Origin of the sequence: Leptobacterium meishanense (genome assembly GCF_037645805.1) — a bacterium.
GTDB classification, from domain to species: domain Bacteria; phylum Bacteroidota; class Bacteroidia; order Flavobacteriales; family Flavobacteriaceae; genus Leptobacterium_A; species Leptobacterium_A meishanense.
Window position 1 is genome coordinate 57,672 of sequence record NZ_JBBEXE010000007.1, and the last position, 57,671, is coordinate 115,342.

Genomic DNA, 57,671 nt, shown 5'->3' on the forward strand with positions numbered 1-57,671 from the left:
GAATGACAAATAAAAAATGGGGACGAATAGGCGATGCACCTATCATTGGCGCAGGAACGTATGCAAACAATAAAACCTGTGCCGTATCTGCTACCGGGTGGGGCGAATTTTTTATAAGGAATGTAGTGGCATATGATATTTCTGCATTGATGGAATACAAAGGTCTTACTTTACAGGAAGCTGCCAAAGTGGTTATCCAGGAAAAAGTGCCCGCTTTGGGAGGAGATGGTGGGATTATTGCTATAGACCATGAAGGCAATGTAGCTATGGAGTTCAATACTGCCGGCATGTACCGTGCTTCCATGAACGCAAAAGAGGAACTATATATAGGAATTTATAAAGAATAACATAACGTCATTTCGAATTCCGATGACTATCGGAATGAGAAATCTAAAGTATTAAAAAAACAGATTTCTCAGTCGCTATGCTTCTTCGAAATGACACAAAAACAAAATCATAACCAAAACTATTGTGCCATGCGAATCCAAAAACTTACACTTTTAACCATTATTGTACTTGGGATTTTTTCTTGTAAAGACAAGAAAAATGATATTCAGGAGCAAATAGATAACGTTCATAAGTTCCGGGAATATGTTTCCGATGTTTCTCAAGGGATTATTTCCGCACATTCTGATGTTCGGGTTGTGTTACGTGAACCCGTTGCAGGTTGGGAAAGCAATCAAGAACTGAACAATAACCTATTTACAGTTTCTCCTAAAGTAAAAGGAAAAGTAGTGGCACTTAACAACCAAACCATTGCTTTTGTACCAGAGAACCCCTTTGATCAGGATACGGAATATGAATATGCTTTGAAATTAGAAGACATTATTGAAAAAATACCTTCTGAACTGAAAACCTTCACTTTCAAAGTCAAAACACTAAAGCAACAATTCAATGTAAACACTACGCAACTTCAATCATATAGTAAAGATTGGCAATATATTGAAGGGACTATACGTAGCAGTGATCAATTAAAAATTGCAACAGCAAAAGAATTGGTAAAAGCTACACAAGAAGGGCAAAAACTAAAAATAAAGTTTGATGAAACTGCAGAAAAATCCACACAATTTTTCTTCACTATTGATAGCATTCAGAGGTTTACAGAAGACTCTGAAATAAATATTGAATGGGATGGAGGGGCTTTTAATATAGAGATAAAAGGGGACGCAAGTATTCTCATCCCGGGAAAAAATAATTTTACGGTAGTAGATGTTTCTGTAAATGACACAGAAGACCAGTACATGGAAATTAATTTTTCTGACCCCTTAAAAAAGAACCAGAACTTTAATGGGTTGGTTGCATTACAGGGAGCAAAAAGCCTTAAGTTTAACACACAAGGAAATGTACTAAAAGTATATCCAAACCCTGAAATCAAAGGAACAGCATTGTTGGAAATATTTCAAGGGATAGAAAGCACGGACGGCTATAAACTTAAGAACAAATTTGCAGAACAGATTGCTTTTGAACAGTTAAAGCCTGAAGTACGGCTGTTGCAAAGCGGGACCATTTTACCATCATCAAATAATTTGAAGGTCAATTTTGAAGCCGTCAACCTTAAAAAAGTAGATGTTTCCGTTATAAAAATCTTTGAGAACAATATTCTTCAATTTTTACAATACCAAAATTTAGATGGAAATGGTGACTTGAGATCAGTAGCGCGGCCCATTGCAAAGAAAACGATCGCATTAGAAGACAAGCTCACAACAAATAACGGGAAATGGAAGGCCTATGCCATAGATTTAAAAGAACTCATTACCCCACAACCGGGAGCTATTTATAGAGTAGAACTCAATTTTAGACCATCGTACAGCTCATATAAATGTGATGCAACTAATTTCAATGAAGAAAACCATACAGAAGAAAATTATGATGAAGCACAAGAATTTAGCTCATGGGACAATATAGAAGAATATTATTATGATGACTATTACTATGATTATGACTATCGATGGAGTGAACGCGATAATCCTTGCCACACATCCTATTACCGGAACAAAAAAGTAGCAATCAATGTATTGGCTTCCGATTTAGGGGTTACCATTAAAAAAGGGTTGAACGAATCGTATTTTGTGAGTGTCAACGATATAGTTTCTACACAACCTGTAGAAGGGGTAAAAGTAACCTTCTACAACTTCCAACAACAAGCAATAGGGAGTGTTATTACAGAAGCAGATGGAACTTCCATTTTTGATGCAGACAACCCTGCCTTCTTTGCCATAGCAGAACGGAACAATCAAAAAACCTATGTAAAATTGAATGACGGGAATGTTCTTTCTGTAAGTAAGTTTGATGTTTCGGGGGTACGGTTGCAAAAAGGCATTAAAGGATACTTGTATGGAGAAAGAGGGGTATGGCGTCCGGGAGACACCTTGTTTTTATCCTTTATGTTGAACGACAAAGCTAATGACCTTCCTGCAAACCATCCGGTAAAGTTTGAATTGAGTGATCCCTATGGAAAAGTAACTCACAGGGAAATACAAACCAATGGGCTTAATAATTTCTATCGTTTTACAGTAAGCACAGATGAAAATGCACCTACCGGAAATTGGCGGGCAAAAATATCGGTAGGGGGCGCAAGCTTCAGCAAGTATCTAAAGATTGAAACTATAAAACCTAACCGGTTAAAAATAAAAACGGAATTTGATTCTGAAATACTTTCTTCTGTAAAACCCATAAGGGGAATTATGGAAGTGACATGGCTACATGGGGCTATTGCTAAAGGATTAAAAGTAGATGTGCAAGGGCGCTTTAGTACTCAAAAAACTGCGTTTAAACAATTCCCGGGCTATGTATTTGACGATCCGTCCCAGTATTTCTACACCGAAGATCAGGTAGTTTTTGACGGAAGGTTAGATCAAGAAGGAAAAACCACTTTCACAGTAAAACCTCAGTTCTATGACAAAGCTCCGGGAATGCTTAAGGCATCTTTTATTGCTAAAGTGTATGAAAATGGAGGTGACTTCAGTACAGATGTATTCACAAAGACCTATTCGCCATATTCAACTTATATAGGATTAAATGTTCCAAAAGGAGATAAAAACAGAGGAATGTTGCTCACAGACACCAAACATACGTTTGAAGTTGTTTCTGTAGATGAGGAAGGGAATCCAAAACCTGCTAAAAACCTAAAAGTTACCATTCATAAAGTGAAATGGCGCTGGTGGTGGGACACTTCAGCAGACAACCTGTCTTCTTATAACAGCAGTAGTTATAGAGAGAAAGTCTTTAACAAAACCATTAATACAGATGCCTCCGGAAAAGCAACATTTGATTTTGAACTTAAATATCCTGAATGGGGCCGTTACTTAGTAAGGGTAGAGGATCCTAATGGAGGGCATGCCACCGGAAAAGCTATTTATATAGATTGGCCGGGATGGGCAGGAAAATCACGTAAAAATGATCCTTCTGCAGCCACCATGTTGGTATTCTCTACAGATAAGCAAGCCTATAACGTAGGTGAAAAAGCAATTGTTACCTTCCCAAGCAGTGGAGAAGGACGGGCATTGGTGACCGTAGAAAATGGCAGTGAAGTCTTAGAATCCATGTGGGTGACATCTCAGGAAGGAGAAACTAAGTTTGAACTTCCCATAAAAGGGTTGTTCACTCCCAATGTATACATTCATATCACCTTGCTTCAGCCTCATGCGACTACAGCGAATGACCTCCCCATAAGGCTATATGGGGTAGTTCCTATTTTGGTAGAAGACCCTGCTACCAAATTGGAGCCGCAAATAGCTATGCCTGATGTGATTCGCCCTGAGGAAACCATTAAAGTAAAAGTAAGTGAAAAACAAGGGAAAGCAATGACCTATTCCATTGCAGTAGTAGATGAAGGATTATTGGATTTAACCCGGTTTAAAACCCCGAATCCATGGGATGAGTTTTATGCAAGAGAAGCCCTTGGTGTAAAAACATGGGACGTGTACGATGATGTAATTGGCGCATTTGGCGGGCGTATTGACCAAGTATTTGCTATAGGAGGAGACGAAGAAGTAGCCGGAGCTAAAAACAAAAAAGCCAATCGTTTTAAACCCATGGTGGTGTATATGGGGCCTTATAGTTTAGAGAAAGGAAAATCTAAAACACATCAAATTAAAATTCCAAAATACATCGGTTCCGTCCGGACAATGGTTGTTGCAGGAAACCCTGACAATGAAGCCTATGGAAATGTGGAAAAAACAACACCGGTACGAAAACCGTTGATGGTTTTAGCATCATTACCGAGAAAAATTACGCCTGGAGAAAAAGTGACCCTTCCGGTAACGGTCTTCGCTATGGAAAACAACGTGAAAAATGTAACTGTTAAAGTAAAAGGAGACAAATCATTTACCATTGCAGGAAACTCTTCACAGCAAATTTCTTTCAATCAACCAGATGAAAAAATGGTCTATTTTGATTTGGATATTGCTGATTACAATGGTATAGGGAAAGTAGTAGTAGAAGCCTCAGGAAATGGTGAAAAAGCATCCTATGAAGTAGAAATAGATGTAGTGAACCCCAATCCGGTGACCAACACCGCCCAAGAAGTTGTTTTAGATCCTAATGGCACGCAGGAAATCACGTTAGAAACCTTTGGAATGGCTGGAAGCAATTCGGCACAAATAGAATTGTCTACATTGCCCCCAATGGATTTCACAGGAAGGTTAAAGTACCTCATCCAATACCCACATGGATGTGTAGAGCAAGTTACCTCAGGAGCGTTTCCACAGTTGTATTTAGGAGACATATTTGATCTTACATTAGATAAGAAAAAGAAAGTACAAGCCCATGTAGAAAGTGCCATAAAACAATTATCTAACTACCAATTGCCTAATGGAGGGTTCTCTTATTGGTCAGGACAAAACTACGCCAACGATTGGGGGAGTAGTTATGCAGGCCATTTCCTAATTGAGGCAGAAAGGAAGGGCTATGTAATGCCTATTGGATTTAAGAACAGTTGGATAAGTTATCAGCAACAGGCGGCCAAACAGTGGAGAAAAACACAAAACAGTTCCGACTTGGCACAAGCCTATCGGTTATACACGATGGCATTGGCAGGAAGCCCTGACGTAGCCTCCATGAACCGTTTGCGTGAATCGTCAGGTATTTCAAACGAAGCTAAGCACCGTTTGGCAGCTACCTATGCACTTATTGGACAAAAAGGTGCTGCTAAGGAGATATTTAGTAAGGCGAATATAAACTATCAGCCTGTAAAATATGATTATTATACCTATGGCTCTACTGATAGGAACCGGGCAATGGCTTTAGAAACAGTAGTACTTTTAGAAGATAAAGTCCGCGCACAAGGATTGGCAAAAACCATTGCCAAAACCCTTTCAGAAAACCGTTGGATGAGCACGCAGAGTACTTCCTACAGCTTATTGGCAATGGCAAAATTTGCGGAATATATAGGAGGAAAAGGCATGAACACATCATTCACTATCAATGGAAAAACAACGGATGTAGATTCGCCGAAAGCATTAGCAGAAAGAACCTTGGAAATTAAGGATGGAGCTAATACGCTTACACTCAAAAACAATAAAGACAATAAGGTGTTTGTTCGTGTGATCTCATCGGGGATACTACCAGTAGGCCAAGAGCAGGTGCAACAACGCAATTTCACAGCTCAGGTTAGTTTTAAAGGGCGAAACGGCAGTACCTTGAATATTTCACAACTATCACAAGGGACTGATTTTGTTGCTGAGGTAACGATTACTAACAAAAAAGGAGAGACAGTAAAGGATATTGCATTAACGGAAATATTCCCCAGCGGATGGGAAATCGTGAATACCCGATTTACTGATTTTGGCAATTTTGATCAAAACAGCGCAACTTATACCGATATCCGGGATGACCGTGTGAATTTCTATTTCGATTTAAAGAAGTACGAAAGCAAAACCTTCCGAATATTGCTCAACGCATCCTATTTAGGCAGGTATTACTTGCCAGGCATCCAATGCGAAGCTATGTACGACAATGATTTTATGGTGCGTACTAGGGGGCAGTGGGTAGAGGTTGTTCAGTAGTTGATATAAAAACATTTAAACTTAAGGTCTCACAGGTTTCAAAACCTGTGAGACCTTAAAAATAGTACACAAATGAAACCTTCCAAACCCTATTATGCCGTTATTTTTACCTCTATTCGTACCCAAGGAGATAATAGCTATGCAACCATGGCACAGCAAATGGAAAAACTGGCAAGGCAACAGCCCGGTTTTTTAGGAGTCGAAAATGCCCGCGATGAGGTTGGCATTACCATAAGCTATTGGGAAAGCAAAGAAGCCATTACCAATTGGAAACAACATACGGATCACCTTTTTGCACAGCAAAAAGGGAAAACAGCTTGGTATAGTTGGTACAAAGTAAGAATCTGTTTAGTGGAGAGGGAATACGAATTTACCAAACCATCGCTCGAAAAAAGTTAACCATTTCATCATTTTTATAATTTGCCAGACTCCCTTTAAAACTCTAATTTTAGAGTTCATTGCTATGTTATTACTATGCCTGGACACTACATCATTTCCCTAGACCAAGGAACCACTAGCTCAAGAGCACTTCTCATCAATAAAAAGGGAAAAATTGTGGATATGGCCCAGGAAGAATTTCAACAGATCTTTCCCCAACCAGGATGGGTAGAGCATGACCCTAAAACAATTCTGGAAACACAGTTAAGCGTATTTCATAAATTAGTAAAGAGAAACCAGGTCCAAGCCTCCCAAATAAAGGGGATTGGCATTACAAATCAACGAGAAACTACCGTAGTTTGGAATAAAAATACCGGAGAACCCGTTTACAATGCTATTGTTTGGCAAGACAAACGTACCGCCGGAATTTGTGAAACCCTTAAACAAAAAGGACTGGAAAAATATGTAAAAGAAACTACCGGCTTAGTCATCGACTCTTATTTTTCTGGCACAAAGATAAGCTGGATATTAGAACATGTAGAAGGAACAAAAGAACAAGCAGCAAAAGGAGATTTGTTGTTTGGGACGATTGACAGTTGGCTGTTGTGGAACTTAACCAACGGGAGAGTTCATGCAACCGATTATTCCAATGCTTCCCGAACAATGCTGTACGATATTGTAAAACTGCAATGGGATGAAACCCTTTTAAAAGAATTGAACATTCCCAAAAGTATGTTGCCGGAAGTAAAACCATCAGCACATCATTTTGGAAAGTATATATTGGAAGGGACAAAAATCCCGATAGCCGGAATCGCAGGCGACCAACAAGCGGCGTTATTTGGACAAGCCTGTTTCCAAAAAGGGAAAGCCAAGAACACCTACGGTACCGGGTGCTTTATGTTAATGAATACAGGAGAAACCCTTCAAATATCCAAAAAAGGGTTACTTACCACCATTGCATGGGGTTGGATAACAAAGTCTATTATGCCTTAGAAGGAAGTATCTTTATTGCCGGAGCCGCCATTCAATGGTTACGCGATGGCTTACAACTCATCGAAATGGCTTCCGATTCCGAAAAGCTTGCAAAAGAAGTTGAGGGTGATAACCCGGTATATGTAGTCCCTGCCTTTGCAGGGTTGGGAGCTCCTTACTGGGACATGTATGCCCGTGGAGCTATTTTTGGATTAACACGCGATACGGGAAAAGCACATATTACAAGAGCAACACTAGAGGCATTGGCCTACCAAACAAAAGACATTTTAGATGCCATGCAGGAAGATTCAGGAATTGAACTAAAAAGTTTGAATGTAGACGGCGGTGCGTGCACCAATAATTTTCTAATGCAGTTTCAGGCAGATATATTGAACACAGAGGTACACCGACCTGAAGTAATTGAATCAACAGCTATAGGAGCAGCTTATTTGGCAGGGATTACCGTTGGGTTATGGAGCAAAGAATCCATTACAAAAAATAGAGCAGCAGATAAAATATTCATTCCAACCTTTACAGAAGAAAAAAGAAAAAAATTATATAAAGGATGGCAAAAAGCCATAACACGAACAAAAAATTGGCATGACGAAGATTAAATTTTCAAACTTAGAAAGAGAAAAAACGGTTAAAAAACTTAACGAAACCGAATTTGACCTAGTGGTTATCGGAGGAGGGATTACCGGAGCCGGGATTCTGCTCGATGCAGCCTCCCGAGGGATGAAAGTAGCACTTATTGAAAAAAATGATTTTGCCTCGGGAACCAGTAGTAAATCAACCAAGCTCATTCATGGAGGATTGCGGTATTTAAAACAGTTCGATTTTTGGTTAGTGAAAGAAGTAGGCTCCGAACGGGCTATTGTGCACAAATTAGCACCTCATTTGGTAATTCCGGAGAAGATGCTCTTACCTTTGATTGAACATGGTTCCTATGGTAAATGGCTCACATCTATAGGGCTTAAAGTGTACGATATCTTAGCACAGGTAGAAGGAGATGATCAGAGGAGAATGCTGGACAAAAAAGAAGCCTTGCAATTAGAACCATTGCTACCCAAAAAGATTTTAAAAGGCGCAGGATATTACGCAGAATACCGCACAGATGATGCACGCCTTACCATAGAAAACATTAAAACAGCTCTTCAGTATGAAGGCGTTCCAATCAATTATACCAAAGTAGTTGATTTTTTATATCAAGATGAACAGGTAAAAGGAGTAAAAGTAGAGGACATAATTACAGGAAAGGTTTATGAGATAAAGAGCAAATATGTAGTCAATGCAGCTGGCCCATGGGTGGATGAGCTGCGAGAGATCAACCATTCAAAAAAAGGAAAAAAATTGCACCTTACAAAAGGGGTTCATTTAGTATTTCCGCATGAAAAACTTCCCGTTAAGCAATCGGTTTATTTTGATGTGCCCGATGGCCGGATGATATTTGCCATTCCCCGTGGGAAAGTTACTTATGTAGGGACTACAGACACTAATTACTATGACAATAAAGACCAAATACAAGTAGACCTTGCCGATGCTATTTACCTTATTTCGGCAGTCAACAATATGTTTCCTAGCATCAATTTAGAGATGGAAGACATTGTATCTACATGGGCGGGACTTCGTCCCCTTATCCATGAAGAAGGGAAATCAGCTTCTGAACTTTCCAGAAAAGATGAGATGTTTAAATCAGAGACGGGCTTGATAAGCATAGCAGGGGGGAAGCTTACCGGATATCGTAAAATGGCAGAAAGAGTAGTGAACCGTGTAGCGAAAAAGTTAGAAAAATACTATGGGATAGAGACAAAAAAAAATTATACAGATGAGACACCACTATGTGGCAATGAAGGATTTAAAAAGTATAAAGATGTAGAAGATTATATAGAAGAGGTGTTTTTACGTATAAAAAGGGAAGGGTTTAAAGAATACGACGCATGGTTTTTAGTATCTGCTTATGGTCACCAAACCACTACTATTTTAGAAATATACGAAATATTGAAAGATGAAGATATTTATATTCGGATGGCAAAAGCAGAATTTCTTTTTGGTGTAGATTATGAAATGGTACAAACACCTATGGATTTCTTTATAAGAAGGACCGGGCGCATGTATTTTGACATCAACAGTATCAGGGATTTACTGGAGCCCATTTTGAAAGAATATCAATCAGTATTTAAGGTAGATGATGCCACCATCCAAAGGTATCGAGATGTTATGCATAATGAAATAGAAAAACATTCGGATTTCAGCTTTGATAGAATGTAGTAAAATGAATAAACCTTGTAGATTTCCACAACGTGTAACTTCTAACAAATTAGTCGAGCTTATCAGCTAGCTTTTTAAAAACTTTTTTAGGGTCTTTCCCTTCATATAATACATCATAAACAGCATTAATGATAGGGGTCTTTGTTCTTCTTTTTTGAGAGGACGTAATAAGATGTGCGCTTTTGGCAGCATAGTACCCCTCGGCAACCATATTCATTTCCATCATGGCACTTTTCACCGTGTAGCCCTTACCGATCATATTGCCAAACATACGGTTACGGCTAAAAACAGAATATCCGGTAACTAATAAATCTCCCAGATAAGCAGAATTATTAATATTTCGTTTCATCTTATGAAGCCGTTTTATAAAGCGCCGCATTTCACGGATAGCATTGCTCATCAATACACTTTGAAAATTATCACCATACCCTAACCCATGCGCAATACCGGCAGCAATGGCATAAATATTTTTTAAGACAGCAGCATATTCTGTACCAACGATGTCATCAGATATTTTCGTTTTGATATAATCATTGTTTAGGCTTTTTGCCATGATTTCTGCTTTTTCCTTATCTGAACACGCAACGGTAAGGTATGATAACCGTTCTAAGGCAACTTCCTCCGCATGACAAGGGCCAGTAATAACACCAATATTCTCATATGGGATATGGTAAGTAGTATGAAAATGTTCTCCTACAATAAGTCCGGTTTCCGGAACAATGCCTTTTATGGCAGAAAAGATGACTTTATCATCTAAAGAGGACTTTAATTTTTGTAATTCTTCGTTTAGAAACGCTGAAGGAATTGCAAAAATCAGATAATCAGCGTATGAAGCAGTTTCATTTATATCATTGCTCAACTTCAATTTATCTGTGTGAAATTCAACTGCACTCAAATAGTTTGGGTTATGCTTGGCATTCAAGATATGTTCTTTTGCATATACGCTCCGCATATACCACCCAACTTCAGGCAGATTATCTGACAGTATTTTTACAAGGGCAGTAGCCCAACTTCCCCCTCCAAAAACAGCAAACTTTATTGAACTATCCATAAAAGAAGTGTTCTTTTTGCCAAAAGTAATTAAAATAGATTAGAGAGGAAGAAATAGAGGAAGTGAATAAAAAAATGGCATGGTAATTGAATCATTTTTAACAAATGATAGCTTGTAAATTTTAACATTCAATTATAATTATTTGAATACGGATTAAGAACGAAAATCGTTATAATAGAAATGATAGAACTTTTAGGAATAAAAGTTAGTTGATTTTTTTGGTTGGTTAGTTTGGGAATCGCCCTTAAGCACACTGCAAGAGGGCGGTTCCTTTTTATTTGTAGAAATTCATTTCATCAATATATTTCCAAACAGGCTCCGGAAGCATAGGTTGTACATTTTTGCCCTCACCGATACTTTTTCGGATAAATGTAGACGCAATTTCCATAATAGGCGCATCAACATAATGAATTCTTGATTGGTTTTTAAAAAGAACGTTTGCAGTAGTTTCAGAAATTCTTGGATATATATATATATCGTAGTTTTTAAGAATAACCTCGTAATTTTTCCACTTATGGAAATTGTGAAGGTTGTCTTCTCCCATAATCAATGAAAACTCAAAACCGGGATATTTTTCTTGCAAATGGGCTAATGTATGTACTGTATAATTAGGTTGTGGCAAATGAAATTCAACATTACTGGGTTTTAATTTAGCATAGTCCTTTGTAGCTTCATATACCATTTGATAACGGTGGTGGCCATCTAATAATGAGCTCTTTTTTTTAAAGGGGTTATGGGGCGTTACTACAAACCACACTTCATCTAAATCACTATATTCTGCCATGTGATTAGCGATTACCATATGACCAATATGAATAGGGTTAAAAGTCCCAAAATAAAGCCCTATTTTCTTTTGCATGTCAATCTTTTTTCAAGAAATTCACAACCAATTGGTAAGCCTCCTTTTTTGCGGTTTCTAGATCATTATTTTCGATGATAAAATCAAACTGAGGGGCGGTAGCCAATTCTATAGAAGCTTTAGCGACTCGCATGTTTATTTTATCTTCTGATTCTGTTTTTCGCTTTTTGAGCCGTATTTTAAGCTCTTCAATACTTGGGGGTTTTATAAAAACAGCTAAAGTTTGTTCAGGGTATGCATTTTTAATGTCCAGTCCACCCACTACATCAATATCAAAAATAGCATGTTTGCCTTTGTTCCATATACGTTGTACTTCGCTTTTTAATGTACCATAAAAATTATCTCTGTAAACCTCTTCCCATTCCAAGAATTCATCGTTTTTTATTTTTTGTTTGAAATCTTTTAAAGAAAGAAAATAATAATCAATACCGTCTTTTTCATTTCCTCTTTTTTCTCTGGAAGTTGCAGAAATGGAAAACTCAAGATTTAATTCTTTAAACCCTAACAAATGTCTTACAATAGTTGTTTTTCCACTTCCTGAAGGTGCTGAAAAAACGATAAGCTTTCCTTGTTTCATTTAGAGAATGTTTAAAAGCTGCTCCTTTATTTTTTCCAATTCATCTTTCATTTGTACTACTAACTGTTGCATGGGCGCGTAGTTGGCTTTGGAACCAATAGTGTTGATTTCCCGTCCTATTTCCTGTGTGATAAACCCTAATTTCTTCCCATTGGAATCGCTGGAGTTTAAGGTCTCTATGAAATAATTTAGATGATTGGCAAGGCGTACTTTTTCTTCAGTGATGTCGAATTTTTCTAAGTAATAGATAAGCTCTTGTTCAAACCGATTGGTATCTACATTTTCTTTTATTTCCGCAACAGCTTTATCTAAACGCTCCCGAACCTGTTGGATGCGTTCAGGATCTATTCTTTTCACGTTTTCAAGCAAAGAGGTAATGTTATTTATCCGTTTGATGAAATCTTTTTCCAATACTTTCCCTTCTTCTGATCGGAATGTATGAAGGTCTTTTAAAGCACTCTCCAATGCTTCTTTAATAGCAGCATATTCATTATCATCTATTTCATCTCGCTCTGTTTTCAAGGCATCGGGCATTCTAACCGCCATTTTGAGCAACTCTACTTCATCGCTATCTACGACATTTTTTAATTGCTTCATATATTGTTTTACAATATTTTCATTTAATTGTGATGAGGTTTCTTCTCCATTTAATTCAATATAAAGTCCAAAATCTATTTTCCCTCTGTTTAATGACTTCGCAATGGTATTTCGTATGTCTAACTCTTTTTCTCTGTAAGCAGCAGGCATTCGTGCATTTATATCCAATGTTTTACTGTTGAGGGCTTTAATTTCGATAGTAATTTTTTTCCCGGGAATTTGTATTACTTTTTTCCCGAAACCGGTCATAGATTGTATCATTCAGCTATATAGTTAATGAGTTACGCAAAGTTACATAAAACATATACTTTATAGTAATTATATACTTGTCTATCTAACTATTTTTTTAGATTAGGGGAGATTATCTATCCTAAAAAAATTAATGTAGTGAAATGTTTTTTATATTTTTAAAGAGTTGATAAACTCAATAGTTCTTTTTTCATTGTAGTATACATTTTTCTTATCATAAAACCCTACATGCCCTCCATATTTAGGAATTTCCAGATACAGGCTTTTGTTTTGACCGGCTATTTTTGTTGGGAAGCATTCTTCCGATAAAAAGGAATCATTTTTAGCATTTAATATAAGCGTTGGAATTTTAATATTGGGCAAAAATGGTAACGAACTGGCTGTTTCATAATAATCCAACGCATTTTCAAATCCATGTGCTTTAGAGGTATAAACATCGTCAAAATCTTTAAGGGTTTTAATTTTTTGAATATCAGATTTAACTATTTTATTAGGAAATAGTTGCTGCTTCATATTTAGCTTGTATAATAAATCACGTTTGAACTTTTTATTGTATAGGGTATTTTTAAACGTATGCAGTTGAAGCATGGAACCATACAAATAACATGGGACAGAAATTGCAATACCGGCTTTTATTTCTTTTGGGATATTTTTATGTGCCCCCAGATACTTTAATGTGACATTGCCTCCTAAACTAAATCCTTTAATAATAATATGAGAATAACCTCTGGTTTTTAGAATATGATTTATAATAGCTTCCAAATCTTCTGAAACCCCTGAATGATATGACCTGTATAATTTATTTATCGTTCCACTGCAGCTTCTAAAATTTATAGCGGCAACATCAAGTCCATTTTCACAAAAAGCTTTTACAGCCCCTAATACATAGGGTCGCTTTGCATTTCCTTCAAGTCCGTGCAGTATAATTGCCAATCGTTCCGGTTTTTTAGAAGAATAAGACCAGTCAATATCCATAAAATCACCATCAGGGAGGTGAAGTCGTTCCCGTTCTTGAGAAACATTTTCAACCTTTCTTATAAGGCCGGAATATATGGTAGCAAAATGGCCATTTTTAAATAACAATGGAGGATTATATTTGGAAGGGATAATCGGCATTTATATTTTTTCATCAAAGATACATTGGTTTTAAAAAAATCAGCTTAATTTTATATTTCTTATGCACGCATAATAAATAAACTGCTATGTATTTTAAAGAGTTTGATATTCGTTGGAATGATTTGGATGCCAATCGGCATCTGGCAAATTCATCCTATATAAATTTTGCTGCGCATACTCGTATGTCTTTTTTGATAGCGCATGGTTTTGATCATAAGGTACTCGCAAAACACCATATAGGGCCTGTGGTTTTTTATGAACATATGTATTATTTTAGAGAAGTATTTGCCGGAAAACCTGTAAGGGTTTCATTAGAGTTAGCAGGATTAAGTGAAACAGGAACTTTTTTCGAATTCAATCACAACTTCTACAATGAAAAAGGGCGGAATTTTGCTTCTTGTGATATGATGGGCGGATGGATAAGCTTGGAGAGCCGTAAACTTATTGATTTACCGGAAGAGCTGGTTAATTTATTTGATAAGGTAGTCCGTCCGGACCATTTTAAAATTTTGACCAAAGAAGATACTCGAAAATTTATGAAGCGCCCTGTTGATTTGTGATTCGTTTAGGTTTTTTAGAAACTAAATAAACGCCAATAAATACGGCTATAGCAGCTACCAGCTTTATAAAATTTAGAGCGTCTGCACCAACAACAATAGCAAAAAAGATGGCTATTAATGGTTGTAAATAAATAAAAGCACCAATGGTAGAAGCAGCAAGCTGTTTCATAGCATAGATATTCAATAAATAGGTCATAAAAGTAGTTCCGACAACTACAAAAAGCATTTTCCAGATAACATCGTATGGAAGTGTGCTCCATTGGATTTCAATAAATTCAGAGATAGTAACAGGGAAATTAAAAAGCAAAGCAGCAAGAAATAACCACTTCATCAATGTTAAAGGATGGTATTTTGCAGTAAGAGGTTTGACCATCACTAAATAAATACTATATGAAGTAGCATTAATGAGGAACATGGTATTTCCTAAAGGAATATTAGGGGCATCTTGCCGTATTTCTGCCCCAAAAAGGATTAAAGAAAGCGCTCCTACTAATCCAAAGAAAATACCGGTTGTTTTTAGCCAGGTAATTTTTTCATTAATAAGAAATGCAGAAAAAAGCATTACTAAGATAGGTGCAATAGTGATAATCACAGAACTATTAATAGGGGTAGAAAGGCTTAATCCCTTAAAATACATAAGCATGTTGATAGTCATTCCAAAAAGGGAACATGCCAATATTCTTAACCAATCACTAGTCGCAATTTTTTCTTTTGGTCCCCAAAAACTAATTAACCAAAATAAAATACCCGCACCTAATACCCGCAATAAGATGAACCCAAAAGGTTGCACATAGTGTGGGATTACACTTTTAGCAATAGTATGTGTTAGTCCATAAATGATAGCAGCACCTAATGCAGCAAAAATTGCAAGTGTCCTTTTATCCATGAATAGCTTCTTTAGCAACAGCTATTGTTTTTTTATTGTTTCCTATAAAAATTTGATCCTTTACAATAATGACTGGTCTATTCAGAAATGTATAATGCTCTAGGATGAGACTTTTAAAATCATTTTCTGATAGTTTTTTGTCTTTTAACCCTCGCTCTTTATAGAGTCGGGCACGTTTACTAAATAAAGCCTCATAACTTCCTGTCATTTGGCGTATTTCTTCAAGTTGAATTTTTGTAATAGCCTCATTTTTAATGTCTTGAAATAAGAATCCATCTAATGGTTGTAACTCATTTAAAATACGCTTGCACGTATCACAGGTACTCAGGTGATATATCTTTTTCATTTTTTGATAAACGCTTAAAAACCGGTACAAAGAAAAATCTTTTATGTGGAATATAATTCGGTTTTTAGAAAAATAGTTAAACTCAATGATAAAAAAAATGAAATAAAGAGAGAATTACTTCAATTCAATAAATGAAAGGATCTTATCATATGGAAGTATAATCATTTTTTGTCCATCAGCATATGAAGCAATCTCGTACTGGTTGTATTGAAGAACAAGTCCTTCATCCGTAAGGCCAATATTTTCAGGGAGATAAAAGGCATCATTTTCAAACATAAACCCGGTGCTGTTAATATTTTCATTTAATGGGACATTTTCCTGTTGCCTAAACATTATTTCTGCATAGGATATGAACCCTTTCTTGTCCGTTAATAGATCATTAAATTTTATAGGCTTTCCACTCCGGGCATCAAAAAGCAAAAAGTGCGTAGCGCCATAACCATGTGCCCCACCTGTAGAAATATAGGAGTTTAACTGTATACAAACATATCTTTTTGATTGGTAAGTAACCATCCCGTCTACAGCTACTTCCCATGGGACAGCTTCAGAAAACTCATCTTGCAATTCCTGATAAGAGTTTTTAAAAACAACAATAGCACCTTCAATGGTCTCTGGGGTGTTTTCTTCGGGATAATTCAACAATTCGATAACCCACTCAGAGAGGTAAGCATTTAACTCAGTAGCAGCATTCGATGAGGAACTAGCCCTGGGAATAGCAATAGCTATTTCAGGACATTGGGGACATTCTTCCGATTCTATTTCTAAAGTATTAAATGTTAAGGTTTTTTCGTTGGAACAACTGAAAAGTAATATAACTATTAAACTATTTATAAAATACCTATTCATTTTTTATATTTTGCTATATAATAAGAATCAATAAAGCTAAAAAGTTCGTTGCAATCCCCAAAAGGAAACGGTACATTTGTGAAGTTTTTTGAAAAATAATATTATGAAATTCAACACAAAAACCATTCACGGAGGACAAGAGCATGATAAAGCATATGGTGCAGTAATGCCTCCTATATACCAAACTTCTACGTATGCACAGACAACCCCTGGAGGGCATAAGGGATATGAATATTCCAGGACGCACAACCCCACTCGAAATGCATTGGAAAAGTCATTAGCAAGTATTGAAAATGGAGGCTATGGGTTGGCTTTTGCTAGTGGGCTGGCAGCAATTGATGCCATTATAAAACTTTTAAAACCGGGAGACGAGGTCATTTCTACCAATGACTTGTATGGAGGAAGTTACCGGTTGTTTACCAAAATATTTCAAAATTTTGGGATTAAATTTCATTTTACAGGAATGGAAGATGCAGAAAAGATAGAAAAATACATTACTGAAAACACGAAACTCATCTGGGTAGAGACACCAACCAACCCTATGATGAATATTATTGATATTGAAGCAGTATCGAAAGTGGCTAAGAAACATAATGTATTACTTGCAGTAGACAATACTTTTGCAACCCCTTATTTACAACAACCTTTAGATTTAGGTGCTGACATTGTGATGCATTCTGCAACGAAATATCTAGGAGGACATAGTGATGTAGTTATGGGAGCTTTGATTGTAAATGATAAAACATTAGCGGAAAAACTGTACTTCATACAAAATGCCAGTGGGGCTGTTTGTGGTCCGATGGACAGCTTTTTGATGTTACGAGGAATTAAAACATTGCATGTACGCATGCAACGCCATTGTGAAAACGGAGAAGCTGTGGCAAGGTATTTGGCGACACATCCAAAAGTAGAAAAAGTATATTGGCCTGGATTTGAAAACCATCCAAACCATACAGTTGCGAAGAAGCAAATGAAGGGTTATGGCGGAATGATTTCCTTTGTGCCAAAAGGAGGAAATTACGAAGACGCTATTAAAATAGTAGAAAAGCTTAGCGTATTTACACTTGCAGAGTCATTAGGGGGTGTAGAGTCTTTGGCAGGGCATCCGGCAAGCATGACCCACGCAAGTATACCAAAAGAAGAGCGTGAAAAATCAGGAATTGTAGACTCTTTAATCCGTTTAAGTGTGGGAATTGAAGACGCGGAAGACTTAATTAATGATTTAGAACAAGCCATAGGTTAATCTAAATAATAGATATACCCAATACCTCCGCCAAAAATAAAATCGTTCTGTTTGTTTTCAGGAAAAAGAGTAGGATCAGGCCTTAACCCCTCTATCCAGTCTGAGAAAAAGTATTGGAGCTTTATTTGCGCTAACACATCACTTTTTGCAGAAATCCGAATGCGCATTCCGGCATTTCCTACAATGGAAAAAGCAGAACCACTGTCATTATTAAAACCATTTAAATAACGCGGAGGTGTAATAGCAGGGTCTCCAAGTATACCTATTGTAGAGTAGACTTTTGGATTATAGTGATTGTACCGAACACCGATTCCAATATGTGGAAGTAATAGCGCAGTTCTTTTTATACTCCATGGATAAAACTCAATAGAAGAACCAATACTTAAAATAGTGGTTTCCCCTCGCATACCTCTTAACTGAGGCGCTAATACAGAGGTATTGTTTTCATCAACGGCATTCCCGTAGTGTTTCAAATTACTTCTCGTATAAGAAACCTCATTGCGGACTTTAAAATGATTATGAAAGAATCCATTTTTGCCTTTTGAGTAACAATCGCCACCGATACTAGAAAAAGACATAAAATGAACTATACTAATGGAAAACCCAATATTTCCGCTATAATTATCAAGGTCAAAATCATTATAATCAGAAACAAAACCGGCAAGCTCAGCAGCGATCCCTATCTCATTTGAAAAATTCTTCGGTTGTGCAATTAAAGAGAGGCTACAAAACAAGAAAAATAGTATGCTGTATATGGTTTTCATAAAAGGAAACAAAAAATGATAACTAAAGATATCTATGAAAGGGGATATGAATGAAAAAAACCTGATGAGTGGTTTAGTATCTACGATGTAAAATCTGTAATGGAGAATTTCAAAAAAATCAGCACTTTTTTTTGCATAAAACGTATATTTGCCCCTATATAAAAAAGGTTTTTTGCAAACTTTATTTTTGATAATACCAAATGGAAAAAAAGATCAACGCATTTTTGGAACTGGTTATGGCCAGAGACCCGCATCAGCCCGAATTTTTACAAGCCGTAAGAGAAGTAGCTGAAACAGTCATTCCTTATATCGTAGAAAGCGATATGTACCATGGAAACAATATTTTACTTAGAATGGTAGAGCCGGAAAGGATTATTACCTTCAGGGTTCCATGGATAGATGATAAGGGAGAGATACAAATAAACAGGGGGTATCGTATAGAGATGAACTCAGCGATAGGACCTTACAAAGGAGGGCTTCGGTTTCACCCTTCTGTAAATTTGAGCATTCTTAAATTTTTAGCCTTTGAACAAGTATTTAAAAATAGTTTGACGACACTGCCAATGGGAGGAGGAAAAGGAGGCTCGGATTTTGACCCCAAAGGAAAATCGGATAATGAGGTTATGCGGTTTTGTCAAAGCTTTATGTCAGAACTTTTTCGCCATATAGGCCCTAATACTGATGTTCCTGCAGGAGATATAGGTGTGGGAAGCCGTGAAATTGGTTATATGTTTGGACAGTATAAAAGGCTTAGAAATGAGTTTACCGGAGTATTAACAGGGAAAGGAATCTCTTGGGGGGGATCGTTAATCAGACCGGAGGCAACGGGTTATGGAAATGTATATTTCGCAGAAAATATGTTGACTGAAAAAGGTGACGGAATAAGAGGAAAAACAATAGTGATATCCGGAGCAGGGAATGTTGCACAGTATGCGGCGGAGAAAGTTATTCAACTAGGGGGGAAAGTAGTTACCCTTTCAGATTCAGGAGGCTATATTTATGATAAAGAGGGAATAGATGAAGAAAAGTTAGCATTTATAATGAGCTTGAAAAATGAAAAACGAGGAAGAATCTCAGAATATACAGATAAATATCCATTAGCGACGTTCCATAAAGGTAAAACCCCATGGGAAGTAGCATGTGATGTTGCATTGCCTTGTGCTACTCAAAATGAGCTTGACGGAGATGATGCCAAGCAATTAATTAAAAATGGCTGTATTTGTGTGAGCGAGGGAGCAAATATGCCTTCCACGCCAGAAGCTATAGAAGCATTTCATCATGCTAAGATACTTTTCGCACCTGGTAAGGCATCCAATGCAGGAGGTGTGGCCGTTTCAGGATTAGAGATGGCACAAAATTCGTTACGATATAGCTGGACACGTGAAGAAGTAGATGAGAAATTAAAAGGAATTATGAAAAACATTCATAAATCCTGCTTGGAATATGGTAAGAAAGATTCATATGTCAATTATGTAAAAGGAGCAAATATTGCAGGCTTTATAAAGGTAGCAGATGCTATGCTGGCACAAGGAGTCGTATAATATTCCACACCATACGTATAAAACCCTCCAATGTAACTTTGGAGGGTTTTTCTGTTAATACAAATTATTTTCCCGGTTTTACCGTTCTATATAATATCTTTGATTTGCATATGAAGTTTATACAAAGAAAATGGGTTAATATATTTTTATTGTTCCCGGTAATTGTTTCATCACAATCATTTGAAACGAACTGGCAAGGACATTTTTCATACAATAATGTAAAAGAAGTCATTATTGATGGAGATAGAATATATGCAGCTTCTGAAAACGCATTCTTTATATACGATAAGCGCACAAAAGAACTCATTTCCAAATCTACTGTTAATGGATTGTCAGGAGAAACAATCAGCACCATCCATTATGATGAAGCAACAGATAAATTAGTGTTAGGAGATGATACGGGATTAATAGAGGTTTTTGATCTTTTTCAAGATGAAGTACTTGGAGTAGTCGATATTTTGAATAAACAAACGATTCAGCCTGACAATAAAAGAATCAATCATATAATGGAATATGACAGATTGCTTTTTATTGCTTCCGATTTTGGCATATCACTATATAATATAGAACAACTAGAGTTTGATGATACCTATTTTATTGGAAATAATGGGGAACAAATAAAAGTAAGACAAACAACAATTTTTGAAGGCTATATTTATGCAGCTACAGAAGAAGGGGTTTATAAAGCTCCTATAAATGACGAGAACCTTATAGATTTTAATCGCTGGGAACAAATAAACACTTTAAATTGGAGAGGGGTACAGGTTTTTAACAACACACTTTATGCGCTGGCAAACAACAGAAGGCTTTTTGAATATAATGGTACAACCTTTGTTAGCATTAATGATCATATAGGGGCAGTAAAAAATTTTAAAGCAACTACAGAGCACCTTATAGTGACTACGACAACAAACATATATATTTATGACCAGAATTTAACACAAATAGCAAACATTTCAGCGATACCAGATTTTGAGCCTATTCAATTTAATACAGCAATAACAAGTGGAGGCGAACTGTATATAGGCACGAGTAGTTTTGGGATATTAAGTACAACTATAAACAACCCGCTAATTGCAGAAGAGATACACCCCCAAGGGCCATTATTAAATAGTGCTTTTTCTATAAGGGCTCTACCAAATGAATTATGGGTTGTGTTTGGAGAGCACACAGTCTTTTATAACCCTTTTCCACTTAATAGCAGAGGAATTAGTCACTTAAAAGAAAACACATGGGTCAATATTCCATTTGAAGATCTTTTTGATGCACGCTCTTTGGTATATGTTACCCCTAACCCTGATAACACTGATCAAGTTTTTGTAAGTTCATTTTATTCCGGACTTATTCAGATAGAAGATGAAATACCTACCATAATATATAATACAACGAACAGTAGTTTAGAATCATTGGACAATGGCAATCCTAATGCTCCCGATATTCGTATTGGCGGAACTGCTTTTGATAGGGAAGGAAATTTATGGATATTAAACACTTTTGTGGAAGAAGCATTAAAAATGCGTACAGCTTCCGGGCAATGGTCTTCATTTGATATAGGGGACATTGTACCTGCGGAGTTAAACAATTTGGGGTTCAAAGAAATTGTAATAGACCGGAATAATTATAAATTTTTTACTTCTGTACGAAAAGGAGTGATTGGCTTTTTTGAAAACAATGGTTCACCTCTATTGGGGAATATTGAAGAAGGGGAGAACATAGGCAATTTACCATCAAGTGATGTAAGAGCATTGGCAATTGATACTGGAGGCCAACTATGGATAGGGACAACCAGAGGACTTAGGGTGCTCTTTAGTACCGGTGATTTTTTCAATGAAGAGAATCTACAGGCAGAGCCTGTCATTATTTTAGATGATGGAACCCCCAGCGAACTTCTTTTTGATCAGTTTATCAATGATATTTTTGTGGATGGATCTAACAATAAGTGGATTGCTACAGATGATTCAGGAGCTTTTTATGTATCTTCAGATGGTAGAGAAACCATTTATCATTTTACAAAGGAGAATTCACCACTTCCTTCAAACTCAGTAAACGCTATAGAAGTTGATGGAGAGACAGGAAAAGTTTATTTTGCCACATCAAACGGGATTGTGTCTTTTCAAGGGAATGCTGTAGCACCTGCTGAAATACTAAATGATGTTTATACTTTTCCAAACCCAGTTCGCCCCGGATATATAGGAAATGTTACTATTACAGGATTAGTAAGAAATGCGAATGTAAAAGTAACTGATATAGAAGGAAACCTTGTTTTTGAAACCCGTGCAGAAGGCGGAAGCGTTCAATGGGATTTAACAGCTTTTGGGCGTCATAAAGTAGCTTCCGGGGTATATATGGTCTTAATCTCTAATGAAGATGGTACAGACACCAATGTTTCTAAAATAATGGTCATCCGGTAATGCTCATAACTACAAAAGCCATTGTCATATCCGCTTTAAAATATGGAGATAATAGCCTGATTGTAAAATGCTATACAGAAATAGCAGGGATAAAGACCTATTTATTAAAAAGTATACTATCCTCCAGAAAAGGGAAAATAAAAGCAGCATACTTTCAGCCACTTACCCAATTAGAAATAGTGGCCAACCATAAAAATAAAGGAACGTTAGAATATATAAGAGAAGTAAAAATAAGCTGTCCGTACCATCATGTTCATACAGATATTAAAAAAAATGCTATTGCATTATTTCTTTCAGAAATGTTGAATGCCGTTTTACAAGAAGAGGAAAAAGACAAAGCGCTATTTATCTATTTAGAGGAAGCGCTCCAGTGGTTTGACGCAAATGAAGAAATTGCTAATTTTCATATTGTATTTCTCCTTAACTTGACAAAATATTTAGGGTTTTACCCTGATGTTTCCAACTCAGAATACCCTTATTTTGATTTGTTAGAAGGAGCTTTTACCAAACGGCTATCATTAAATAGTATTACAGGAGAAGAGTTGAAAACCTTTAACCAGGCTTTAGGTATAATTTTTGATGATATTAACACCATAAAACTAACAAAAACCAGCCGGCAATCGTTACTAAATGTTATCATTAACTATTTTCGGCTACATTTGCAGGAATTTAATAAACCTAGGTCACTTTCAGTATTGCATGAAGTATTTAGCTGATATGAACAAAATAAATATTCTCTTTTTTTTTCTTTCTGTACAAATCACCTGTGGCCAATCAGTTAAGATAATTGATAGGGAAACTCAAGAACCGCTTTCCAATGTTGCCGTATACAATCAAGAGCAAACCAAAACAATAATTTCTGATATAGAAGGAAATGTAGACCTTTTTGAGTTTAGTGAAACAGAACGTATATTTTTTAAATTGTATGGTTACAATCTGGAGAAACTGTCCAAAAAACAAGCCATAGAAAAAGGGAAAGTATATCTCTATCCAAAATCAGAAGAGCTTGATGAGGTAATTATATCCATATCTAAGTGGGAACAGCAAAAACGAGATATTCCTCAGAAAATAACTTCTGTAAAATCAGGATTGGTAACCTTTAGCAATCCACCTACAGCAGCCGATTTTTTACAAAACAGCGGACAAGTATTTGTGCAAAAAAGCCAATTAGGCGGAGGGAGTCCTATGATAAGGGGATTTTCTACTAATAGGCTATTATTAACGATAGATGGAGTTCGTATGAATACGGCTATCTTTAGAGGGGGAAATGTGCAAAATGTAATCTCAATAGACCCTTTTAACATACAACGTACCGAAGTAGTATTTGGAGCAGGCTCAGTTATTTATGGAAGTGATGCCGTAGGAGGAGTTATGAACTTTTATACAAAAGCCCCTAGAGCGTCATACAATGGTGAATTCGAAATAAGAAGCTCGATAACTACTCGGTATGCTACCGCTAATGATGAAAAAACAGGACATATAGACCTCGAACTATCGACTGAAAAATGGGGATTTCTTAGTAGTGTCAGCTATACAGATTTTGGCGATTTGAGGATGGGCAACCACGGACCTGTAGCGTATCTTCGGAATGAATATGTAGAAAGGGTCAATAATCAAGATGTAATAACTCAAAATGACGAACCTAGGGTTCAAAAACCAACAGCATATGATCAGATCAACTTTTTACAAAAAATAAAATATACGCCTAATAAAAAATGGGATTTTAACTTAGGGGTTCATTACTCTAGTACCTCTGATTATGCCCGTTATGACCGCCTATTAAGGTATCGGGACGGATTGCCCCGTTCCGCAGAATGGTACTATGGCCCACAGCGCTGGCTCATGACCAACTTTCAAATCAATAAAAGCGGAAATGGAAAGCTATATAACCATTTACAATTAACGACAGCGTATCAGCATTTTGAAGAAAGCCGTAACGATCGGGATTTTCAAAGCGATCTTCTTAATAAAACCAAAGAAAAAGTAGGGGCATATTCGGTAAACCTAGATTTTGAAAAGAAAATTCATGAAAAAACAGATTTTTTCTACGGATTAGAATATATATACAATATAGTTGATTCCGAAGGAAATACGTTAAACATCAATACCAGAGAAACAGCAGAAGCTCCTTCCCGTTATCCGGATGGTGCTACTTGGCAATCTTTTGCGGCCTATGCCAATTGGCAATATAAATTTCGACCAAACCTTACATTGCTCTCGGGAGTACGGTACAGTCATGTATGGTTAGATGCCGATTTTGACAATACATTTTTTGATTTTCCTTTCAACAAAGCAGAAGTAAATACAGGTGCTTTTACCGGAAGTGTGGGGATAAGCTGGTTGCCCGAAGAAACCTTACAGATAACACTTAATGGCACTACTGCTTTTCGGGCCCCGAACGTAGATGATATAGGGAAAATTTTTGATTCGGAACCTGGGGCAGTAGTAGTTCCTAACCCTGATTTAAAAAAAGAATACGCCTATAATATTGAATTTGGAATTAGAAAGAACTTTTACGACAAAGTAATGTTTAGTTTCACAACATTTTATACTATGTTAAACGATGCTTTGGTGCGCCGTGATTTTCAGCTAAATGGGCAAACCATGATCGATTTTCAAGGGGAACTCAGCACCGTACAAGCTATCCAAAATGCTGCAAAGGCAAAATCCTATGGTTTTGAATTTGGATTAGAAACTTATTTTTCAGAAAGACTTTCTTTCACTTCGCATTTGACAATCACCAAAGGAGAAGAAGAGCTTGACAATGGTGAAACAGCACCACTTCGCCATGCAGCACCCTTATTTGGAGATGCTCATCTCCTATGGAAAAATGATCGGTGGAAAATTGATCTGTTTGCCAATTACAATGGAGAAATTGCTTTTGAAGATTTAGCACCTTCTGAACAAAATAAACCCTTTCTCTATGCGATTGATGAAAACGGGTTACCGTTTTCACCCTCTTGGTATACTTTTAACTTACGAACGCAGTACCGCATCTCAGAAAAAATAGAAACCAACATTGCATTGGAAAACATTACAGATCAGCGCTATCGCTCCTATTCCTCAGGAATTGCTGCTCCCGGAAGGAACTTGATCATAAGTTTGAAAATGGAACTCTAAAAAGGAGATAAAAACCCTCTGGACAGCTAGTCTCAGAGGGGTTGTTCTAAGTTTTATGAGTATGGATTACTCCACAATCATTTTTAAAGTTTTTGTTTCATTCCCTGCCTTAAGAGTAACAACATAAATGCCTGCAGTTAAAGGGTTGGTAAGCACTATTTCTCTTCCTGCCTCGTATTGTTGTTGATGTACTTGTTGCCCCAGTAAATTGTTTATAGTAACCGTAATAGGGCTGTTGGTATTGGCTAATTTAATAACAGCCTCACCATTACTGGGATTGGGGTATAAAACAACTCCCTTTGCAAAAAAGCTACTATCAATACTAAGAACAGGGTCGGCATATACACGTACATGACCGGAAGCATTTCCTCCTCCATCATTAAAAAGAGCTCCTATAATAACCCGTGTCCCAAAATCACTAATAGCTACAGCATCTCCAGAAAAATCACTAGCTAACTCTCCATCAATGTCACTTCCTTGTTGTGCCCATGTTGCGCCATTATAAATATATACCCTAGCATGACCAACACCACTGTTATTATTATCAGCACCAATAACTATGGTGTTTCCATCACTGCTAATGTCAACAGAGCTACCAGACTGATCCCCCGGGGCTTCTCCAAAAATATCCGGTCTTGCAACCCACGATCCTGTATAATCAAATACTTTTACATAACCACGATTATCGGAGATGTTTCCTGTAGTTTCATCATTAAAAGGCCCTCCGGCAGCCAATACACTCCCATCGTTATTAAGGCTAACAGCTGTTCCTAGTTTATCTTCTGCAAGACCATCAATGTCAACGCTCAATTGAGCCCATGTTGCTCCATTGTAGCGATAGACTTCTACACTACCGGAATCGTTTCCTCCTCCGTCATTAAAGGCTGCCCCAATAGCAACAGTAGTTCCATCATTACTGAGACTAATAGCTCCACCAAACTGATCATTGGCGGCTTCTCCAAAAAATTCCCCGATCAAATTCCAACTACCGGTTTGAAATTGATAGACACGGGCTACTCCTGTAAGAGAATTATTAAAAGGTCCTCCAATAGCAATAGTATTTCCATCTCCACTGATACTAATACTTCTTCCTGAGAGATCCCCGGCATTTCCATCAATATTACCTCCTTTTAAGTCCCACTGATTCAATCCTGTATTATAGGTAAATACCTGAACTCTCCCTGAGTTACTACCATTTCCGTCATTTTGGGGGGCACCTACTGCTATCGTATTTCCATCATCACTGATGCTAGCAGCCCAACCTAAATTATCATTAGCGGTTTCTCCATCAATATTCCCTCCTTTTTGAAACCATGCAGAACCATCAAAAGCATATACCTGTGCTAAACCTGCTCCACTCCCATTAGGGCCATTATAAAATCGAGCCCCTGCTATTATGGTATTTCCATTGGAATTTATAGCAACAGAAGAACCAAATTGTGCATTGGCACTAGGGCCATCAATATCTGCACCTAGTAATGTCCACGCTTGTCCATATACATGGATTATTGTGCAGAGTAATAAAGTTGTTGTTAAAAGTAAAAGTTTTTTCATTTCTCCCGGTTTTTATTAAAAAAATGTTCTTACAAAGAAATGAGAATTAAACAGAACTTCCCATAAAAAAATAAAAAAGGGAAAACAAACTAAATATAGGGGGAAACAACATATGTTTTGATATAGAAACATATGGCGTTTTTTCTTTTCTTAAAATCTTTCAATTCATTGAAATTTAGTATTTTCGCACACTTAATTTAGCATAGGAATTATTAAAAAATGAAGTTTGCAGAATACAAAGGATTGGATTTACCCAAAGTAGCTGAAGAGGTATTGGCATTTTGGGAAGAAAACAACATCTTTCAAAAAAGTATTGTTGCCCGAGAAGGAAAGAAACCTTTTGTATTTTATGAAGGACCACCATCTGCAAATGGCCTTCCGGGCATTCACCACGTGATGGCACGTGCCATTAAAGATATTTTTTGCCGTTATAAAACACAGAAAGGATATCAGGTAAAACGTAAAGCCGGTTGGGATACTCATGGCTTGCCCATTGAACTGGGTGTGGAAAAAGAACTTGGTATCACCAAAGAAGATATTGGCACAAAAATTTCTATAGAGGATTATAACAAAGCTTGCAAAAAAGCGGTAATGCGCTATACTGGTGTATGGAATGACATGACACGCAAAATAGGTTATTGGGTAGATATGGACGATCCTTACATCACTTACAAATCCAAATACATGGAAAGCGTATGGTGGCTGCTCAAACAAATTTATGACAAAGACCTTCTTTATAAAGGCTACACCATACAACCCTATTCACCTAAGGCAGGAACAGGGTTAAGTTCGCACGAACTCAATCAGCCCGGAACATACCAAGATGTAACAGATACTACCGTAACGGCACAATTTAAAGCAAAAAAAGAAACACTTCCTAAATTCTTGAAAGACTATGGCGATATTCACTTTTTAGCATGGACAACCACGCCATGGACATTGCCTAGCAATACCGCACTTACCGTAGGGCCAAAAATTGATTATGTATTAGTAAAGACATTCAATCAATATACACACCAACCTATACATGTTGTTTTGGCAAAAGCATTGGTAACCAAACAATTTACAGGAAAATATGAACAGGCAGATGATGAAAGCGAATTAAATTATAAAGAGGGAGATAAAAAAATCCCATTTGAGATACTTAAAGAATTTAAAGGAAAAGATGTTGTTGGCACAAAATACGAACAACTGCTACCTTACGCACTTCCGTATCAACATCCCGAAAATGCTTTCCGTATTATTTCCGGCGATTTTGTAACCACTGAGGATGGTACCGGAATTGTACATACAGCCCCTACTTTTGGAGCCGATGATGCCAAAGTAGCGAAAGAAGCCAGTCCAGAAGTTCCCCCCATGTTGGTGCTGGATGAAAACAACAATCCGGTTCCATTGGTAGACCTTCAAGGAAAATTTCGATCCGAAATGGGAGAGCTTGCTGGGAAATATGTAAAAAATGAATACTATGCTGATGGAGAAGCCCCTGAAAAATCGGTAGATGTAGAAATAGCAATTCGGTTAAAAGAAGAAAACAAAGCTTTTAAAGTAGAGAAGTATGTACATAGCTACCCTAATTGCTGGCGTACTGATAAACCCATATTGTATTATCCGTTAGATTCTTGGTTTATAAAAGCCACTGCTGTAAAAGACCGGATGTTTGAACTAAACCAGACCATCAACTGGAAACCCAAGGCTACCGGTGAAGGGCGTTTTGGGAATTGGCTGGCCAATGCAAACGACTGGAACCTGTCACGTTCCCGGTTTTGGGGCATCCCATTGCCTATATGGCGGACAGAAGACGGAAAAGAAGAAATCATAATTGGCTCAGTATCCCAGCTTAAAGAAGAAATGCAAAAATCAGTTGCTGCAGGGCATATGAAAGAAGCTATTTTTTCTGATTTTGAACTAGGAAACATGAGCGATGCCAATTATGAAAAGATAGACTTACATAAAAATGTAGTAGATCAAATTGTATTAGTGGCACTCTCAGGGAACCCCATGAAGCGGGAACCGGATTTGATTGATGTATGGTTTGATAGCGGGTCTATGCCATACGCACAATGGCATTACCCTTTTGAAAATAAAGAAAAGATAGATAAGGGAGAAGCGTTCCCTGCTGACTATATAGCAGAAGGTGTTGACCAAACGCGAGGATGGTTCTATACACTCCATGCGATTGCAACGATGGTTTTTGATTCAGTGGCCTATAAAAATGTAGTTTCCAATGGATTGGTATTGGACAAAAATGGACAAAAAATGTCTAAACGTTTGGGGAATGCCGTAGACCCATTTAAAACTATAAACCAGTACGGGGCAGATGCTACCCGTTGGTATATGATCAGCAATGCAAATCCTTGGGACAATTTAAAATTTGATGAAGAAGGGATTGCTGAGGTACGCCGAAAGTTTTTTGGCACACTATACAATACCTACTCTTTTTTCAGCCTGTATGCCAATATTGATAATTTTACATACGCAGAAGGCACTATTCCTTTGAATGAGCGCCCTGAAATTGACCGGTGGATATTGTCTGAACTTCATTCGTTAATAAAAAAGGTAGATGCATTTTATGCAGACTACGAGCCTACAAAAGCTGCAAGGGCTATAACTGATTTTGTACAGGAAAACCTGAGCAACTGGTTTGTACGATTAAGTAGAAGACGTTTTTGGAAAGGCGATTATGAACAAGATAAAATAGCAGCCTACCAAACATTATACGATTGTCTTTTAACAGTAGCAAAACTGGGGGCACCTATTGCACCATTCTATATGGACCGTTTATATAAAGATTTAACAAGAGCTACTCAGAGAGAAACTTGTGAAAGTGTACATTTAGCTGACTTCCCGAAATTTGACGAATTGTTTGTTGACGAAGTGCTGGAACGCAAAATGGAAAAAGCACAAACCATTTCGTCATTAGTACTTTCACTAAGGAAAAAAGAGAAAATAAAAGTACGCCAACCACTAAAAAAGATTATTATCCCAATACTTGATAAAACACAAAGGCAAGAAATCGAAGCCGTTTCAGATTTAATAAAAGCAGAAGTCAATGTAAAAGAAATAGAACTTTTGGACGATGCTTCAGCACTTTTAGTGAAACAGATAAAACCTAATTTTAAAATATTAGGGCCTCGTTACGGAAAAGATATGAACCTGATTTCCAAAGAGATACAAAATTTCGATCAAAAAATGATCCAGGAAATCGAGGAAAAAGGTACTATTGCAGTCCATATTAACGGAAAAAGTATTAATTTAGAATTGGATGAAGTTATTATTTCATCACAAGACATAGAAGGTTGGTTGGTAGCAAGTTCAGGACCGCTAACAGTTGCATTGGACGTAACCATAACAGAAGACCTAAGAGAAGAAGGCATAGCGAGAGAACTGGTGAACCGTATCCAAAACCTCCGTAAAGATTCCGGCTTTGAAGTAACGGATAAGATTGATGTGAAATTTCAAAGACATGAAGCTATCGAAAAAGCCGTGGTTAGTAATTTAGACTATATAAAAGCAGAAACATTAACTGCTGAATTAAAATTTGAAGAGTATATGGAAGAAGGCACAGAAGTGGCCTTTGATGAAATAAACACAAGACTATTGATTAAAAAACATAGAGAATTATGAAAGCAGAAGATGTAAAAGCAAGATATTCTGATAAAGACCTGATGGAATTCAGGGAACTGATTGAAGCAAAAATTGAAAAAGCAAAAAACGATTTAGAACTTATTAGAAGTGCCTATATGAACGATGGGAACAACGGAACGGATGATACTTCACCTACCTTTAAAGCTTTTGAAGAAGGTTCAGAGACGATGAGCAAAGAAGCAAACACGGCATTGGCTATCCGTCAGGAAAAGTTTATCAGGGATTTAAAAAATGCGTTATTGCGCATTGAAAATAAAACATATGGAGTTTGCCGGGTAACAGGAAAGCTTATCAATAAAGAGCGTTTAAAACTGGTTCCACATGCCACCCTCAGCATCGAAGCCAAAAACATGCAGAAATAATAATTTTCTCAATGGAGCAATGATTTGCTTTAAGGCATTAGAACTAGTATGACACTAAAAAAAGTATCCCTATTAATTATTCTTGTTTTATTGGTTGATCAAATCAGTAAGATATACATCAAAACACATTTCACATTACATGAAGATGTGGAAGTTTTCAGTTGGTTCAAAATACTTTTTATAGAAAATGAAGGAGCAGCTTGGGGAGCAAAACTTAGTGATATTCTTCCGGTATCTAATAAAACAGGGAAATTGATTCTTACCATATTCCGGATATTTGCTGTTGCAGGAATTGGCTACTGGCTATATGACTCTATTAAAAAGAAAGGCTCTAAAACCCTTATTTTAGCTGTTGGATTAATTTTTTCGGGAGCACTTGGCAATATTATAGATTCGGTTTTTTATGGAGCTATTTTTAACGATAGCTATGGTCAGATAGCGACCTTGTTTTCAAATGAGCCATACGGAGGGCTTTTTTATGGGAAGGTGGTAGACATGCTTTATTTCCCGATGATAGACACCACTTGGCCCAATTGGGTTCCGGTAGTAGGAGGGGATACTTTTCGTTTCTTTGAACCGGTTTTTAATGTTGCTGATACTGCTATTAGTGTAGGAGTAGGGATTCTACTAGTATTCAATAAAAAAGCATTTCCAAAGAAGAAAAAATAATTATACATTTTCTGTAAATGCATACACTTTGTTCGGGGTAACACAGTAGTTGAGCGCAACATCATGTAATCCGGAACCAGTAATTTTATCCTCAGCCTCAAAAAAAGAAAGCCCTATTTTTAAGGTTTCCGGTCTACACGCATTTAAAAACCGGTCATAAAACCCTTTCCCATAACCAATACGGTGCCCTTTTCTATCAAAAGCTAACAGGGGAACAAAAACAACATCGATTTTAGCAACGGGAACTTCAATGCCTTCTATAGGCTCAGGAATATGAAAATTATTTTTTTTGATACGTGTATTTTCAGTTAATAAAAAATGCTTCATTGAGGTGTCCCCAAAAAAACTTTTAGAAACAACTACCTCCTTATCCTTTCCCTGTAGAATATGAAGAATAAAACTAGTATCTACTTCTTTTAGTTCAATTATAGACAAAAAAAGGTGATAGTATGTCTTTTCCCATATAGGAATGGATAATAACCTATTGGCAATTTGAAGACTGGATGTTTCAATTTCAGAATTAGAAAGTGAATTACGCAGCAATTTGTATTTCTTCCGTAATTCTGTTTTGTTCATTTAGTCTATAACTACAAGCTTGCTATTGCTTACGGTATGTTCTCTAACAGGTGCTTTTGGGGCATCTACTTTAGTAGTAACGGCTTTCTTCGAAAGAACAAATCGAATAATGTAAGAAGAACCAATAAAAAGTATGAAGTAAACAATTAAAGCGATTAAATATGCATTCATGATTAAAAGAATTTGGTGACATAAAAGTAGTAAAATGTTTTTAAACATCTGTGAATGAACCAATTTATTCGATGAAATGCACACTTTATCGAGAAAGGCATTAGTTTATTCCTACAACATAGCGTTCAATATTTAAAACCTGTCGATAAAACCAAATGAAAAGGGGTTGATATTTATCTTATTTTTGTGGGTATGAATACTCCTTCATTAGAATTACAAGTACAAACACTTCCCAATAGTCCGGGGGTATATCAGTACTATGATAAAAATGGGAAAATTCTATATGTGGGAAAAGCCAAAAACCTGAAGAAAAGAGTTGCATCCTATTTTCAAAAAACATATGAATCAGGTAAAACCCGGATTCTTGTTTCCAAAATAGCCACTATAAAACACATTGTAGTCCCAACAGAAACAGACGCTTTATTACTGGAAAATAACTTAATAAAAAAATACCAGCCCCGTTATAATGTAATGCTCAAGGACGACAAATCGTATCCTTGGATTTGCATAAAAAAAGAGCGTTTCCCAAGAATTTTTTACACCCGAAAACTCATAAAAGATGGCTCTGAATATTTTGGACCCTATACCAACATGAAAACGGTAAGGACACTTTTGGAATTGATAAGAGGCATATATCCTTTAAGAACATGTAACTATGATCTATCGGAAGAAAAAATAAAAGCTGAAAAATACAAGGTATGCTTAGAGTACCATTTAAAGAATTGCAAAGGGCCATGTGAAGGGTTACAAACAATAGTGTCATATGAAGAACAGGTAAAAGCCATAAGAGAAATCATAAAAGGAAACTTTAAAGACTCATTACATCAGTTTAAAGAACAAATGAAAGAACTTTCTTTGGCAATGAAATATGAGGAAGCGCAAGCGATAAAGGAAAAAATAGAAGTCCTTGAAAATTACCAAGCAAAGTCGACCATTGTAAATCCAAAAATCAGTAATGTAGATGTGTTTTCCATTGTGTCTGATGAGAGCTATGCATACGTTAACTTTCTCCAACTGTCCTATGGCGCAATTATCCGTTCCCATACCATTGAAATGAAAAAGAAGTTAGATGAAAGTGATGAAGAATTATTAGAGCTAGCAATTACTGAAATCAGACAGCGTTTTCATTCCCGGTCCAAAGAAATTTATGTCCCTTTTAAGATTTCTGTTGAAGCGGGGACAAAAGTAACTGTTCCTAAATTGGGAGATAAAAAACAATTGCTAAACCTATCTGAACGAAACGCTAAATTTTATCGTCAAGAACGCATCAAGCAAGTAAAAATTACGGATCCTGACCGGCATGTAAAGCGTTTGATGGCACAAATGCAAAAAGACCTTCGGCTCTCTGAAGAACCACGTCATATAGAGTGCTTTGACAATTCTAACATACAAGGAGCCAATCCAGTGGCAGCGTGTGTGGTCTTTAAAGATGGAAAACCAAGCAAGAAAGACTATCGCCATTTTAATATTAAGACGGTTGAAGGGCCTGATGATTTTGCATCAATGGAAGAAGTCGTTTATAGAAGGTATAAACGAATGCTAGATGAGGGAGCTTCTTTACCACAACTTATTGTCATAGACGGAGGGAAGGGTCAGTTGTCTTCAGCTTTGAAAAGTTTGAACACACTTGGCCTTCGAGGAGAAATTGCTATTATTGGAATTGCAAAACGCCTAGAGGAAATATATTATCCGGACGATCCTATTCCCTTGTATTTAGACAAAAAATCAGAAACCTTAAAAATTATACAACAACTCCGAAATGAAGCCCATCGTTTTGGAATTACCTTTCATAGAAATAAGCGGAGTAAAGCAGCAATACAAACAGAACTTGAAACTATTGAGGGCATAGGAGAAAAGACCGTTATTGAGCTGTTGAGAAACTTTAAATCGGTAAAGCGTATAAAAGAAGCTTCATTACAAGAATTAACAAAAGTAGTAGGCTCGTCAAAAGCCCATAAAATATATGGGGGCTTTCATTAAAAATAAGTATATTCAGCGTATGAGAAAACAACAGATTACCATACTGTTCCTATTGTTTTTTCAGCTACTGATTGCCCAGACAAATCCACAAAAAGATATAAAAGTAGGTTTGGTACTTAGTGGTGGAGGGGCAAAAGGGCTCGCCCATATAGGTGCGTTAAAGACAATAGAAGAAGCAGGTGTGCAGATAGATTATATTGGGGGCACAAGTATGGGGGCTATCATAGGTGCATTGTATGCTTCAGGCTATACGGCCCATCAATTAGATTCTATATTCCAAAAGGTAGATTTTAAAGAGCTCATCCAAGATAAAATCCCTAGAGATGCCAAAGCATTTTATGAAAAAGATGATGAAGAGAAATACTTCCTCACGATTCCTTTTGATGATTTCAAAATAAATATCCCTTCAGCACTATCTAGAGGACAAAACACCTATGACCTATTAGTGAAGCTGCTGCGCCATGTAAGTGATGTAGAGAATTTTAATGAACTACCAATACCATTTCTTTGCGTAGCAACAAATTTAGAAACGGGGGAACCGGTTATATTAAATAAAGGCTATTTGCCGGATGCCATCAGTGCCAGTGGTGCTTTCCCTTCACTTTTTGCCCCGGTAGAAATAGATGGAAAATTACTCATAGATGGAGGAGTGGTAAACAATTATCCTATAAATCTTGTAAAAGCAATGGGAGCAGATGTTATTATAGGTGTAGATGTACAACATGACCTTTCTGATAGAGAAGCATTAAAATCGGCAACAAAGGTATTACTTCAGATAAATAATTATAGGACGGTAAATGACATGAAGATAAAATCGGTATTAACGGACATATACATAAAACCTGAAATGCAAAACTTTACCGTAGTTTCATTTGATGATGGGAAACAAATCATAGATAAAGGACAAACAGCAGCTTCTGAGAAAAAAGCAGCCCTTGAAGCGTTGGCACTAAAACAAAAACCTGAAATAAAAGATAACCCAGGGATTCCGCAAAACGATTCTGTTAGGGTTAGAAAACTTACGTTAAAAGGGAATGATCGTTACACAAGAGCATACATAAAAGGAAAATTAAGGGTTAAACTAGACAGGAGTGTCACATACGAAAAATTCAATCAGGGAATCAACAATTTATCTGCAACCAATAATTTTGAAAGCATACGGTACAAACTCACTCCAATGGAATCGGGAGGAGAACATTTAACGGTGAACCTTAAAGAACGGCAAGATCAAACATTTTTAAAATTAGGAGTTCACTATGATGATTTGTACAAAAGTGCAGCCCTCATAAATTTGACACACAAGCGCTTATTATTTGATGATGATGTAGCTTCGCTGGATGTAATTCTGGGAGACAATATCCGCTATAATTTCGAATACTATTTAGACAAAGGGTTCTATTGGAGTATTGGTATAAACTCGAGGTTTAATAGCTTCGAAAAAGATGTGGATTTTGATTTTGTGAGAGCACAAACAGGATTTCCGGATGCAGAAATCAATCGCATAAACATTGATGTAAGTGATTTTACCAATCAGATATACGTTCAAACAGTTATTCGTGAAGAATTTGCCTTTTCATTAGGGTTGGAACATAAACATATAAAATACCAATCAGATACTATTGATGAGGAAACAGACAATGCCATCTTCGAGAATAGCGATTTCATTAGCACCTATGGAACACTGAAACTAGATACATATGACGATAAATATTTCCCTAAAAAAGGACTTTTCTTCGAAGGGGATCTTCATCTGTACTTGTACTCAAGCGACTTTACAGGATTGTTTAGTGAGTATTCTATAGGAAAAGCAAAAATGGGAGTAGCATTCCCTTTATTGGAAGAACTATCCGTAAACCTTAGTACGGAAGGAGGATTTACATTGGGAGGTTCAGAGTTGGGAACATTTGATTTTATATTAGGGGGATATGGGAATGATTTTATCAATAATTTTATTCCGTTTTATGGATATGACTTTATTAGTTTTGGTGGCAACAGTTATGTAAAAGCTACACTAAATGTAGATTATGAGTTCATAGAAAAAAACCATTTTAACGTTACGGTCAACTATGCCAATGCGGCGGATGATATATTCAATAATAAGGAATGGATAACCGCTCCTGATTTTTCAGGATATGCCCTAGGGTATGGACTGGAGACTTTTATTGGTCCTGTTGAAGTAAAATATTCATGGTCTCCCGAAACAAAAAAAAGCCAATGGTTTTTCAATTTAGGCTTTTGGTTCTAGGATTATTTTCTAGAAAATAACACAAATTTTTCCGATATTTGTTACATGATGCCATTTTGGAAATCATTGATGCAATATTTGTGCTATCTCATTAAGAGAAACCCTGAATGAGATAAAGCAATTCTTCACGACAAGAACAAGAAGAAACAATCTTCTACACTATAAATAATTAAAAATAAAAATCATGCCATTTTATCATAAATTAGGGAAGATTCCTCCTAAGCGACATACTATATTTGAGAAGCCCGATGGGAGCCTTTATTATGAGCAACTGTTTGGGACCATAGGGTTTGATGGAATGTCCACCAACCTCTATCATGAACACCGCCCTACACAAGTTAAAGAAATAAAAGGGAGCTATGATGTAACCCCCAAAGTAGCTATAGGGAACAATATAAAATCATACCGGTTTCATGGATTTAAAGTAAGTCCGGAGAAAGACTATTTAGACAGTAGAAAACCGGTGCTGACTAATAGTGATTGCACTATTATACTGGCAGCACCACAGCAGTCAACCAAAGAGTACTTTTATAAAAATGCAGATGCTGATGAGTTGCTATTTATCCACAAAGGAAGTGGAAAATTGAGGACACATTTAGGGAATTTAGATTTTAAATATGGAGATTATCTATTAGTTCCCAGAGGGATCATCTATAAAATAGATTTTGATACCGATGATAACCGCTTATTTATTGTAGAGTCCAGAAGACCTATATACACTCCGAAGCGTTACCGAAACTGGTTTGGTCAGTTATTGGAACACTCCCCTTTCTGTGAACGGGATATCCGACAGCCAGAAGAATTGGAGACGTATAATGAAAAAGGGAACTTTTTAATGAAAGTCAAAAAAGAGAATGAGATCTTTGACATGATATATGCAACACACCCGTTTGATGTCATAGGATATGACGGTTACAATTATCCATATGCATTTTCTATTCATGATTTCGAACCTATAACAGGACGTATTCATCAGCCACCTCCGGTACATCAAACGTTTGAAACAGATGCTTTTGTGGTGTGTAGTTTTGTCCCAAGACTTTATGATTATCACCCGCAAGCTATTCCGGCGCCATATAACCATAGCAATATTGATAGCGATGAAGTGCTCTATTATGTGGATGGTGATTTTATGAGCCGTAACGACATAGGTCCGGGACATATATCACTGCACCCCGCAGGGATCCCACATGGACCACATCCAGGTGCAGCAGAAAGAAGTATAGGACAGGTAAAAACAGATGAACTGGCTGTAATGGTAGACACATTTAAACCACTTCAAGTAACGGAAGAAGCCATGAAAATTGCTGACGAAAGCTATTATAAATCGTGGTTAGAGTAAATTGACAATTTGAAGAATGAATAACTAACAAAAAGTAACAACAATGATAACAGATAACACCTCTTTAAAATTAGAAAAAATAGTTCCTCAGGCAGATGATTTCTTGCCTATTTTAGGAACAGACTATGTAGAATTATATGTGGGGAATGCCAAGCAGGCAGCGCATTACTACCAGTCTGCATGGGGATTTCAACCGGTGGCATATGCAGGATTGGAAACAGGGATAAAAGATAAAGTTTCCTATGTATTGCAACAGGGTAAAATAAAATTGGTTTTAACCTCTCCTTTACAATCAGGGGGCGAGGTTAATCGCCATATAGAGCAACATGGCGATGGGGTAAAAGTAATAGCCCTATGGGTAGATGACGCATCAAAAAGCTATAAGGAAACTACTAAGCGGGGGGCAAAAAGCTATTTTGAACCTAAAACACTAAAAGACGAACATGGAGAAGTAGTTCTTTCAGGAATCCACACTTACGGAGAAACAGTGCATGTATTTGTAGAACGAAAAAACTACAAAGGAATTTTTATGCCGGGATATAAAACATGGGATACTGATTATAGGCCTTCAGAGGTAGGATTGAAATATATAGATCATATGGTAGGAAATGTAGGGTGGAATGAAATGAATGAATGGTGCGAGTTTTATGCAAAAGTAATGGGATTTGCCCAGATTATATCATTTGATGACAAGGATATTTCCACTGAATACACAGCTTTGATGAGTAAAGTGATGAGTAATGGAAACGGGCGTATAAAATTTCCGATTAATGAGCCTGCAGAAGGAAGGAAAAAGTCGCAAATAGAAGAATATATAGACTTCTATAATGGAGCTGGGGTACAACATATTGCTGTTGCAACAGATAACATTATAGAAACCGTTACACAGCTAAAAGCAAGAGGTGTAGAGTTTTTATATGTGCCTGAAACCTATTATGATACGGTTCTGGACCGCGTAGGGGAAATAGATGAGGATCTAGAACCATTAAAAGAATTGGGAATTCTGATAGACAGAGATGATGAAGGCTATCTGCTTCAGCTTTTTACCAAACCGGTGCTTGATAGGCCTACAATGTTTTTTGAGATCATACAGCGCAAGGGAGCGCAATCTTTCGGAAAAGGAAACTTTAAAGCACTTTTTGAATCCATTGAAAGGGAACAAGAAATGAGAGGGACCCTATAAAATTTTAATTGAAAAACATCGTTATGGACATAAAATAATAACCATCTAATGAATGGTTTAATAGAAAGTTACGACCATTACATGTAGTAGGTTTTATTATTTTTACATTATAATAAGTACGATGAAAAGAATAATCCCAATATTTTTGCTTTTTCTCTTAACGGGATTTAATATAGATAACCCTAATGGATCATCTTTTGAAGCAGGGGAATGGTTTCAATTTCGGGTACATTATGGAATATTTAATGCTAGTTATGCTACATTAGAACTGAAGAATGATTATTTGGATGGAAAGCAAACCTATCATGTGATTGGCCAAGGGAGAACAACTGGTTTAGCCCGGTTGTTTTATAAAGTAGATGATAATTATGAAAGTTATTTTGACAAGGAAAATGGAAAACCCTACAAGTTCATAAGACAAATAGATGAAGGAGGGTACACTAAAGATTTAGAAATTAATTTTGATCATGACACGAAGAAAGCAACCATTGTTGATCACAAGAATAATAAACAGATAGTACTAAATACGCATGAAGGAGTACAAGATCTGCTATCTGCATTCTACTATATGCGGAACCGCTATAATTTAGAAGGTTTAAATGCAGGGGATGAATTTCAAATAGATATGTTATATGATGATGATGGGATATTCAAATTCAAACTCAAATACTTGGGGACAGAAACGATTCGGACAAAATTCGGAAAAATAAAATGCTTGAGATTTCGCCCATATGTACAATCCGGAAGAGTTTTTAAAGAACAGGAAAGTTTAACACTTTGGGTTTCAAAAGATGCAAATAAAATACCGATAAGAATAAAAGCAGACCTTGCTATTGGCTCGCTCAAAGCGGACTTAAATGCGTTCAAAGGGTTAAAGCACCAATTCAAAATAGAAATAGAATAAATGAGTGTAGATACTGAAATAATTCAGAAAATAAAAAAGCTCGAAGAAAAATATAAAAATTCCGGGCAAGACCTTGGTTCATACTTAGATGGGCTTCTTCATCAACGTTATCTTACTTATTGGGATTATATTCATTTGGATACCCTTTTAAGCCTTCAAATCCCAAAAACCCATTTTCCTGATGAGGAGATATTCATCATGTATCATCAAATTACCGAGCTCTATTTCAAGCTTATTATACATGAACAAAAACAGATTATTGATGACAAACTACAAGAAGCACCATTCTTAATTCAGAAAATAAGTAGAATAAACAGTTATTTTAAAGCACTTATTTCTTCATTTGAAATTATGATAAACGGCATGGAACGTGAGCAGTTCTTACAGTACCGAATGGCCTTGCTTCCTGCCAGTGGTTTTCAATCTGCTCAATATCGGATGATAGAACTTTATGCAACACCTATGGAAAACCTGGTGCACCATACAGTAAGGGACAACTATTCAAAAAATAACCCTATAGAGGAACTCTATGAAGAAATCTATTGGAAAAAAGGCGCTACAAACCTTAAGACAGGAGAAAAGACATTGACCCTTAAACAGTTTGAATACCGTTATACCCCAAGGTTTTTACGTATAGCAAACGAAGTGCAAGACAATACTATTTATCATAAGTATTTACAACTTCCGGAAAAAGAAAAGCGAAACCTCGAATTGATAGAAGCAATGAAAGCACTGGATGTTAATGCAAATGTGAACTGGCCACTTATGCATATGGGATCTGCATACAGGTATTTAAGGAAAGAAAAAAGTGAAATTGGAGCCACAGGAGGCACCAACTGGAAGCAATTTTTGCCCCCAAGTTTTCAAAAAATCATCTTTTTTCCTGAAATTTGGACAAAGAAAGAAAAAGAAGAATGGGGAAAACAATGGGTAGCGCACATGTATAACCCTGAAAAAAAGCCAAACCAATGAAGAAGAACCTGTTTTTAATTATACTGTCAATCAGTGTCCTTGCATCTTGTAAAAGAGAAAAGCAAAAAAATATTGTCCATGAGGTTGATGCAGGCGAACCAAAGGAATATATTGAATTTGGATATAATTTCAATGAATACTTAGTTCAAAGAGACACAGTACGATTTGGTGATAGTTTTGGAGAAATCCTTTTGAATCACGGATTGGGCTACGGAGAAATTGCAGCAATAACAACTACTGTAAAAGACACTTTTGACGCCAGAAGGATTCGGGCAGGGAAACCTTATACTATTTTAAAAGCAAAAGACACTACTCAAAAAGCACAGGTTTTTATTTATCAGCACGACAATATCAACTATACAGTAGTTGACTTTAAAGACTCTTTAATACAGGCATATAACAAAAAAAAGCCTGTTAAGATTATAGAACGAGAAGCATCCGGAATCGTGAAAACCACACTTTCAGAAGCAATTATAGAGCAAGGGATTGACTATAATGTATTAAACGAGATGTCTAACATTTATGCTTGGACGGTTGACTTTTTTAGACTTCAAGTAGGTGATAAATTCAAAATAATTTATGACGAAAAATACATAGAAGATACGATCTATTCGGGAGCAGGCCGTATAAAAGCTGCTTATTTTGAACACAATGGCAAACCATTCTACGCATTTCGTTATGAATCGGACACTATTAAAAAAATACATGACTATTATGATGAAGAAGGCAACACTATGCGACGTGCATTTTTAAGAGCACCGTTGAATTTTAGTCGTATATCGTCACGTTTCTCCCCTCGTCGTTTCCATCCTGTTCAAAAACGCTGGAAAGCCCATAAAGGGACTGATTACGCAGCTCCTAGGGGAACACCTATAATGGCAACTGCTAATGGGACTGTTACTAAATCTGGCTACACGAAAGGCAATGGCAACTATGTGAAAATCCGTCACAATAGTACCTATGAAACACAGTACCTGCACATGACGAAACGAGCAGTAAAAGTAGGTGAATTTGTAGAACAGGGAGACGTTATCGGATATGTAGGAAGTACAGGATTGGCTACAGGGCCGCATGTATGCTATCGTTTTTGGAAAAATGGGTATCAGGTAGATCCATACAAACAAGACCTTCCCGCTGCGGAACCTATGGATGAAAGCATTAAAGAAGCTTATTTATCTGATATCCACCCGCTAATAACACAGTTAGACTGTATTCTCTTCGATGAAGAATACGAAGAATTAGTAACCGAATTAAACTAAACATGCCATTACAAAATAGAAACCCTGTCGATACATCGGCATGGAAAATCCTTCAGGAGCATTTTCTTTCCATTAAAGATACGCACATGAAGGATTTTTTTAATGAAGAACCTTCCAGAGCAAATAAATTTTCGATAGAATGGGAAGATTTTTATGTAGATTATTCTAAAAATAGAATTAACACTAATACACTTGAGCACCTTATAGAGTTAGCAGAAGAAATTGGGCTAAGGGATGCAATTGACAACTATTTTTCAGGAGACATCATTAATCAAACAGAAAAAAGGGCAGTATTACATATGGCATTGAGAGCTAAAGAAACAGATACAATTTATGTAGAAGGCAAAAATGTAGTCCCTGAGGTTTTCAAAGTAAAAAAGCACATAAAAAAGTTTACCAACGGAATTATATCAGGAGAGACAAAAGGATATACAGGGAAGCCATTTACTGACATAGTAAACATTGGTATTGGAGGTTCTGATTTAGGGCCGGCAATGGTTACAGAAGCCCTTAAGTTTTATAAAAATCACCTCAACATACATTTTATTAGTAATGTGGATGGCGATCACGTGCATGAAACACTAAAAAACGTAAACCCCGAAACCACTCTTTTTGTAATAGTTTCTAAAACGTTTACTACGCAAGAAACATTGAGTAATGCCAATACCGTAAAAAAATGGTTTTTGCAAAATGCTTCACAAAAAGATATTGCTAAGCATTTTGTAGCAGTATCTAGCAATTTAGAGAAGATTACCGAATTTGGGATTGCTGATGAAAATGTATTTCCTATGTGGGATTGGGTAGGAGGCCGTTTTTCTTTATGGAGTGCAGTAGGATTATCGATAAGCCTGGCTGTGGGCTATGACAGGTTCGAAGAATTATTAGCAGGGGCCAATGCTATGGATGTGCATTTTAGAACAGCTGATTTCGATAAGAATATTCCGGTTATATTAGGATTGTTAACCATCTGGTATAACAATTTTTTTGATGCCGAAACCGAGGCTGTAATTCCCTATACACAATACCTGAGCCGGTTTCCTGCATACCTGCAGCAAGGAATTATGGAAAGCAATGGTAAAAGTGTAGACAGAAACGGAAAACCTGTTACGTATCAAACAGGAACCATTATCTGGGGAGAGCCCGGAACCAACGCTCAACATGCGTTTTTTCAATTGATCCACCAAGGGACCAAATTGATTCCGGCAGACTTTATAGGGTTTAAAAAATCATTGTATAAAAATGAAGGGCATCACAATAAATTAATGGCCAATTTCTTTGCACAAACAGAGGCGCTTTTAAACGGAAAAACAAAAAAAGAGGTATCTAATGAGCTAAAGCAAAAAAACCTCCCTGAAGATGAAATTGATAAGATATTGCCTTTTAAAGTATTCGAAGGGAATAAACCCACCAATACTGTTTTAATAAATAAATTGACCCCAAAAAACCTTGGCGGACTTATAGCACTCTATGAGCACAAAATATTTGTACAAGGTGTTATATGGAACATATACAGTTATGACCAGTGGGGTGTAGAATTGGGAAAACAATTGGCTACTAAAATTTTAGATGACATTAAAGGAAAAGGAATAGCGAAACATGACACTTCTACAGTACAGCTCGTGAAAAGATATAAAGAATAAATTGATCTACAATAATAACCGTTTAACGAATAAATAGCTGAAAAACAGAAATATAAAACCTTTTTCAGCTATTTTTGTTTATGTTAAAATATTTAACAATCACTTAATGTTCATCTATGCAAATACACTATTTTTGCAGCACAAAAACAAATTAAAATAAAAAATGAAAAAAGTTTACAATTGGTTTATTGCCGTAGTTGTTGCACTTATTACAACGACTGCTTTTTCGCAAGGGGTTACAACTTCTTCGTTAGGAGGTCAAGTAACTGACAACGCAGGGGAACCACTTCCCGGAGCAAATATTGTAGCCATTCACGTACCTTCTGGAACCGTGTATGGAGCTGCAACAGATTTTGATGGGTTCTATCGAATTTCGGGTATGAGGCCCGGAGGGCCATACAAAATTACTATTTCGTATATTGGATTTAATGATTTTGTGAGAGAGAATCAATTTTTAAATTTAGGGCAATCCTTAAGGATAAGCCATCAGATGGTAGAATCTGCTACTGCATTGGATGAGGTTGTATTAACAGGAGATGCAACGGGAACATTTAACTCCAACAGAACGGGTGCAGAAACAAATATCAGCAACCGTGATATCCAAACATTACCATCTGCTTCAAGATCTATAGCAGATTTTGTTAGAATTACCCCTCAAGCTTCTTTAACTGAAGGAGATGATGGATTTTCAATATCTATCGGAGGGCAAAATAACCGTTATAATGCGATCTATATTGACGGTGCCGTTAATAATGATGTGTTTGGTTTAGCAGGTTCAGGAACTAATGGAGGGCAAACAGGAGTGAACCCTTTCTCTGTAGATGCTATTGAATCTTTCCAAGTACAATTAGCACCATTTGATGTTCGGATTGCAGGATTTACTGGAGGTGCTATTAGTGCCATTACACGTTCAGGAACCAATGAATTTGAAGGATCTGCATACTACTTCTTAAGAAATGAAGACTTGGCGGGAAAGACTCCTCCGGAGCTAGTAGGCCCTGGGGACTCTAGAGAAAAATTAGCAGATTTCACCGCACAAACCTATGGTGTTCGTATAGGGGGCCCTATTGTAAAAGACAAATTGTTTTTCTTTGTGAACTATGAAAGACAAGATGACGAAACACCACAACCATTTAATGTTTCTCAATATGTAGGGGACACTAATGCAGCCGGACTGGACGGATTAAGACAATTTTTGATCAACACATATGGTTACGATCCAGGAGGATTTGATAATAATACCAGAACCCTAGAAAGTGATAAGTTTACGGCTAAGCTAGACTGGAATATTAATGAAAACCACAAGCTTTCATTAAGGCATAGCTATGTAAAAGCAGATAACCTAGAAGCTAGAAATTCAGACTTTAATAGTATAGGGTTTATCAATGGGTCAGAATTATTTGAAACAGTAACCAACTCTACTGCATTGGAGTGGAACGCTAATTTTGGAAACAAGTTTGCGAATAGCTTGATTATTGGTTATACAAGAGTAAGAGATGATAGAGACCCTTTGGGAGATCCTTTTCCTACAGTTGATATTATAGATGGAAGTGGTTTTATCTCTTTTGGTGCTGAACCATTTTCTACAGCAAACTTATTGAACCAAGATATCTTTACCATCACCAATAATTTTGAGATATTTTCAGGAAAACATACCATCACACTTGGTACACACAATGAATATTCCAAAGTAAAGAACTTGTTCTTTGCATTTAACTATGGAGACTATACTTATGAAAGTGTAAATGATTTCATTAACGATCAAAACCTTGATTTTTATCAAAGAGGGTATTCGTTAGTTGGGAGTGGAGCTGTAGGAGATACTTCTGATGGTGCTTCTGAATTCGATATTTGGCAATTAGGCTTCTATGCACAAGATGAAGTACAGATTTCAGATAATTTTAAATTAACTGCTGGACTTCGTTTTGACCTTCCATTATGGTCAGACGGTCCTGTTAATGATGATTTTAACACAAGAACGGTTCCATTGCTTAGGGCAGCAGGCAAAGACCTTCAAGGTGCACGGGTTGGAAAAGGCGTTGCTCCTATTCTACACGTATCACCAAGAATAGGATTTAACTGGGATGTAAACGGAAATCGTGAAACACAAATCCGAGGAGGGTTTGGTATCTTCACCTCAAGGTTACCACTAGTATGGCCTGGAGGGACATACAACAACAATGGTGTAACAGGAGGTTTTGCAGGATCCTTTAATACTACAGTTCCCGGATTCAACCCAGATGTGAATTCACAACCAGTAAATGTGGCTCCTGGAACAGGAGGCACAGGAGGAAATGTCGATTTAATAGCTTCTGATTTCAAATTACCACAAGTATTTAGACTAAACTTAGGGGTTGATCAAAAATTACCATTCTGGGGTCTAATCGCTTCAGCAGAAGGGATCTTTAATGAGAACATCAATGCGCTATATTATGAAAATTTAAACTTGAAAGGCCCTATTGGGACATTAAATGGAGCGGATAATAGACCTTTTTATGATAGACGTGATGAAATCGATGATACTTATGGAGCCATCTATTTATTATCTAATACAGCTGAAGGCTATTCTTGGAATGCATCGTTTACGTTGAGAAAACCATTTGAAAATGGTTTTGCAGGAAGTTTATCATATACCTATGGAGATTCATATGCTATCTTTGACGGTACTTCTTCACAGAACAGCTCACAATGGAGAAATATCCAAACCGTAAATGGTAAGAATTCAGATTTACCAACTACGCGTTCGGATTTCTCTCAAGGGCACAGGATATTAGGAAATGCTTCTTATGAACTAAACTGGAATGACAACATAAAAACTACATTTAGTTTGTTCTATGAAGGGTCACAATCTCAGCCAATTACATATGTTTATCAAGAAGGAAGAGATTTATTAAATGATGACTCTCGGGATAATGCGTTGATATATGTACCTGCTAATCAATCAGAAATTACACTATTAGACGGGGCTAATGGTCTAACTGCTGATCAGCAATGGGCTGCGTTGAATGCTTTTATTAGAGGGAATGAATACTTAAATAGTAGAAGAGGGGATTATGCAGAGCGTAACGGTGAAAGAGGCCCATGGAGCCATATAGTAGATCTTAAAGTATTACAAGATTTCTCAGTAAACTTTGGAGAGAAAAAGCACACCTTCCAATTATCTTTAGATGTCTTCAACTTTACCAACTTATTAAACAAAGATTGGGGTAAAAAGAAATTTGTAGGAGGTTTTGGAGAAGTTGGCTTAATTAGAACAGAAACTGCGGGACCTGACCCTGTATTCAGCTTTGACCCTGATGCAGCAGCTAGATTAGAACAATTGGATGATGCAGGCATCCAAAGTTCAAGATGGCAAATGCAAGTAGGGTTGCGTTACATCTTTAACTAAGAACGTTATAAATAGATAAAAAACTCGCTTCTAAAACTGTAGCGAGTTTTTTAATACCCAAAAATCAGTATTTTTGAGAAACTAAAAAACAATCGTATGTACACTGCTGTTCAAACACTTCATTCCTATTGGGCCTATTTAACGTTATTGGTGCTCATAATAGCCTCTGTTAATGCCCTTATAGGGTATTTTGGCAACAAAGAATTTAAACTAAGCAAAGATCTTCGGATTAGCCTTTTTGGGTTGATATTTTCACACCTTCAATTACTTATAGGATTGATACTATATGTTGTTTCTGCGCGCTTTGCTTTGTGGAGCGAATTAGGAATGGGAGGCATTATGAAAAATGCAGATGCCCGTTTATTATTAGTAGAACATCCTATTTCCAATATTTTAGCAATTGCTTTGATTACCATAGGATGGTCTAAGCATAAAAAAGAAACTACAAGCAAACGTAAATTTGGAAAAATAGCACTGTTCTACGTGCTAGGGTTAATAATTATCCTGAGCAGGATACCATGGAATATGTGGATAAGCTAATTTTTTTCTGTCATTGTGAGAGATCTTTATAATTTTTTAGACAGTTTCGTCTTTAAGCAATTATTAATTAACAGCCTTTATCAAATATAAATACACAGGGAAATGATCACTATACCCTTTTGTAAACTGCCCGTTGGAATAGCTCCTGTATGGATACCCTTTGTACCTTCCGGAAGGGGTAATAAGATATGAAGGGTTAAAAATACCGGCTTTCCAATATCGGAAAGAAGTCATATCCTTCTTAAGAAACTCGGAAGTAAAAAAGAGCTGATCAAACAAATGCCAACGGTCGCGGTGTGCTAAAGAACCAACACCTTTTTTCTCCAGTTGTTCCATAGGGTTATAAAGGAAATATTCTTCATCAGCAGCTCGGTTTCCATGTGTTTTCAGCACTTTTTTAAAACTCCGGTCAGAAGGGTCATCATTAAAATCACCCATACTTATAATTTTAGCTTTAGGGTTCTTTTTTAAAAGCGAGTCAATAATTTTTTTGTTCAACAAAGCCGCTTCGCGCCGTTTAGGGTCACTTTTTGTTTTCCCGCCACTTCGTGAAGGCCAATGGTTGACTATGAAATGGATCATTTCGCCATCAAGTAAACCACTTACCAATAGTTGATCGCGGCTATAATCCCGGTACTCATTTTCATTATATACGATAAGTTTATGTGCCTTAAAGCTGAGAGGTGTAAATACCGCTTTCTTAAAAAGTAAAGCCACATCAATTCCCCGTTCATCCGGAGAATCATAATGAAGAACCCCATAATTTTCATTAATGAGACTGGAGGTTTCAATAAGGTCATTTAAAACAGTATTGTTTTCGATTTCGGCAAGCCCTATAATATCTGGAGCAGTTTTTGTTACGGATTTTCCAATATCAGAAATAACATATGCAATCCGCGCTATTTTTTCATGATATTTTTCAGAAGTCCATTTATAACTCCCTTTAGGGGTGCGATTGTCATCATTGGTAATAGGGTTATTGATAGTGTCAAATAAGTTTTCCACATTATAAAAAGCAATAGTTCTTATAGAATAACTACGGTTATTTTGAGCATTTACCCGTATGAATATAAACAATAAAAGAAAGAATATACGCATATTAATACATTTTTATTCTTATTATATTTTATAATCTTTTTCAATATTATAAATAAGAAAAATAGTTTTTTAAAATAGTTTTTTACTATATTCGCCGCTTTTATAAGTGAAATGAACAAGCGAATACTTTTATTTTTTACTATAGCGCTATCCTTTTCAGCGACATCCCAAAAAATGCAGCTAAAAGGGATTATTATAGATACTCAAACCAAAAACCCTATTAAAAATGGTACAGCAACAATAGAGGAATTGGGGATATCTGAAACAACAAATAAAGAAGGAACTTTTCTTTTTAGTGATATTCCTGTAGATAGTTATATAATAAACATCAAAGCTTTTGGATATATCACACAACGATTGCCGGTTAGCAGCACTTCTGAAATAGCTTTAGATGTGGGAGCTATTTATCTAGAAAAAGATCTTTCCCAAGAAAAAACAGATAACTTGATAACACTCACAGAAAATGATTTGTTTGATGATAGTGAGATTGATAACCCTGTGGGAATATTACAAGCTACCAGAGACGTATTTCTAAGTAGGGCAGCATTTGATTTTGGACAAGCCTTTTTTAAACCCCGGGGCTATGACTCACGAGACGGAGCTGTTTTGATAAACGGCATTCCCATGAACAAATTTTTTAACGGCCGCCCACAATGGAATAATTGGGGAGGGTTAAATGATATAATCAGAAATCAAGAGTTTACTTATGGCCTTGCTCCTTCATCGGTTACCTTTGGAGGAATAGCAGGGACTACAAACATAAATATCAGGGCATCCCTTTACCGTCCGGGATTGCGACTGTCTTCTTCAGCGTCTAACCGTACGTATAGGGGCAGGGTTATGGCAACATACCATTCAGGGCTTCAAAAAAGCAATTTTGCTTACTCCGTTTCAGCATCAAGGCGTTGGACGGAAGAAGGCTACATCGCAGGGACACTTTACGATGCCTATTCAGTATTTGCTACAGTAGAATACCTACCGGCAAAAAACCATAGTCTTAACTTAACAGCATTGCTGGCATCAAATCGAAGGGGACGTTCTGCACCATTGACAGAAGAGGTTTTTGATCTGGTTGGCAATACCTATAACCCTTATTGGGGAATACAAAATGGAGATATCCGGAACTCCAGGGTGCGTACCATCCAAGAACCAATAGTGATGTTCAATTATTTGTATGATGCTCAAAACTTTAAATTAAATGCCGGAATTGCCTATCAATTTGGAAAAATAGGACGGACCCGATTGAGTTATTTTAACGCGCCCAATCCGGATCCGTCATATTACAGGTATCTGCCAAGTTTTTATATTAACAGTCCGGGAGGAGCTAATTTTGAGAATGCAAATCTTGCCAAAGAAGGCTTTTTATTAAACCCACAACTCAATTGGCAAGCTGTTTTTCAGGCAAATTCGAATGAACAACTAGCCGGCAAGAGTGTTTATCTATTACAAGAAGACCGAACAGATGACACCCAACTTACTGCAAATGCCGTAGCTAATATAAAGCTCAATCAAAAATTGACGTGGGACGTTGGGGTTACCTACAGAACCCTTACCTCTGAAAATTATGCACTAATAAAAGACTTGTTAGGAAGCACTTTTCATGAAGATACAGATCCTTTTTCCGATACCCGAAATGATGTAAACAACGATTTGATCAAAGAAGAAAATGACCGCTTTAACTACGATTATTCCATAACTACTAGTGAGTTTCAGGGATTTTCGCAGCTACAGTTCAATCATAAAAAATGGGAGGCTTTTTTAGCAGGGACGATTTCCCAAACAAGCTACCAAAGGGAGGGGAATTTTTTAAATGAACGTTTTCAGGAAAATTCACTGGGAAAGAGTGAAACCCTTCAATTTTCAAATTATGGTATAAAAGCGGGATTGGCATATAAAATTACGGGAAGGCATATGGTATCCATAAACGCAGGGTACTTAACTAAAGCCCCCATCCTTCAAAATGCATTTATCAACCCGAGAGAAAACAACGAAGTTGTTCCGGAAATAAAAAACGAAACCATACAGACAGCAGACATTACCTATTTACTTCGTTTACCTGAGATAAAAGCCCGTGCTACTGCTTACTATACCCGTTTTGAAAATGTTACCGACATCAATTTCTTTTTTGTAGAGTCGGGTGTAGGAACTGATTTTGTCCAGGAAGTAGTCTCCGGAATTTCCAAACAACATATAGGAGGTGAGATAGGGATTGAATACCAAGCATCACCTACCGTAAAATTAACGGGTGTGGCCGCCATAGGGGAATTTACCTATGCAGACAATGCCCATGTGACTATCAATTTTGATACTGCCGGACGAGAAGAGGACATCATAAATCCGGAAGGAAACCTGGATTTGGGAAGTACAAATATAAAAGGGCTAAAACTGCCCAATGGGCCCCAAAAAGCATATTCTTTAGGGATAGAATACCGAGACCCTGATTATTGGTGGGTTGGAATGACGGCCAATCAATTATCAGATCGTTACATAGACATTTCTACCATTACCCGTACAGCAAGCTTTGCCATTAACCCTGACGATCCCAACGGAGCTCGCTTTCCCGGAGCTACAGATGAAGCTATTGCACAATTATTAAAACAAAGGCCTTTAGAAGATATACACCTTTTAAATGTGGTAGGAGGGAAATCGTGGTTGGTAAATGATATGTACATAAGTGTTTTTGCCAGTATTAATAATGTGTTTGACACCATCTTTAGAACCGGGGGCTTTGAACAAAGCCGGAATGGAAACTTTGGGCAGTTAACGGCTGATGTTTCCAGAAGCAACCCTTCCTTTGGGCCAAAATATTGGTATGGTTTCGGGCGGACATATTTTATCAACCTGGCCATTAGTTTTTAATCAAATCGCTATGAAAACTATAAAAATTATTGTTTGTTTTGTGATACTCCTGCTTCAAGGATGTGTAAAAAATGACGAATTTGAGACGCCCAAATCATTTTGTAATTCAGAATTGGTTGCCAACTCCACTTTTGCAGCAGTAAAAGCCCTTTATGATGGAGAACTCATAGAAATTCAAGAAGACTTAGTGATAGAAGGCTATGTAATTTCCAGTGATAAAACCGGTAATTTTTTTGGGACATTGCACTTTCAAGATAGTCCTGAGAGCCCTGTGGAAGGCTTTCAAATAGACATCGACTTGCGAGAGTATCATCTGTTTTATGTAATAGGACAAAAACTCGCCATCAAATTAAAAGGGTTGTACCTTGATAAAAACAAAGGGGTTTTTAAATTAGGAGGGCTCTTCTCCGGATTTGGAGGAGCCCCTACAATAGGCAGGCTGCCGGCAACTCAAATACAACACCATGTTTTTATTTCTTGTGGTGAACTGAAAACGATCACCCCTCAAAAAATAACATTAGAAGGCCTTAATGATTCAATGTTGAATACGTTAGTACAATTAGAACATGTAGAAGTAGCTCCTGATGCCATATGCCAACCCTATGCAATACCCGAGGAAACTACAGAAAGAACACTGAGAGACTGCAATAAACATGAAATTACGTTACGAAACAGCGGCTTTTCAGATTTTCAATCAGTAATCCTACCTACAGGGAGCGGAACCATTACAGGTGTATTGGGTAAATCAGGCGATGATTACGAATTGGTTATTAGGGATATTACAGATATTCTCTTTGAAAACCCTCGTTGTGATGGAACCATTTTTTCTTGTGAACCACCCTCTGCAAATGCAACAATTGATGAAATAAAAGCTGTCTTTTCTGAAAGCATACTAGAGATAGAAAACAATTTTATTGTAGAAGCTATTATTACGGCCAATGATGCCAGTGGGAACCTATCACGGGCCATTTATGTACAAGACGAAACTGGGGGCATCCGTGTGGAAATTAATCAAACAAAACTCTCGGAGGCTGGGTATGAGATAGGGAAAAAGATAACGCTAAGTACTAAAGGCCTTTATATTGACAGTGTAGGTGGAGAATTGTACCTTGGAGCAAAAAGAGAAGGAAAATTAGAAGGAATTTCCGAAGATGAATTGTTCAAACATAGTTATGTCCATGAAACGCAAGAAGAAGTGTTGCCAAAAGAAGTGGATATAAAAACATTATCATTAAATGATGTTGGGCGATTGGTACAAATCAACGAGATACAGTTTGTAGAAGAAAACACCACTTTTGTAGTGGACGGGAAAAATACAGTTGCTACACTTACCAATTGCTTTGGAGACCGGTTAAAACTACCTACAAGTCGCTTTGCCGATTATGGAGAAACAACCCTTCCATCAGGTAATGGAGCTATAACCGGAATTCTTAGCTTTTCAGAGGAAGGCTACCAACTTTTACTCAGGGATTTGAGTGATATTTCAGAAATGACAAATAACCGTTGTGATGTTTTTGCCAATGCACAATTAATAACCCTTGAAGTACTAAAGAACCAATACGAAGGAATACCAAAGCTTATCAATGAAAACATCAAAATAAAAGCAGTCGTCATTTCCGATAAGGAAGCACTAAATATTTCAGCTGAAAAAATAATTGTACAAGACACCTCCACAGGGATGTTATTAAGCTTTACAACAAATCATGATTTGGCATTAGGAGAAGCATTGGAAATAGCATTATTAGAAACTACAATAGAAGAAATTGAGGGGATAATTCAAGTAAAAAATATTCCAATAGAAAATATCATTTCAAGAACTTTGGGAAGTCTTCCATTGTCTGAGAATATAACCATTGCAGAAGCAAGATCAGGGACGTATAATTGCAAGCTTGTAACCATAATAAACAGTGAGTTTAAAAACTTAGAAAACACCTATGAAGGGATACAAATCATTACAGATTGTGAAAGTGAGCTAAGTCTTTTTACAAAGGCGGAGGCAACTTTTGCGAATGAACTGGTCAATCCAAACAAAGGGAGTATTACTGGGATATTGCTTGGGGGCAATGCCCTACAGTTGCATATGCGGAATTTGCAAGACATCAGCTTCACACAACCCTATGCACTTTGCGCTGTAACCGAAACTGAAGAAGTGTTTTTCTCGGAGTTGGCAGATCCGAACAACAATTCTGGGGCGCGGTTTATAGAACTTTACAATGCCGGAACTATAAAAGTAGATTTGACCGGATGGAAAATTCACCGCTATACCAATGCCAATACTACGATAAGTTCTACAATTGACCTTACAGGTTATTTTATAGCACCTAAAACCACTTTTGTAATTGCAGCCAATGCAACAGAGTTTACCAATGTTTATGGTTTTGCTCCCGACTTTGCAGCTACAAGCAGTGGCCCTGCTGGTTCCAATGGTGATGACAATTTAATGTTGACAGATGCCAATGGAAAAGTAATAGATATGTTTGGTATTATAGGAGAAGATGGCTCAGGGACAAACCACGAATTTGAAGATGGGCGGGCCGTCAGGAAAAATACAATTAGTAAGGGCAACCCTACATATACCTTTGATGAGTGGATAATTTATAACGACACAGGTGGAGGAGGTACGAGCAATGCTCCAAAAAATGCACCGGAAGATTTTACACCGGGGATAAAAGATTAAGATTATAAAACAATAGATTTAATTTTATCACAGGCTTTTAATAACGTATCTGTGTACTTTTTAGAAACAGGAATTTCCATATTAAGTTGTTCCATCTCTAATTTATATTCTTGAGTCTTTCCTTTTATTTTAAAGACATTTATTAAATTCACAACAAACGACCTGTGAACACGTATCAGGGGGAATTGCAACTGTTTTTCAAAAGAAGATAGGTTCCCCCTGAGCAACCGTTTTTCTATGCGATCATTCTTTAAATAATAGATACATGAATAGGCATCTTCATTTTTTATAAACAATAGATCACAAATATCCAGATATAAGGCTTCTTTTCCATCAGAAGAACATAGCTTTATCCGCCTTTTTGTAATAGCGGGGGAGTTGTGTTTTCTTTTAGTACGGTTTCTAGACCTTAAAATTAATAAAAACGCTATGGCAGATATTATTAAAAATGGAAATATTTTTAATAATGTAAAAACATGCCGTTGCCATAAGTTTTCAGAAGTGTTAAAAGAATCACTTTGATAAAATGCCACGGCCATCATAAGAACGGTTAGAACAGCAAAATATTTAAAAAACACAAAAGGGATGTTTGAAATTTGCATTGATTTTTTATCCATTGGTACCTGTATTTACTTTTTTAACTTAAATAAGCTATGGTTTATCCGTCGAAGAATTGTGAGAAACATTACAAAAAAATCATAAAAGAATAAGATTTTCTTGTCTTTTACAGAAAACAACTTTCATTTTTATAGATTGTTTATTTTATAATTCGTAGATCATGGGTAATGAAATAAGTAGTTTTGTTAAACATGAAAGAATTACATTTTATATTTACCATATAACTAATTATAATTTCACGATATGAAATATATTTTTCTTTTATGGGGATTAATGAATTTTTTATCTTACGATTTGAATGCACAAAATGATCAATCTATGAAAGATATGAACGCTCCAGACCTACCCTATTATCAGATTCCAGATTATCCCAATGCGTATACCGCTATGAGTGTTGCAGCTAGAATGATAGATGGGTTAGGGTTTCGGTTTTATTGGGCAACAGAAGGACTTAGAGTAGAAGATTTAAACTACAAACCAGGCAAAGAAGCCAGAAGCACAGCGGAAACTATTGACCATATTTACAGTATGTCTTTTATTATTTTAAATGCATCTAAAAAGCTGCCTAATGAACAAATTGAGAATAAACCACAGCTTACTTTTCAGGAGAAACGAAAAGAAACATTAGAGAACCTTAAAAAGGCAAGTGATATTCTAAAGAAAAACAATGAAAATGACATGGGTTCTTATAAAGTTGTTTTTAAACGAGGTGAGAACACTACGGAGTTTCCATATTGGAATTTAATCAATGGCCCCATAGCTGATTGTCTATGGCATGTAGGTCAGATCGTTTCTTTCCGAAGGGCATCGGGGAATCCGTTCAATCCAAAAGTGAGTGTATTTAACGGAAGAATAAGAGAATAAAATTCATGCAACAATTAAAAGTCGCATTAATACAAACGAGTATCATTTGGGAAAGTCCAAAAGAAAACCGATTGCGCTATGAAGAAAAACTAAAAACAATTGATGAACCGGTAGATTTGATAATTTTTCCTGAAATGTTTACTACCGGATTTACAATGAATGCGATGCAGGTAGCAGAGGCAGCACAAGGAGAAACTATAAATTGGTTAAAAACCAAAGCTCAAGAGATGAATACAGCCATTTGTGGAAGCATAGTTATTAGGGAAAATAATAAATATTACAATCGGTTTCTATTTGCATACCTGGATGGGAGTATAGAAAAATATGACAAACGGCACACTTTTACACTGGCCGGAGAAGACAAAGTATATGAGGCCGGAAAGGAACGAAAAACCATTAACTATAAGGGGTGGAGAATATGCCCTCAGATATGTTATGACCTTAGGTTTCCCGTATGGGCAAGAAATATAGATAATTATGACCTATTATTGTATGTAGCCAACTGGCCAAAACCCAGAATTAATGCTTGGGATGTACTTCTAAAGGCCAGGGCTATTGAGAACATGGCGTATTGTATAGGTGTTAACCGTGTGGGTGTTGATACTAATGGATATGAATATCCGGGGCATTCAGGTATTTATGATGTGTTGGGCAATGAGTTGGTTTTTTCAAAAAAAGAAGAAATACTTATTGTTAACCTTGATAAAGAACACATGAATCGCTATAGAAATAAATTGAAGTTTTTATCAGACAGGGATTCGTTTACTCTAGTGTAAAAACTTGCTGTAGCTCCCAATTGGCGCGTAATTCTAATAAGTCAGGATAATAGCTGATCCGTTCAGGTTGCAGTTTTTGAAGATAATTTCCTGTATCCCACTTACCATTCTTATTAGTATCAAACACAACACGGATATGGTATTTACCAGGATTTAAGAACCTAAAATCGTAAGAAGGCAATGTTTTCTCTACATATTGCTCGGCTTTTACAACACCTTTCTCATCTGTAAGTTGTATAATAATAGGGTAACTGGAAACATTACGTAACGAAATACTAATATTTCCCAGATCGGCATAACTTTTTGAACTTAAGTAATAATTTAGTGTGTCATTAGTGTTCCCATAGAAATCAGTTAAGGCATTTGGAAGCAATTGTAAAATATACTTTTCATTAGGACGGATATTCCAGTTTACGAGCAGCTCATTACTTAAAGTGTCAATAACTGTATCAAAATCAACGTTGGCAGAATCGCTTTTTATTAATAATATATTGCGGTCATCTTTTTTTATCAGTGGAATGTTGCTTGCAATCTTGAAAGGATTATTAAAAAGGATATCA

44 protein-coding genes (2 of these 44 cut by a window edge) are annotated in these 57,671 nt (G+C 36.7%); 29 read left to right on the forward strand and 15 right to left on the reverse strand.

Annotated features, from left to right (window positions below; all coding sequences use genetic code 11):
- The 6 genes from WBG21_RS08930 to WBG21_RS08955 all read left to right on the forward strand — a co-directional run.
- A protein-coding gene (locus WBG21_RS08930; protein WP_340077040.1) for an isoaspartyl peptidase/L-asparaginase family protein crosses the window boundary here: on the forward strand, nt 1–347 show its 3' portion. 724 nt of this gene lie to the left of the window's left edge; 347 of the gene's 1,071 nt are visible here — the last part of the coding sequence; its start codon lies off the left edge, out of view; the stop codon is at nt 345–347.
- Nucleotides 348–476: 129 nt separating this feature from the next.
- Nucleotides 477–6,005 (forward strand): alpha-2-macroglobulin family protein, encoded by a 5,529-nt coding sequence (locus tag WBG21_RS08935; RefSeq protein ID WP_340077042.1) that lies wholly within the window; start codon nt 477–479, stop codon nt 6,003–6,005.
- A 72-nt stretch (nt 6,006–6,077) separates the two neighbouring features.
- The gene (locus tag WBG21_RS08940) at nt 6,078–6,404 is read left to right on the forward strand and encodes an antibiotic biosynthesis monooxygenase family protein (RefSeq protein ID WP_340077044.1); all 327 of its coding nucleotides are present in this window, start codon (nt 6,078–6,080) and stop codon (nt 6,402–6,404) included.
- 75 nt (nt 6,405–6,479) lie between these two features.
- Nucleotides 6,480–7,376, forward strand: a complete 897-nt coding sequence (locus WBG21_RS08945; RefSeq protein WP_340077046.1) for an FGGY family carbohydrate kinase — start codon at nt 6,480–6,482, stop codon at nt 7,374–7,376.
- Nucleotides 7,343–7,969 (forward strand): FGGY family carbohydrate kinase, encoded by a 627-nt coding sequence (locus WBG21_RS08950; protein WP_340077048.1) that lies wholly within the window; start codon nt 7,343–7,345, stop codon nt 7,967–7,969. Before WBG21_RS08945 ends, WBG21_RS08950 begins: the two co-directional genes overlap by 34 nt.
- Nucleotides 7,956–9,623: a glycerol-3-phosphate dehydrogenase/oxidase gene (locus WBG21_RS08955; RefSeq protein WP_340077050.1), complete on the forward strand. Its 1,668-nt coding sequence runs from the start codon at nt 7,956–7,958 to the stop codon at nt 9,621–9,623. Before WBG21_RS08950 ends, WBG21_RS08955 begins: the two co-directional genes overlap by 14 nt.
- A 49-nt stretch (nt 9,624–9,672) precedes the next feature.
- Here the strand turns inward: WBG21_RS08955 and WBG21_RS08960 are convergent, their stop codons facing one another.
- The 5 genes from WBG21_RS08960 to WBG21_RS08980 form a co-directional block, all read right to left on the reverse strand.
- Complete coding sequence (locus WBG21_RS08960; RefSeq protein WP_340077052.1) at nt 9,673–10,674, reverse strand: NAD(P)H-dependent glycerol-3-phosphate dehydrogenase; 1,002 nt, start codon at nt 10,672–10,674, stop codon at nt 9,673–9,675.
- Nucleotides 10,675–10,948: 274 nt separating this feature from the next.
- Nucleotides 10,949–11,533 (reverse strand): nicotinate (nicotinamide) nucleotide adenylyltransferase, encoded by a 585-nt coding sequence (gene nadD / locus WBG21_RS08965; RefSeq protein ID WP_340077054.1) that lies wholly within the window; start codon nt 11,531–11,533, stop codon nt 10,949–10,951.
- A gap of 1 nt (nt 11,534) precedes the next feature.
- On the reverse strand, nt 11,535–12,110 hold the full coding sequence (gmk, locus tag WBG21_RS08970; protein WP_340077056.1) for a guanylate kinase: 576 nt from the start codon (nt 12,108–12,110) through the stop codon (nt 11,535–11,537).
- Entirely contained in the window at nt 12,111–12,968 is an 858-nt protein-coding gene (locus WBG21_RS08975; RefSeq protein ID WP_340077058.1) for a YicC/YloC family endoribonuclease, read from the reverse strand.
- 138 nt (nt 12,969–13,106) lie between these two features.
- Nucleotides 13,107–14,072, reverse strand: a complete 966-nt coding sequence (locus WBG21_RS08980; protein ID WP_340077060.1) for a YheT family hydrolase — start codon at nt 14,070–14,072, stop codon at nt 13,107–13,109.
- Between the two features lie 86 nt (nt 14,073–14,158).
- On the opposite strand from WBG21_RS08980, the gene WBG21_RS08985 reads away from it, so the two are divergent.
- Nucleotides 14,159–14,632 (forward strand): acyl-CoA thioesterase, encoded by a 474-nt coding sequence (locus WBG21_RS08985; protein WP_340077062.1) that lies wholly within the window; start codon nt 14,159–14,161, stop codon nt 14,630–14,632.
- On the opposite strand, the gene WBG21_RS08990 is transcribed toward WBG21_RS08985, so the two are convergent.
- The 3 genes from WBG21_RS08990 to WBG21_RS09000 all read right to left on the reverse strand — a co-directional run bounded on the left by WBG21_RS08990 (nt 14,607) and on the right by WBG21_RS09000 (nt 16,710).
- On the reverse strand, nt 14,607–15,518 hold the full coding sequence (locus WBG21_RS08990; RefSeq protein WP_340077064.1) for a DMT family transporter: 912 nt from the start codon (nt 15,516–15,518) through the stop codon (nt 14,607–14,609). The genes WBG21_RS08985 and WBG21_RS08990 overlap by 26 nt on opposite strands.
- The gene (locus WBG21_RS08995) at nt 15,511–15,864 is read right to left on the reverse strand and encodes an arsenate reductase family protein (protein WP_340077066.1); all 354 of its coding nucleotides are present in this window, start codon (nt 15,862–15,864) and stop codon (nt 15,511–15,513) included. Before WBG21_RS08995 ends, WBG21_RS08990 begins: the two co-directional genes overlap by 8 nt.
- A gap of 114 nt (nt 15,865–15,978) precedes the next feature.
- Nucleotides 15,979–16,710 (reverse strand): DUF3298 and DUF4163 domain-containing protein, encoded by a 732-nt coding sequence (locus WBG21_RS09000; RefSeq protein ID WP_340077068.1) that lies wholly within the window; start codon nt 16,708–16,710, stop codon nt 15,979–15,981.
- A gap of 103 nt (nt 16,711–16,813) precedes the next feature.
- Here WBG21_RS09000 and WBG21_RS09005 point away from each other — a divergent pair, with 103 nt between their 5' ends.
- Complete coding sequence (locus tag WBG21_RS09005; RefSeq protein WP_340077070.1) at nt 16,814–17,953, forward strand: cystathionine gamma-synthase; 1,140 nt, start codon at nt 16,814–16,816, stop codon at nt 17,951–17,953.
- Here the strand turns inward: WBG21_RS09005 and WBG21_RS09010 are convergent.
- Nucleotides 17,950–18,717: a THC0290_0291 family protein gene (locus tag WBG21_RS09010; RefSeq protein WP_340077072.1), complete on the reverse strand. Its 768-nt coding sequence runs from the start codon at nt 18,715–18,717 to the stop codon at nt 17,950–17,952. The genes WBG21_RS09005 and WBG21_RS09010 overlap by 4 nt on opposite strands.
- Before the next feature lie 200 nt (nt 18,718–18,917).
- Here WBG21_RS09010 and gdhA point away from each other — a divergent pair, with 200 nt between their 5' ends.
- From gdhA to WBG21_RS09030, 4 genes are all read left to right on the forward strand, one after another.
- The gene (gene gdhA, locus WBG21_RS09015) at nt 18,918–20,258 is read left to right on the forward strand and encodes an NADP-specific glutamate dehydrogenase (protein WP_340077074.1); all 1,341 of its coding nucleotides are present in this window, start codon (nt 18,918–18,920) and stop codon (nt 20,256–20,258) included.
- Nucleotides 20,259–20,368: 110 nt separating this feature from the next.
- Nucleotides 20,369–22,669, forward strand: coding sequence for a type IX secretion system anionic LPS delivery protein PorZ (gene porZ, locus WBG21_RS09020; protein ID WP_340077076.1), 2,301 nt, complete (start codon nt 20,369–20,371; stop codon nt 22,667–22,669).
- Nucleotides 22,669–23,385, forward strand: coding sequence for a DNA repair protein RecO (recO, locus tag WBG21_RS09025; protein WP_340077078.1), 717 nt, complete (start codon nt 22,669–22,671; stop codon nt 23,383–23,385). The genes porZ and recO overlap by 1 nt, the downstream gene beginning before the upstream one ends.
- Nucleotides 23,369–25,789 carry a TonB-dependent receptor gene (locus WBG21_RS09030; RefSeq protein ID WP_340077080.1) on the forward strand — a complete coding sequence of 807 codons (2,421 nt, stop codon included), beginning with the start codon at nt 23,369–23,371 and terminating at the stop codon, nt 25,787–25,789. The genes recO and WBG21_RS09030 overlap by 17 nt, the downstream gene beginning before the upstream one ends.
- Before the next feature lie 66 nt (nt 25,790–25,855).
- On the opposite strand, the gene WBG21_RS09035 is transcribed toward WBG21_RS09030, so the two are convergent.
- Nucleotides 25,856–27,343, reverse strand: coding sequence for a T9SS type A sorting domain-containing protein (locus WBG21_RS09035; RefSeq protein ID WP_340077082.1), 1,488 nt, complete (start codon nt 27,341–27,343; stop codon nt 25,856–25,858).
- Nucleotides 27,344–27,562: 219 nt separating this feature from the next.
- Between WBG21_RS09035 and ileS the strand changes: the two genes are divergently transcribed.
- From ileS to WBG21_RS09050, 3 genes are read left to right on the forward strand one after another with little or no spacing between them, the layout of a single operon-like run.
- Nucleotides 27,563–30,967, forward strand: coding sequence for an isoleucine--tRNA ligase (gene ileS, locus WBG21_RS09040; RefSeq protein WP_340077084.1), 3,405 nt, complete (start codon nt 27,563–27,565; stop codon nt 30,965–30,967).
- Nucleotides 30,964–31,350: a TraR/DksA family transcriptional regulator gene (locus tag WBG21_RS09045; RefSeq protein WP_340077086.1), complete on the forward strand. Its 387-nt coding sequence runs from the start codon at nt 30,964–30,966 to the stop codon at nt 31,348–31,350. Before ileS ends, WBG21_RS09045 begins: the two co-directional genes overlap by 4 nt.
- A gap of 48 nt (nt 31,351–31,398) precedes the next feature.
- The gene (locus WBG21_RS09050) at nt 31,399–32,019 is read left to right on the forward strand and encodes a lipoprotein signal peptidase (protein WP_340077088.1); all 621 of its coding nucleotides are present in this window, start codon (nt 31,399–31,401) and stop codon (nt 32,017–32,019) included.
- Here WBG21_RS09050 and WBG21_RS09055 read toward each other — a convergent pair whose 3' ends face one another.
- Nucleotides 32,020–32,595, reverse strand: a complete 576-nt coding sequence (locus WBG21_RS09055) for a 5-formyltetrahydrofolate cyclo-ligase (RefSeq protein WP_340077090.1) — start codon at nt 32,593–32,595, stop codon at nt 32,020–32,022.
- Nucleotides 32,596–32,766 (reverse strand): hypothetical protein, encoded by a 171-nt coding sequence (locus tag WBG21_RS09060; protein WP_340077092.1) that lies wholly within the window; start codon nt 32,764–32,766, stop codon nt 32,596–32,598.
- Nucleotides 32,767–32,958: 192 nt separating this feature from the next.
- On the opposite strand from WBG21_RS09060, the gene uvrC reads away from it, so the two are divergent.
- From uvrC to WBG21_RS09110, 10 genes are all read left to right on the forward strand, one after another.
- Nucleotides 32,959–34,746, forward strand: a complete 1,788-nt coding sequence (uvrC, locus tag WBG21_RS09065; protein ID WP_340077094.1) for an excinuclease ABC subunit UvrC — start codon at nt 32,959–32,961, stop codon at nt 34,744–34,746.
- Between the two features lie 19 nt (nt 34,747–34,765).
- Entirely contained in the window at nt 34,766–36,991 is a 2,226-nt protein-coding gene (locus WBG21_RS09070; RefSeq protein WP_340077096.1) for a patatin-like phospholipase family protein, read from the forward strand.
- Between the two features lie 184 nt (nt 36,992–37,175).
- The gene (locus tag WBG21_RS09075; protein ID WP_340077098.1) at nt 37,176–38,333 is read left to right on the forward strand and encodes a homogentisate 1,2-dioxygenase; all 1,158 of its coding nucleotides are present in this window, start codon (nt 37,176–37,178) and stop codon (nt 38,331–38,333) included.
- A gap of 43 nt (nt 38,334–38,376) precedes the next feature.
- The gene (hppD, locus tag WBG21_RS09080) at nt 38,377–39,516 is read left to right on the forward strand and encodes a 4-hydroxyphenylpyruvate dioxygenase (protein ID WP_340077100.1); all 1,140 of its coding nucleotides are present in this window, start codon (nt 38,377–38,379) and stop codon (nt 39,514–39,516) included.
- A 121-nt stretch (nt 39,517–39,637) separates the two neighbouring features.
- Complete coding sequence (locus WBG21_RS09085) at nt 39,638–40,420, forward strand: DUF3108 domain-containing protein (protein WP_340077102.1); 783 nt, start codon at nt 39,638–39,640, stop codon at nt 40,418–40,420.
- On the forward strand, nt 40,421–41,392 hold the full coding sequence (locus WBG21_RS09090; RefSeq protein WP_340077104.1) for a tryptophan 2,3-dioxygenase family protein: 972 nt from the start codon (nt 40,421–40,423) through the stop codon (nt 41,390–41,392).
- Nucleotides 41,389–42,651 (forward strand): peptidoglycan DD-metalloendopeptidase family protein, encoded by a 1,263-nt coding sequence (locus WBG21_RS09095; RefSeq protein WP_340077106.1) that lies wholly within the window; start codon nt 41,389–41,391, stop codon nt 42,649–42,651. Before WBG21_RS09090 ends, WBG21_RS09095 begins: the two co-directional genes overlap by 4 nt.
- Before the next feature lie 2 nt (nt 42,652–42,653).
- A complete protein-coding gene (gene pgi / locus WBG21_RS09100; protein WP_340077108.1) occupies nt 42,654–44,291 on the forward strand; it encodes a glucose-6-phosphate isomerase in 1,638 nt (545 codons plus the stop codon).
- Nucleotides 44,292–44,454: 163 nt separating this feature from the next.
- The gene (locus tag WBG21_RS09105) at nt 44,455–47,679 is read left to right on the forward strand and encodes a TonB-dependent receptor (protein ID WP_340077110.1); all 3,225 of its coding nucleotides are present in this window, start codon (nt 44,455–44,457) and stop codon (nt 47,677–47,679) included.
- 96 nt (nt 47,680–47,775) lie between these two features.
- Nucleotides 47,776–48,219 carry a hypothetical protein gene (locus tag WBG21_RS09110; RefSeq protein WP_340077112.1) on the forward strand — a complete coding sequence of 148 codons (444 nt, stop codon included), beginning with the start codon at nt 47,776–47,778 and terminating at the stop codon, nt 48,217–48,219.
- 63 nt (nt 48,220–48,282) lie between these two features.
- On the opposite strand, the gene WBG21_RS09115 is transcribed toward WBG21_RS09110, so the two are convergent.
- Nucleotides 48,283–49,317 (reverse strand): endonuclease/exonuclease/phosphatase family protein, encoded by a 1,035-nt coding sequence (locus tag WBG21_RS09115; protein WP_340077114.1) that lies wholly within the window; start codon nt 49,315–49,317, stop codon nt 48,283–48,285.
- A 111-nt stretch (nt 49,318–49,428) separates the two neighbouring features.
- Here WBG21_RS09115 and WBG21_RS09120 point away from each other — a divergent pair, with 111 nt between their 5' ends.
- Nucleotides 49,429–52,176, forward strand: coding sequence for a TonB-dependent receptor (locus tag WBG21_RS09120; protein ID WP_340077116.1), 2,748 nt, complete (start codon nt 49,429–49,431; stop codon nt 52,174–52,176).
- 10 nt (nt 52,177–52,186) lie between these two features.
- Nucleotides 52,187–54,853: a DUF5689 domain-containing protein gene (locus WBG21_RS09125; protein WP_340077118.1), complete on the forward strand. Its 2,667-nt coding sequence runs from the start codon at nt 52,187–52,189 to the stop codon at nt 54,851–54,853.
- Between the two features lie 2 nt (nt 54,854–54,855).
- Here the strand turns inward: WBG21_RS09125 and WBG21_RS09130 are convergent, their stop codons facing one another.
- On the reverse strand, nt 54,856–55,470 hold the full coding sequence (locus WBG21_RS09130) for a LytTR family DNA-binding domain-containing protein (RefSeq protein ID WP_340077120.1): 615 nt from the start codon (nt 55,468–55,470) through the stop codon (nt 54,856–54,858).
- Between the two features lie 244 nt (nt 55,471–55,714).
- Between WBG21_RS09130 and WBG21_RS09135 the strand changes: the two genes are divergently transcribed.
- The gene (locus WBG21_RS09135; RefSeq protein ID WP_340077122.1) at nt 55,715–56,335 is read left to right on the forward strand and encodes a hypothetical protein; all 621 of its coding nucleotides are present in this window, start codon (nt 55,715–55,717) and stop codon (nt 56,333–56,335) included.
- A 5-nt stretch (nt 56,336–56,340) separates the two neighbouring features.
- A complete protein-coding gene (locus WBG21_RS09140; RefSeq protein WP_340077124.1) occupies nt 56,341–57,111 on the forward strand; it encodes an amidohydrolase in 771 nt (256 codons plus the stop codon).
- Here WBG21_RS09140 and WBG21_RS09145 read toward each other — a convergent pair.
- Nucleotides 57,098–57,671, reverse strand: the final stretch of a protein-coding gene (locus WBG21_RS09145; RefSeq protein ID WP_340077126.1) for an Ig-like domain-containing domain. The gene runs 992 nt beyond the window's last position; only the last 574 of its 1,566 coding nucleotides appear in the window; the start codon falls outside the window, past its right edge — the gene reads right to left on this strand; it ends in the stop codon at nt 57,098–57,100. The genes WBG21_RS09140 and WBG21_RS09145 overlap by 14 nt on opposite strands.

What these genes read in the sequence shown, in the direction of transcription:
- WBG21_RS08935 (WP_340077042.1), top strand. Translation starts at nt 477, where the DNA reads ATGCGAATCCAAAAACTTACACTTTTAACCATTATTGTACTTGGGATT.
- WBG21_RS08940 (WP_340077044.1), top strand. Translation starts at nt 6,078, where the DNA reads ATGAAACCTTCCAAACCCTATTATGCCGTTATTTTTACCTCTATTCGT.
- WBG21_RS08945 (WP_340077046.1), top strand. Translation starts at nt 6,480, where the DNA reads ATGCCTGGACACTACATCATTTCCCTAGACCAAGGAACCACTAGCTCA.
- WBG21_RS08950 (WP_340077048.1), top strand. Translation starts at nt 7,343, where the DNA reads ATGGGGTTGGATAACAAAGTCTATTATGCCTTAGAAGGAAGTATCTTT.
- WBG21_RS08955 (WP_340077050.1), top strand. Translation starts at nt 7,956, where the DNA reads ATGACGAAGATTAAATTTTCAAACTTAGAAAGAGAAAAAACGGTTAAA.
- WBG21_RS08960 (WP_340077052.1), bottom strand. Translation starts at nt 10,674, where the DNA reads ATGGATAGTTCAATAAAGTTTGCTGTTTTTGGAGGGGGAAGTTGGGCT.
- nadD (WP_340077054.1), bottom strand. Translation starts at nt 11,533, where the DNA reads ATGCAAAAGAAAATAGGGCTTTATTTTGGGACTTTTAACCCTATTCAT.
- gmk (WP_340077056.1), bottom strand. Translation starts at nt 12,110, where the DNA reads ATGAAACAAGGAAAGCTTATCGTTTTTTCAGCACCTTCAGGAAGTGGA.
- WBG21_RS08975 (WP_340077058.1), bottom strand. Translation starts at nt 12,968, where the DNA reads ATGATACAATCTATGACCGGTTTCGGGAAAAAAGTAATACAAATTCCC.
- WBG21_RS08980 (WP_340077060.1), bottom strand. Translation starts at nt 14,072, where the DNA reads ATGCCGATTATCCCTTCCAAATATAATCCTCCATTGTTATTTAAAAAT.
- WBG21_RS08985 (WP_340077062.1), top strand. Translation starts at nt 14,159, where the DNA reads ATGTATTTTAAAGAGTTTGATATTCGTTGGAATGATTTGGATGCCAAT.
- WBG21_RS08990 (WP_340077064.1), bottom strand. Translation starts at nt 15,518, where the DNA reads ATGGATAAAAGGACACTTGCAATTTTTGCTGCATTAGGTGCTGCTATC.
- WBG21_RS08995 (WP_340077066.1), bottom strand. Translation starts at nt 15,864, where the DNA reads ATGAAAAAGATATATCACCTGAGTACCTGTGATACGTGCAAGCGTATT.
- WBG21_RS09000 (WP_340077068.1), bottom strand. Translation starts at nt 16,710, where the DNA reads ATGAATAGGTATTTTATAAATAGTTTAATAGTTATATTACTTTTCAGT.
- WBG21_RS09005 (WP_340077070.1), top strand. Translation starts at nt 16,814, where the DNA reads ATGAAATTCAACACAAAAACCATTCACGGAGGACAAGAGCATGATAAA.
- WBG21_RS09010 (WP_340077072.1), bottom strand. Translation starts at nt 18,717, where the DNA reads ATGAAAACCATATACAGCATACTATTTTTCTTGTTTTGTAGCCTCTCT.
- gdhA (WP_340077074.1), top strand. Translation starts at nt 18,918, where the DNA reads ATGGAAAAAAAGATCAACGCATTTTTGGAACTGGTTATGGCCAGAGAC.
- porZ (WP_340077076.1), top strand. Translation starts at nt 20,369, where the DNA reads ATGAAGTTTATACAAAGAAAATGGGTTAATATATTTTTATTGTTCCCG.
- recO (WP_340077078.1), top strand. Translation starts at nt 22,669, where the DNA reads ATGCTCATAACTACAAAAGCCATTGTCATATCCGCTTTAAAATATGGA.
- WBG21_RS09030 (WP_340077080.1), top strand. Translation starts at nt 23,369, where the DNA reads ATGAAGTATTTAGCTGATATGAACAAAATAAATATTCTCTTTTTTTTT.
- WBG21_RS09035 (WP_340077082.1), bottom strand. Translation starts at nt 27,343, where the DNA reads ATGAAAAAACTTTTACTTTTAACAACAACTTTATTACTCTGCACAATA.
- ileS (WP_340077084.1), top strand. Translation starts at nt 27,563, where the DNA reads ATGAAGTTTGCAGAATACAAAGGATTGGATTTACCCAAAGTAGCTGAA.
- WBG21_RS09045 (WP_340077086.1), top strand. Translation starts at nt 30,964, where the DNA reads ATGAAAGCAGAAGATGTAAAAGCAAGATATTCTGATAAAGACCTGATG.
- WBG21_RS09050 (WP_340077088.1), top strand. Translation starts at nt 31,399, where the DNA reads ATGACACTAAAAAAAGTATCCCTATTAATTATTCTTGTTTTATTGGTT.
- WBG21_RS09055 (WP_340077090.1), bottom strand. Translation starts at nt 32,595, where the DNA reads ATGAACAAAACAGAATTACGGAAGAAATACAAATTGCTGCGTAATTCA.
- WBG21_RS09060 (WP_340077092.1), bottom strand. Translation starts at nt 32,766, where the DNA reads ATGAATGCATATTTAATCGCTTTAATTGTTTACTTCATACTTTTTATT.
- uvrC (WP_340077094.1), top strand. Translation starts at nt 32,959, where the DNA reads ATGAATACTCCTTCATTAGAATTACAAGTACAAACACTTCCCAATAGT.
- WBG21_RS09070 (WP_340077096.1), top strand. Translation starts at nt 34,766, where the DNA reads ATGAGAAAACAACAGATTACCATACTGTTCCTATTGTTTTTTCAGCTA.
- WBG21_RS09075 (WP_340077098.1), top strand. Translation starts at nt 37,176, where the DNA reads ATGCCATTTTATCATAAATTAGGGAAGATTCCTCCTAAGCGACATACT.
- hppD (WP_340077100.1), top strand. Translation starts at nt 38,377, where the DNA reads ATGATAACAGATAACACCTCTTTAAAATTAGAAAAAATAGTTCCTCAG.
- WBG21_RS09085 (WP_340077102.1), top strand. Translation starts at nt 39,638, where the DNA reads ATGAAAAGAATAATCCCAATATTTTTGCTTTTTCTCTTAACGGGATTT.
- WBG21_RS09090 (WP_340077104.1), top strand. Translation starts at nt 40,421, where the DNA reads ATGAGTGTAGATACTGAAATAATTCAGAAAATAAAAAAGCTCGAAGAA.
- WBG21_RS09095 (WP_340077106.1), top strand. Translation starts at nt 41,389, where the DNA reads ATGAAGAAGAACCTGTTTTTAATTATACTGTCAATCAGTGTCCTTGCA.
- pgi (WP_340077108.1), top strand. Translation starts at nt 42,654, where the DNA reads ATGCCATTACAAAATAGAAACCCTGTCGATACATCGGCATGGAAAATC.
- WBG21_RS09105 (WP_340077110.1), top strand. Translation starts at nt 44,455, where the DNA reads ATGAAAAAAGTTTACAATTGGTTTATTGCCGTAGTTGTTGCACTTATT.
- WBG21_RS09110 (WP_340077112.1), top strand. Translation starts at nt 47,776, where the DNA reads ATGTACACTGCTGTTCAAACACTTCATTCCTATTGGGCCTATTTAACG.
- WBG21_RS09115 (WP_340077114.1), bottom strand. Translation starts at nt 49,317, where the DNA reads ATGCGTATATTCTTTCTTTTATTGTTTATATTCATACGGGTAAATGCT.
- WBG21_RS09120 (WP_340077116.1), top strand. Translation starts at nt 49,429, where the DNA reads ATGAACAAGCGAATACTTTTATTTTTTACTATAGCGCTATCCTTTTCA.
- WBG21_RS09125 (WP_340077118.1), top strand. Translation starts at nt 52,187, where the DNA reads ATGAAAACTATAAAAATTATTGTTTGTTTTGTGATACTCCTGCTTCAA.
- WBG21_RS09130 (WP_340077120.1), bottom strand. Translation starts at nt 55,470, where the DNA reads ATGGATAAAAAATCAATGCAAATTTCAAACATCCCTTTTGTGTTTTTT.
- WBG21_RS09135 (WP_340077122.1), top strand. Translation starts at nt 55,715, where the DNA reads ATGAAATATATTTTTCTTTTATGGGGATTAATGAATTTTTTATCTTAC.
- WBG21_RS09140 (WP_340077124.1), top strand. Translation starts at nt 56,341, where the DNA reads ATGCAACAATTAAAAGTCGCATTAATACAAACGAGTATCATTTGGGAA.